Raw genomic sequence first — 57,671 nt, 5'->3', positions numbered from 1 at the left:
TCTTGCGAATAATACATTAAGCGGTTCGTTATGGAACCGATTGCTAAAAGAGATTTCGCTAAGTTTGTTAAACGGATTAATCTTAGGTGTTATCCTCTTAATTGGCAGCCATTTTCTTTTAAATGTGAACTTTATGTTGGGAATTACCGTTACGGTAGCCCTGCTTTCCGTGATTGTCACGGCGTCTGTACTGGGAACCTTTATCCCCATGACGTTAAACCGGTATGGTATTGACCCCGCATTGGCCACCGGGCCTTTTATTACAACCAGTAATGATATCTGCGGAATTCTGATTTACTTTTCCATAGCCAAAATGATCTTAGGCTTCTAATCATATAAAACGGTTCTTATGAAAATTGTAGTTATAGGTGGTGGTAATTTAGGTACCGCCATCGCTTTGGGTATTGTCCGTTTTACAACGGGGAATCAGGTGATCGTGACCAGAAGAAATCCGGAAGCGATCCGTTTTTTGGAATCGGATGGGATTTTACTTTCTTCCGATAATAAAAATGCCGTTCAAATGGCTGATGTGGTAGTGTTGACGGTTAAACCCTATCAGGTCGCTGCAATTATTTCCGAATTAAAACCGTTTTTAAAAGGAAAAATAGTCGCCTCGGCAGTGAGCGGTCTTTCTATGGAAATGCTACAGGAACAGTTGGGAGAAACCGCACTGGCCATCCGGATTATGCCTAATATCGCCATTCAGTTCGGATCGTCTGCAACCTGTGTAACGGTTCGGGAGGAAGATCAGACTACGGTGAAGCCTTTTTTAAATGTGTTGGAACAATTGGGATCGGTAGTAGTTATCGACGAAAAAATGATGGATGCGGCTACGGTTCTTGGCGCTTGCGGAACAGCCTATGCTTTGCGCTATATCCGAGCGGCGATGCAGGCAGGTATCGAAATTGGTTTCGATGCACAAACCGCACTGGCCATTGCATCACAAACGGTTAAAGGCGCGGCCGAAATGGCTTTGCAGGAAAAAGTACACCCGGAACAGTTAATCGATCGTGTAACGACGCCTAAAGGCTGTACTATCGCAGGATTGAATGAAATGGAGCATCAGGGATTCAGCTCGTCGCTGATCAAAGGAATTAAAACATCGTTAAACAATATTAAGGGGATATGAAACAGCCTGTAAAAATTCTGCATATCGACAGTAATCACCCGGTTTTATGGGACAGATTGGTGGCGGCCGGTTTCGAAAATCATGAGGATTTTAAATCGTCTAAAGAAGCCGTCGAAGCCAAAATCCACGAATACCACGGAATTGTGATTAGAAGTCGGTTTAAAATCGATAAAACCTTTCTGGATAAAGCAATAAACTTAAAGTTTATCGCCAGAGTGGGCGCAGGTCTGGAAAGTATCGACTGTGATTATGCCATTGAAAAAGGAGTGCATTTGATTGCCGCTCCGGAAGGAAATCGAAACGCCGTTGGAGAACATGCCTTGGGAATGCTTTTGTCACTATTGAATAAATTGAATAAAGCTGATCGTGAAGTGCGTAGCGGTCATTGGAACCGTGAAGCCAATCGCGGATATGAACTCGATGGAAAGACCGTTGGTATTATTGGTTATGGAAATATGGGAAAATCGTTTGCAAAAAAATTGAGAGGGTTTGAGGTAGAGGTGCTTTGTTATGATATTTTGGATCATGTGGGCGATGCCAATGCCCGACAGGTATCGTTGCTGGAATTGCAGAAAAAAGCCGATGTACTAAGTTTGCATACGCCCTGGACACCGGAAACTGATAAAATGATCAATACTTCTTTTATCGAAGCGTTTTCGAAACCGTTTTGGTTTATCAATACGGCGCGGGGAAATAGTGTGGTTACGGCCGATCTGGTTACCGCACTGATTCAGGGGAAAGTATTGGGTGCCGGATTGGATGTGCTGGAGTATGAAAAGCTTTCTTTTGAAAATTTATTTACAGACGATAAAACGCCGGAAGCATTACAATATTTATTGCAGGCCGAGAATGTACTATTAACACCGCACATCGCCGGGTGGACTATTGAAAGTAAGGAAAAATTGGCGCAGGTAATCGTAGATAAAATTATTGCGTGCTGTAATAACTAACCAAAAACAAACTTAATTATGGACAAAAAAGAAAGTAAAAGAGTAACCGGAATTGGCGGTTTTTTCTTTAAATGTGACGACCCGAATACGGTAAAACAATGGTATCGAGAACGCCTTGGAATTCCGGTTGGCGATTATGGATGGTCGTTTACCTGGAAAGATGAAGAAGGAAACGACGGACTGACACAATGGTCGCCATTTGCGGCAAATACCCGTTATTTTGAGCCGAGTGAAAAGCAGTTTATGATGAATTTCAGAGTGGAAAATCTGGTGGAATTGCTTGAGACGCTTAAAGCAGAAGGCGTTACGGTTGTGGGTGAGATGGAAGAGTATGATTATGGTAAGTTTGGCTGGGTTTTGGATCCTGAGGGAAATAAAATTGAACTTTGGGAGCCAAAATAATATTGCTTTAATATAAAAAGTACTATATTCGCTACATAATCAATCTAATCAAAAACAAAAAATGGAAGTAAAAAGCACAAATTCAGAGGATTGGAATAGTCCTCAGATCCCGGTATTTAAAGTGGATCCGATCATGGTTTTGGTGTTCGGAATTATTACCTGTGGATTGTACCTTATTTATTGGAATATTAAAGTAGCAGATGTTTTAAACGCTGTTGCCGAAAGACAAATTATTTCACAACCGGTAGCCATCTTTTCGGGATGTTGTTTACCTGTTAATTTGTATTTCTACTATATTGCAGGTAAAGATGGTTTACCTAAAGTATATCAAAAAATTGGAGAGCCGAACAAAGATCAGTCGGTTTTATTATTAGTTTTAGGGTTTTTCTTCCCTATGGTAGCTGCAATGATTGTTCAGAGTGATATCAACAAGCTTTACAAATAAAAATAGAAAACAACTCAAAATTTATGGGATTATCGGGGCATTATTAACCCTGATAATCCCTTTTTTGCTTACGTTTCAAAACGAACACAATCATCTCGATGAAGCGCAGTCGCTGTGTCCGTTCAAGATGCTCACCGGATTTCCCTGTCCGGGTTGCGGCATTACAAAATCATTAGTCTATATCTACGAAGGTGATCTGCTAAGAAGTCTTCATTTTCATTTATTCGGGCCGTTTGTCTTTGCCTTGTGCATTGCTGCTATTGTTGTTTTATCGGTTGAATTGATCACCGGTAAAAGTTATTTCCGATCGCTTTTTTATAGTAAAAAAGTAGCCTATTTTCTGGCGACGATATTGGTGGTCTATCATGTGATACGGCTGTTTTATTTTGTGTCGGATAACACCTTCGACGATATCTTGCGACAGTCCATCTGGAAATAAAAAAGACCTGAAATTTTCCAGGCCTTTTCGTTTATTGCGATATGTTTTTCTTATTCTTTTTCGTTTAGTTTACGTTCCAGTTCTGCCTGAAATTCTTCCATTACGGGCTTTACGGTACTTTCCGGTAAATCGGCAATGCGGATATACATTAAACCATCTACGGCATTGTTAAATAGCGGATCGACGTTAAAAGCAACAACACGTGCATTTTGTTTGATATACTTTTTGATCAAAACCGGTAAACGCAGACTTCCTGGTTCTACCTCATCGATAATTTTATCGAATTTGTTCAGATCGGCTTCCGTTTCGTTAAATACAAAATCCTTATCGGCATCTTTTAGTTTTACCTTATATTCCTTTTTAGGGTGAATGTATTGTGCGATATACGGATCGTAGTAATGCGACTTCATAAACTCGATCATAAGCGATTTGGAGAAGTCGGAAAACTGGTTACTGATACTGACACCACCAATCAGGTAACGATGCTCCGGATGACGTAAGGTTGTGTGTACAATTCCTTTCCATAACAGGAACAACGGCATTGGTTTTTGCTGGTATTCTTTGATGATAAAAGCACGACCCATTTCAATGGATTTCGACATCATATCATACAATTCCGGTTCAAAGCGGAATAATTCGTGCAGGTAAAATCCGTTAATACCGAATTTTTTATAAATATCCGAACCCAATCCCATACGGTAGGCACCGGCGATCTGTTTGTTTTCTTCATCCCACAAAAACATGTGGTGGTAATATTTGTCGTATTGGTCTAAATCCAGCGATTCGTTGGTTCCTTCGCCTACTTCGCGGAAGGTAATCTCGCGTAAACGGCCAATCTCGTGTAATACATTTGGAATCTTATCGGCAGTAACCAGAAAAACCTCGTAGTTTTTACTTTGAAGCAAACGGTAATCGCCTTTACGTAATTCGGTTACTTCCTGTAGGATTTTTTCGTAATTCGCAGGATGTGCAATTTGCTTCGGACTGCTTTTTGGTAGTGGTAATTTTAAACTGGGTGCTGATAATAACTTACTTTCGGTACTTTCGAATGAGTTGGACAGCATATAAGTTTTGCGACGCAAAAACTCCGAATAGGCTTCGGTGGTTTCGTATTCGTTTTGTTCGCTCACCGAAATCGGTTTTCCGATACGTACTTTGATCACGCGTTTTTTCTGTGTCAATAACTCAGACGGTAATTTTGCGGTACGTAACGTTGGACTTATTTTAGAAAGCAGGTAAAATAATCGGCTGTTTTTTGCGTGAAAATAAATCGGAACGACAGGAACCTGAGCTTTTTTAATCAGCTTTATAGCGCCTTCTTCCCAGGGTTTGTCAACAACCAGTTCGTCGTCTTTGTAGGTCGAAACTTCTCCGGCCGGAAAGATTCCTAATGGTTTTCCTTCGCTAAGGTGACGTAACGTTTCTTTAATTCCGGCAACGCTCGATTTGGCATCTTTGTGATTCTCAAACGGATTCACCGGCATTACATACGGTTTTAAAGGCTCAATACGGTGTAACAGGAAGTTGGCGATAATTTTAAAGTTAGGCTCGCGCTCCAACATCAGTTTTAAAAGTAAAATACCATCAATTCCGCCTAACGGATGGTTGGAAACAGTAATGTAAGCACCATCTTTTGGCAAGCGTTTTAAATCTTCTTCCGGAATTTCAAACTTAATCTGGAATTCATCCAGAATTGCGTTTAAAAAAGGAACATCGTTAAGATGTTTGTTTCTGTTATATACAGCATTAAGCGTAGAAATCTTCAGCACCTTCATCAGTAACCAGCCTGAAAAAGTTCCTAAGAAACCGTATTTGTCAGTGTTTATTGCTTTTGCAACTTCTTTAGCGGTAACTAAACCCATTTAATTTCGTTTTGAGCGAAAAACAAAGATACTAATTCTCTCGAAACGCTAAAAGGCTTTATCTTATTATTACATAATTTTTAATAGCATTAGAATTTAGGTATTTGATTGTGAAGGTTTTGTTTCTATTTCTGTATTTCTGTTTTAATTCTATAGGTTTTTGTCTATTTTTGGAGAAAATGTAACTGCAACAATGAAAATTATTTCTTATAACGTAAACGGAATCCGGGCCGCTATTACCAAAGGTTTTCTGGATTGGTTGAAAAGTGCCGATCCGGATGTGATTTGCCTTCAGGAAATTAAAGCGACTCAGGAACAAATCCCATTGCTGGATATCGAACTGGCTGGATATCCGTATCATTACTGGTTTCCGGCTGAAAAGAAAGGCTACAGCGGCGTGGCAATTTTGTCGAAAGTAAAACCGAACAATGTGGTTTTCGGAACCGGTATTCCGCATATGGACAAAGAAGGTCGTAACCTACGGGTGGATTTTGATACGTTTTCGGTGATGAGTCTGTATTTGCCGTCCGGGACAAATATCGACCGACTGGATCATAAGTTTATGTATATGGCCGATTTTCAGAATTACATCAACAACCTGAAAAAGGAAATTCCAAACCTGATTATCTGTGGCGATTACAACATCTGTCACGAAGCAATCGACATTCACGATCCGATCCGAAATGCAAAAGTATCGGGATTCCTGCCGGAAGAACGCGCCTGGCTGGACGGTTTTATGAAAAGTGGGTTTGTGGATAGCTTCCGCCATTTTAACAAAGAACCGCACCATTACAGTTGGTGGAGTTACCGCGCTAATGCACGCGCTAACAACAAAGGGTGGCGTATCGATTATAACCTGGTGAGCGAACCATTGCGCGATCGGATGAAACGGGCTGTGATCCTGCCGGAAGCCAAGCATTCCGACCATTGTCCGATTTTAGTTGAAATTGAATAAACTCGAAAACTCGAAAAAACTGATATAGCAAATGATTAAAAAAATGTCCATTGGAGTGTTGGCACTTGCGTTGTCCACTTCATGCGTTTCTAAAAAACTGTATACCGATTTAGAAACAAAATACGCCGATTTAAAAAAAGAAAACCGTCAGTTGGCAGATGAAAATACAACACTGACTAAAGATAAAAACCAGTTGGATTTGCTTTCTAAAGATTTGCAGTCGCAGTTGGATAAGCTAAAAGCCGAACGCGATAAACTGGCATCCGATTATGCTGCAGCAAAAAACAGTTTGAAAACGCTACAGTCGTCCTATAACGCACTCGAGAAAAACAGTGATGATGTGTTAAAGAGCAATATGGACAAAAACCGGGAGTTGTTAGCGCAGTTGGAGGCTAAAGAAAAAGCGCTTGCGGCCGAAAGAGACCGTCTGGAAAAACTGAAAAACGATTTGAAAGACCGTTCGGATCGTGTGAACGAACTAGAAAATATGATCGCCGAAAAAGAGGCTTCTATGAAGCGTCTGAAAGAAACCCTTTCCAAAGCATTAAATGCTTTTGAAGGAAAAGGATTAACGGTAGAACACAAAAACGGAAAAGTATACGTTTCGATGGAAAACAAACTATTGTTTGGAACCGGAAGTTGGGCGGTTGGAACCGAAGGTAGAAAAGCCGTTGTAGCGGTTGGAAAAGTATTGGGCGATAATCCGGACATTACGGTACTGATCGAAGGACATACCGATAATGATAGATATGCCGGTGCTGTAGGCGCTATCGAAAACAACTGGGATTTATCGACAAAAAGAGCGACAGCTATTGTAAATATTCTGGGTGAAAACAAAGCAATCGACAAAAAGAATCTGACCGCAGCCGGTAGAGGAGAGTTTGCACCAATTGCTTCAAATGATACTGCAGAAGGAAAAGCAAAAAACAGAAGAATCGAAATTATTCTGACCCCTAAATTGGATGAAATCTCGAAAATGCTTAATGATATTAACTAATAAACAGTTATATAATGAAAAAGGTTCAGCCCATACGGCTGAACCTTTTGTTTTTAGTATTTTTGAAACCTTATAATTGGAGCATAGAATTAGCATGAAATACACAATACTACCGGGAACGGACATCAAAATAAGTACGATATGTCTCGGAACCATGACGTTTGGAGAACAGAATACCGAAGCGGAAGCACACAGCCAGTTGGATTTTGCATTGGACAAAGGCGTTAATTTTATCGACACCGCCGAAATGTATCCGGTTGCGGCACGCGAAGAAACTTCCGGACGTACGGAACGCTATATCGGAAGTTGGTTGCATAAAACCGGAAACCGCGATAAAGTAGTGCTGGCGACTAAAATTGCCGGCCCTAACCGCGGAATGGAATATTTGCGAGACGATTTGCATTATACTGATAAAACGATTCGCGAATCGGTCGATAAAAGCTTACAACAGTTGCAAACGGATTATATCGATTTGTATCAGTTGCATTGGCCGGAACGAAAATCGAATATGTTCGGACAACGCGGTTTTACCGTTCAGGACGATGCCTGGGAAGATAATTTTAAAACCGTATTGGAAACCTTTGACGCGTTGATCAAAGAAGGGAAAATCCGTCATATCGGAGTGTCGAATGAAACACCATGGGGTGTGATGCGTTTTCTGGAAGAAAGCAAAAAGCACCATCTGCCGCGCATTGCGACCATTCAAAATCCGTATTCGCTGTTAAACCGGACTTTTGAAGTGGGTTTGTCCGAAACCTGCTACCGCGAAAAAGTAGGCTTATTGGCCTATTCGCCATTAGGATTCGGAATACTTACCGGAAAGTTCCTTACCGGCGAACCGTTGCCAAAAGCGCGAATTAACCTGTTTCCGCGTTTTTCACGTTATTCCGGCGAGCAATCCCAAAAAGCGGTGAAATTGTATCAGGAATTGGCGACTTCATTTGGACTGACGTTAACCGAAATGGCCTTGGCATTTGTACAACAACAAGCCTTTGTTGCCGCAACAATCATTGGAGCGACGAATTTGGAACAGCTGGAGGAAAATATTAAAACCCATTTGGTGGTTTTAACAGAGGAGATGATTCGTGAAATCAATCGTATCCAGGAGCATATTCCAAATCCGGCCCCTTAATTTTATTCTATAGACAACTTGTGGGTAGCAGTGCTACCCTCGCTGTCGGTAATATGAAGAATATATAAACCTGTAGCTAAATGCGACGTTTTAATGTTGACTAGCTCCAGGTTTTTTGTTTTCTGAATATGAACCTGTTTGCCGTTCGTATCGAAAATAGCAACGGCATCCGGATAGCTGTTGCCATTGGCCTTGATGTTGATTTCGGTTTTAGCCGGATTCGGGTAGATGGTAAACGTATTTCGGTTAAAATCGGCAGTACCCAGTGAACTGTCTTTTATCTTATAGATGGTTCCGTTGTTAATCGCACCGATATACAATTCGCCATTCATATCTTCTCCAAAAGTTACAAAACTGTTGCCGCTAAAGTTCGTCGAGTAGGTTATGGCTCCGCTGTTGTCAACCATACCAATTCGGGGTGAGCAATAATCCGTAAAGAAATATTTGTTCTGGAAATTAGGATAAAGCGATCCGGTATAAACATAACCACCGGTTATCGAACAATTTCCGGCACTATGAGCGGTAACCGCCAAAGGAAAAGTCATTGTCGATTGTGCAGGACATCCGGTAGTGGTATTGTACGTATTGTTTCCTTCATAACAACGCCAGCCATAGTTGAGTCCTGCCTGAGTAGAAGCAACTTTATTAATCTCTTCAAAGGCATCTTGTCCTACATCAGCGATCCATAAGTCACCATTGTTTCGGTTAAAGGAAAATTTCCAAGGATTACGCAATCCGATCGCCCAGATTTCATCGGCACCAGCCACACCTAAATACGGATTATTGGCCGGAATGCCATAAGGTGCTCCGGAATTAACATCAATTCGTAGCATTTTACCCAATAACTCATTGATATTCTGTGCTCTGTTTCCGGGATCACCACCGCTACCGCCATCGCCCATACCGATGTACAGATAGCCATCCGGGCCAAATTTTACCGAACCACCATTGTGATTGGAAAAAGGTTGGGTGATAGTAAGTAAAACAGAAGCACTTCCGGCATCGGCAAGGTTCGGATTGCTGCTATTCACACTGTAACGCGCAATTACCGTATTTCCTGCTGTATTGGTATAGTTCACATAAAAGTAGCCATTGCTTTGATAATTAGGATGAAAAGCAAGACCTAACAGACCGCGTTCTCCTCCGGAACTAATTAGGCTGGTTACCGTTAGAAATGGTGTTGGATTAACGGTTCCGTTGGCATTAACTATTTTAATGTTTCCGCCGCGTTCCACTACAAATAAACGGGAATCGCCGGCATGTGTTATTTCGACCGGATTGGAAAAGCCGGTGGCAAAACTTTCCAAAGCAATGGTCTGCGAAAAACCAATGCTGCTTGTTATAAAAGCCAGAGTAAGTAGTATTTTTTTCATAGGATAGTTGGTGTTGGTTTGTAGTAAAAATAGTAAAAAAATATTTAGTACCGTTGTAACGGTTTAATTTTTAGTGCAATATGAATCTTTGAAAGGACAATTTAGGCAGTTGTTCCAATGGGTAAAGTCTATATCGGTATCTTTCTAAGCTTTGTTTATGCCCTAAAAAACGAAACACTTCCTTTGTTGAGAAGTTATAACGGAATAGTAGTAAATTATAATTTTAATAGGAGCCATGAAACTGTTTTTTAAGAGAATTGCAGTGCTGTTTTTTAAGCGAGAAGTTATTGGAAAACACGAAGAAGTAAAAGAAGTAAAACCTGAAAAAAAGAATAAGGCTGCTTGTAATTGTAAAATGTATGTGAAAAAGGCTTCACTAAGAGAGCTGAAAAACAAGGAAACTGTAAAGGAAACACTCAATAGTAATATAACCGGGCCAAATGGGGAAAAAATTAGAATTAACCGGAGTCGGGTTGTTTATATTGAATCCGAAAAAGAGCACTCCTATACTTTTTCGATTGCAGGTAAAAAGCAGGACGCGCAACTGAGAAATCTGGTTTTATTATCAAATGGTGATCAGGCATACCGTGTCTATTTGCTACAGTATAATCTTAGTTGTATGGCTATCGAAAAGCTAAAAACAGCTATGGAACTATCGGGGAAACTCACGGTAAATATATTGGATGGGAAGGAAGAAATAGCGCCATCTAATCCTGAGATTTATCGTTATGTCGTTAAAACACCGGTGCTTTTATCGGGTTATTTTAATAAAAAAGGAAGCTGGATAAAAGAGGGTAAGGAATTAACAATAGACAATCCTGATTTAAATGTAGACAATCTCAATCCGGAAGATAATCCGGATGAACCGTTTTATGCAATAGAAAAAGAATCTGTGAAAGAAGAACTAATGCCTGTTGAAGGAGCGTTAGTAGAAGAAACCGTTATCATTACCACGCCTGTGGTTACCTATTAATGTTTTATAACCGTAAAAAAAGCTCTTTTTACCGCTATTTGTGTTCGTTGTTTAGACAGAATTGTTGACTTTGTTGAGATTGCAGAAGATTTGCCCTAGTAAAAATTGAGTAATTTCTCTGGAAATGAAGAAAATGCTACAAAATTCGATAATTGTGCTTAGTCTGTTTTGTATCACATTTTTTAAAAAATGTGGTCAGGAAAACCAGACAAAACAGCAGGTTGTAAAAAATGAAAGGATAACCGTAAAAAGGTTATCCTGTGAAGAACTGCGCAAAAAAAACAATGTCACAAAAAAACTAAATGAAATAGTGTTGACGTTGGCTACCGATCCGTATAATACGAAAAACCATTTGCGGATAAACAGAGAAGAAGCCGTTTGTATAACGGAAAAGGGGATCACATCCTATACTTTTCCCGTTACAAGGCAATACCCTGTTAACAAAATCGAAAACCTGGTACTGCATTATACCAAAGACGGTTCTTGTAATGTGTTTTTTACGACGTATGCTTTGACCCGAAAGCAGGTATTAGAACTACATCGTATCGGAAGTCTGGAAAATAAAATGACTGTTGCAATCCAAAAAGAAGGGAATTGCGATTCCGGTGAAAAAAATCAGTTCTATAAATATAATGCATTGATAAAAGTTCCGATTACGTGGACAAATAAAGGTGAAGCTGTAACGGTTTTAGAATGGTTGCAAAAACAAGAGTGCGATGAACAAGATCTAAACGGTAAGTCGGCTCCGGTTTTGCAAATTATGACAACACCGGTTGTAGGCATGGCATTTACCTCGTTTTTAGAGAAGTTTAAACAGGAGATTACCGTTGTTGCGCCAAATAGCCTTTGGTGGAAAACCACTTCGAGCGATGCTGTTGTTCTGTATTTAAAAGAATATTTTGATCCGAAAACCGGATTGGGAAATACCGAAATAAACGAATTTGCGACCTGGGCTGTTGGTTATTTGTGTAAACACCCGGAAGTTAGCTGGGAGCATTTGGTAAATTGGTTTTTAACACCAGTTGAAATGGATGACGGATATTGCGACAGTTGGTTTTGGGGAAACATAGAACAGAAATATCCGTTAAAAAAATTGCCTCCTTATGTCGATTTCTCCAATGCCTTTCCTAAAATGGAAGAAGACGGAATTATATACCATATGCCGAGTGATACGGTTTATAAAAGGGTTGGAGGAGCTATCCTTGCCAAGCATCAGGAAGAAAATTCAAAGTGCCGAAATGCATGTGCGGTTCGAGCTTCTCTGGCATTTAATTACTCCGGAATACCCATAGATGTGGGACTAAACGGTTCTGAAAAAGTGGATCAGGGTGCCGATGGTAACTATTATATTGTTTCGGCGAAGGCTTTTAATATTTGGATGAAAAAAACATTTGGAAGGCCGACGTTTCGCTTAACAGGAACAAAAGCCAACTGCCGCGAAACTATTGCCGCATTCTTAAAAGATAAAACCGGTGTTTACACCGTTGTGAATAAAAACAGCCGGCGCGCCGGATTTTCCGGACACGTAGATCTGATTTCAAACGGCGAATGCCTTTCCGGTGCCAGTTTATATCCTAAAGGAGGGATAAAGTATATCGAAATATGGCAATTGAAATAAGCCAGATGCTTTAATAATATTGTTCTTAAAAACAAAGCGCCTCTCCATTGGAGAGGCGCACTTTTCTAAAGATTTCCGATTATCTTATCTTTAGGGTATTTAACGGTATAGCTAATGCGAATTTTCTTTGTTTCATTTGGTTTCAAATTAAGTTCCCAGCTTAATAAACCGGTTTCGGAATTAACCTTGGCACCATCTTTTTGTTTTAATTCGATTTCAATTTCCTTATCGCTACTTAGCGGATACTGATCTTCCAGTTTTAATAAAATCGACTCTTTTTTGTTGTTGCGAACTGTAATGTCATACGTAAAAGTCTGTTCTTTTTTAGTCGATAGGAATTTAACACCGGATTTATCGACAACTTTTTCACGGGTGATCACAACTTTTTTGTCGCGTCCCATACTAAGATTCAACGTGTCGGATGTTTGTCCCGGATTGACAAGGGTTTTGCCGACATACATTCCCTCGAAAATGATATTGGCTTCACCTTTTAACAGATTGTATTTGCCATAATCACTGATCTCGGCCAATAAAAAGGATTCTTTGTCCAGTTTGGGTGCAGCATAATATTTATAGGTAGCCGGCAATTTGATTTCTTTTAACGAAACACTATGCGTTTTACCATTCGATAGGATGTCATACGGAATATCAATGTCAAACGAAACATTTAATTGGTTTTCGTTGATCATGGTGTAATCCGAAACCGTACTTCTTGCTTGTAATCCGGAAGCTTTTCCTCGAATCGCGACTGCTGAGGTTACCACTACTTCCTTTAGATCATAGTTTGCATTGGCTTGTGGTACGGTGGCATATATCGGTTGGTAAGCTAAAAACCAAGGATTGACTATTGGCGCTTGATTATTCTGGTTCGGGATTCCACTGGAAAGGGTTAGTTTTACTTTTCTCCAGTCGACTCCGGTATTTTGAACCACTTGCGCTTTATACAACATGTTTACCGGTGAGGCAATATTATCGGCACGAAGCTCATAAAACGGCGACCAACGCGCATTGTTTGTCAGATAAGAAACATCCAGTGTTACGGCTCCGGCTGTTTGGTTCATCACCTGTAATACCAGTTTTCCGGTAGCATTTTTTTCCTCTTTAGTACTGTTGATTTCCAGTTTGGTGTTTAGTTTGGTTAAAAGATCGGATAGTTTCTTTTCGCGTTCGTTTAAAACGTCTATTGTATTACTGATCTCGGTGCGTTTCGTTTTGTAATACTCCACCATTTTCATCAATTCCGTTACACTCAAACCGGTATTTGCCCCATATACCTGTTGATTTCGATCCAAAATTTCGATGGTTTTCATTTCCGAAGTTCGGGTGTTTTTTAAACGATCCAGTTCTTTTTGGACAATTTTGATACTATCCCGTACTTTTTTAATAGCCGGTGAACTTTCGTCAATATCGTATTCACTGATATAATCGTTCGTGAATTGCGAGGAAAGTACTGTAAGGCTCGAAGGTGCACCAATCTGAACCGTGTTTTCATTCAGATAATTCGCTACATTTTTGATGACGATTTCATGCGTACCGGCCGGAAGATTCAGATAAGCCGTTTGTGTTATTTCTGCGGCGTTAAAATAAACGGTAACCGCATTGACTTTGGCCGTCGTAAAAACAGGCTTTTGGGCGAATACCATTCCGGATAGGGCGAATAGGAGTATTGTGATAAACTTTTTCATGTTTTTTTAGTAAATATAATGTTTTACAAATTGTTTAAGGACCGTTTTGTTTTAGGTTCTTTTACGACCGGTAGCGTTGGCAAAGGCGACGATACCGATAAAAAATACGGTAAGGATAAAGACTGTTGGCATTTCGTTTTATTTTTGGAAAGAGTGGATGTCATTTTCAATTGTCAGGATTAACAAACAGGTAGCGGTGCAAAAAACCGGACTGGTAATGCAATGGTGACCGTTCCAGCTACCATTGTTGTTTTGGATGTTGATCAGCTTTCCGCTAACGTTGTCGTACCAGTTTTTCCAGTCATTATCTTTTTTAACCAACATGGATTCGCCAGTCTGAAGAAAGCTCATAAATTCTTCACCGCCATTATTTCCAAAACCATTCATCACACCATTGTCCATTGCCTGTACTTTTGCGGCTTTATACACTTTTGATGCGACATCGTAGGACGCGGCTTTTTCTTTCGAAATACCAATCTTTTGCAGGTTGTCGCGGTTGAGTTCGGCTGTTTTATCGATTTTGCCTTCTGCTTTGGCTTTGGTAAACAGCTCTTCGGCCTCTTTGGCTTCCGAGGCACTTCCACGAACCGAACTACTCACGGCATAAAGCATAATACCGGCACCATCCTCGGTTTTGGCGGTATTGCTTTCGGTATTGTAATTGCTTTTCTGATAATTACGGGCAGCGGTGATTTTGTCTTCGTTTACGGTAATGTTTTTGTTTTTCTTAGCCTGTTCCAATCCCGAACTGGCAAAAGACGATTGCAATACACCGGCCCATCCGGCACCGTTTACTTTTCCGTTGGTGTCGTAGGATTTCTCAATTTTGTTAACGCAGATTTGTATCGCTCTTTCCACTCGTTGCGACGGATTTTTTTCGGCTACCTGATTTAAAAATTGAAGCGTTAGTGCGGCATCAATATTTTCGCCCAGTTTGCGTTGTATCTGTGTGCCGCGAACCTGCGTGATATAATCACTGTTTTTATTGGCTTCGATCTGTTGTAACAGATAGTCCAGCGCATTGGAAAGTTGTTTCTGATAAGGCCCTTTGGTTGTGGTATACCCCATACGGTATAAGGCCATCGCAGCCATCGCAGTTGTAGCCGGATCGGATTGTACGGCATGTGGATTCATTTCGCCCTGATTGCTGTGCGAACCGGCGCCCCAGCCTCCGTCGTTGTTTTGTGCGGAAACCAACCATTTTTCACCTTTTTGCACAACGCTTTTTAGGGAAGCATCATTTTTATATTGGGCATATTCCGCGACAGGTTGTTCGCCCATAACCGACATGAAAACACAAGGTTGTTCTTCCGGTGCTTTTTGGGTATGTAGTACGGTTGTTTCAGTCGATTCCGGTTTTCCGGTTTTGATCATTACTCCGGTCAACACTACCGAAGTTGTTAAAGCTAGTAAAAGATTCTCGGTTTTCATGATTTTCGGTTTTTTAAAGATTACAGTTCAAAAGTAGTCGTATCGTAAATGCGGTTTTGGTAGAATGGGTGAAAGCGGGTTTCAACTTGGTGAAAGGATTGTAGTAACTTATTTGGTCGTACTCAGTTGTATGGATTTCAGATCACCCGATGGTGTTATTAATATATATTCCTTTTCATTTTTTGGCGCTGGCTTTTTGGTGCGTGTGATCGCAATTTTAACCTCATATTGCACTTGAATCACCGGTTCGAGTATGGTTGGATTAACTACAAAATCAAAATCCTTGTTTACAATGGGTTGGTAATAGAGTGTTGTCGATTTGGTAGCCTGGTTGACATTGGCGAATTTTTTAAGCGAAAGCGATGAACTGCTATAGGCTTCATACGATTTATACATTTCAACTGGAAGCGTAATACTGTAACCGTCGGCTATTTTTTTCTCGGCATTCGTAAACGTTTCACCCAACAGTATTTCGTAATTTTTGGCTTTTTCCAAAACCAGAAGTCGGGCTTTGTTCATCAGGTCTTTTTTAACCGTTTCCAAAGTATTCGAAAAGTAATCTACCCGTACGAGGTCGTAAATTTCATTGGCGGATAGGATTTTAATAAAATCGTCCAACAGATTCGGATCGGTATATTTAATATGAATGTTCTTTTTTAATTCAAAACCAACCGGGATTTCATTATAGGTTTTCCGACTAAATAGTTTTCGTTCGACGGTATAGTCATACATCGGAACAAAAGTGATCATATCTACAAAGGTTTCCACGCCTTTTTTTAATCGGATTTCTTTTAACGACTGACCAATGCGCTTGTCGATGATCTCATTGACTTCTTCCGTTGTGGCACCGGTTTGTGACACCTGGAAAATAGCGACATACGCATCCGCTTTAACATTGGCCAGACCTTTTACACTGGCGATGATATCGGCATTGGAAGGGAAATTCACGTTGATCGAATTGTCGGTAAACACAACCTGGTTTTTATAGTTGATATTCCCGGAAACTTGTGCAATAGCAAAATGTACCGTCAATAAGCTTGCAAAGAGTAGTATTTTTTTCATGTCGGAGGTTTTAAGGTTCGGAGCAAATGTATTAATCGAAAAAACGTACTTTTGGAAGAACGGGTGAAACGGGAATCCGACTTGGTGAATGCTATAGGAAAGGATTTTGGATTTATCGTACTTTACATTCAGAAAAACAAGTAAAACAGCATGCGGTATATAATGTATATCTTGATCGGATTGGGTATCGGACTTTTGACTCCGCAGCAGGCGATTGCCCAACAAATTACTACCGAAAAAGCGAGTAAAAGTGTCAGTGGGAAACTGAGTAAAGCAGCAGAGGAACTGGCCAAATCCTTAGATGCGAACGATGAGGTAAAGATCGCGGTGAGTTACGAAAAACTGGCACAGGAGTTTATCGATGCCGACGATCCGGTGAAAGGAGAAGAATATCTTAAAAAAGCACTGGAAAGTTTTACCCGACTGAAACGGAAAGAAGACATTGCCCGGGTAACGCGAAATCTGGCGCGAACACAGGAGAGTCAGAATAAATATAAAGCGGCGATAAGTAATTATCAGACCGCGAGTGCCATTACGGTCGATAAAAGCGCGATTGAGGTCAATCAGAATGATGCCAAACGCTTGCAAAGTCCCCAAAATCCGGCGGCACAGTATGATTATGTCAATTCCAATATCAAATTGCTGGAAAAGGAAAATCGAAGCGAAGAAGTAGCCGATGCTTATGTGCAAAAAGCGGAGATGAGTCTGAAGAAGAGGAATAAAGCCGAAGCCATTGAAAGCTATAACCAGGCGATTACGTTTGTTAAAGACAAGCCAGAAGCGGTGATCAAACTAAAAAATGAAATCGCAAAAGTCTATACCGCCGACAATCAGTTTGACGAAGCAATCGGGATTTCCGAAAAACTATTGGCCGATGCCAAAGCACGTCAGGATTTTGATACCGAAATAGCGCAATTGCAATCGCTGGCAACCATCTATTTTAAAAAGAAAGAGCCGGAAAAAGCCACACACGCCTTAAAAGAAGCTTATAAACTGGCAACCGAAAATGGGAAAGCCGATGCCGTTAAAAGCAACCTCGAAAGATTGCTTAACTATTACCGACAAACCGGAAATTATAAGGAGAGTACAGCACTATACGAACAATTCTTTAAAAACTACGAACAGCTAACCCGAAAAGACAGTGCGCAAGCCGACCAGTTAACCTTTCAGGTAACGGAAGAAAAGATCCGTCAGCTGGAAAAGGAAAAGGTTTTAAAAGACGAATTGATCGCTAAGAAAAACACCTTTAACTATTTCCTGATCGGTTCTATGATTGTACTGTTATTGCTTTTTGGATTGATCATAAAAGCACTGTATTCGATCAAAACAAAGAATAAAGAGATTGCCTTACAGTCGTTACGCCGGGAAATGAACCCGCATTTTATTTTTAACAGTCTGAATAGCGTCAATCAGTTTATATCGCAAAACCGCGAACTGGAAGCGAACAAATATCTAACGTCCTATTCGAAGCTGATGCGGAATATGATGGAAAATTCCAATAAAGATTTTATCGCCTTGGGAAGTGAAATCGAACAATTGCGAAAATACCTCGACCTCGAACATATGCGCTTCGAAGATCAGTTTGAATATACCATTACAGTAGATGAAAAACTCGATACGGAAACCATTCAGATTCCAAATATGATCATTCAGCCACAACTGGAAAATGCCATCTGGCACGGACTTCGGTATAAGGAAGGCAAAGGTTTGTTGCAATTGCACTTTCTCCTTGAAAAAGAAAACGTTTTGGTTGTGATCGAAGATAATGGAATCGGATTAACCAAAAGTCGGGAACTGAAAACCAAAAATCAGAAAGTACACCAGTCGAGAGGACTTACCAATACTAAGGAACGGATTGGTTTGTTAAACGAATTGTATAAAAAAGAGATCGCCTTACAGATTGTTGAAAAAACAGAACCGGAAACCGGGACTATTGTAACCCTGCGTTTTTCCCGGATTGAAAAATAGAATACCATGCAAAAAATAAGAAGTGTAATCGTAGAAGATGAATTGGCGGCAAGAGAAGTGCTTAAAAACTACCTCTCTAAATACTGTCCTCAGGTTGAGGTAATTGGCGAAGCGCAACATATAAAAGAAGCTGTGCCTTTGTTGCATGAACTGGAACCTCAACTGGTTTTTCTCGATGTGGAAATGCCTTTTGGAAATGCTTTCGATGTATTGGAAGCCTGTAAGGATTTGCAGTTTGAAACCATCTTTGTAACGGCTTTTTCGGAATATTCGCTAAAAGCCTTAAATCAGAGCGCGGCCTATTATTTGCTAAAACCAATCAGTATCGAAGAACTGATTTTGGCGGTCAATAAAGTACAATTGCAGTTGTTAAATCAGGATATTTTTAACCGGAATCGGATCATAGTGGAAAACTTCCGGGAAACCAATCCGGAGCGTCAAAAAGTTATTTTGCCAACACTCGAAGGCTTTGAAGTGGCCAAAATGGAAGAAATCGTTCGTCTTCGCGGAAATGGTAATTTTACGGATATCTATTTACAGGATGGCAGTAAAAAAATGGTATGTCGTTTTTTAAAGCATTTTTCGGAAATCCTTCCGTTTCCATTTTTACGGGTTCATAAATCCCATATTATCAATGTGAATTTTGTGAAATCCTATCATAAAGGAGCCGGTGGTTATGTAACGCTTTTCGATGGCTCGGAAGTGGAAATTTCACCAACCTATAAAGAAGAATTTTTAAAGAATTTTAAATAAATCGGATAGAAAATAAAAGCGCCTTAGTAAATTTACTAAGGCGCCTTTATTTTTTTGAGACTGACCAGATTGCTATCCTACCTATAGGCTGACCAGATTTTTATCCTGTCTCATTATATAATGCAAATATACGGTAAATTTATTAGATTGTGTTTTTTTAAAGATAGTATTAATTGATTGATATATGGTTTTTTATGATTGATTGTTGCTGTTTTTTGATATTTTGTTTTGATCAAAGAATATGTTCGGAATAGCGTAATTAATACACCATTTCTTTTATAAAAATAGAATCGACGGCAATGCTATCCGGCACGGCTTTTAGTTTTAGTAAGGATCGCGAACGACCGGTAATTGTAAACGGTAATTTGTAGCCAATCGTATCCTCCGGAGTTAAAACACCTCTGCGTAACATTAGCTTTGTCAGGAAGTTTTGTTGCTCGTTGGCATAGCCTTTTAAGCTTCCGGTGCTATCGAATTGCCACATGAATTTTTTGGGTTTCGGTACAATAGTCGCTAAGAAAAGACATTCTTTTAACGTCAGATCGGCGGGTTTTTTCTGGAAATAAAACTGTGCGGCTTCTCCGATTCCGTATACATTTGGTCCCCATTCGATTACGTTAAAGTAAACTTCAAGCATTCGTTGCTTACTGGCGATACGGTTGTTTTCGAGTATATACACCAATAGGATTTCTTCCAGTTTGCGGGACAATGTTTTTTCCCGGGTCAGAAATACATTTTTTACCAATTGCATACTGATGGTACTGGCGCCACGGGCAAATTTTTTGGTTCGGATATTTTTAACGATCGATTGTTTAAACGCTTCGTTGATAAAACCACGGTGTGACATAAACGACGGATCTTCCGAAGTTAAAACGCTTTTTTGCAAATAGGGTGCTATCTGATCCAACGGTGTAAAATTCGGATTGGATGGACCCACGACAATCGGGCGCTGTGGTACTCCGTTTTCGATTGCACGATAGGTAAACGCAGTGTTTAATTTGTCCAGATCGGCTTCTCCGTATTTAAGAATTTTAAGGCCTTCTTTTTGGAGCTTACTGTCAAAAACAAGGGCATTCGGGTTGTTTTTGTTAAATTGAAAGTCGAGTTTGTAGTTAAAACTACCTTCGGCTTCCATACCTTCGAAATGGGTGAACAAACCTTTCGGAAGGGACGTTATAAAGTCCTGTGCTTTCATTTTCGGAAGCGCAACACGTAAGGTATACAAAGTGTCTTTTTCCGTATTGTATTCGGCAAAGGGCTGTATTTTTATAGCGTTGAGCTGTGCTCGGGAACTACTGTCTATGGCCACAAAATGTTCGCCAAAAAGAAAGCGGTAATCAAAACGGGCTTTTTCGATGATCACATCTTTTTTAGCAATCCTCGGGTGATTAATCGTGAAGTTACTGATAGAGGTATAGCCGTCGACATGCAATTCGTTACCTTCCATTTTTATTTTGGCTACGTTCACATGAATACTGTCAAAACTGGACAAAAGATGAAAACGTTCGTCGATATACGGAACTTTGATTTTGGAAGTATCGCTATTAAAAAAACGAAGATCGGCTGTTTTATTCCTCGGATCGGCCATTCCTCGGATTTTCCAGTTTTGGGTAAAGGTATTGGTGCGGACGTTTATCGTGGTTTGTAGCTGTTTTCCTTTCAGATCGAGTTCGTTTAGATGCATCGTAACCTTTCGTCCCATATCGTCCATCCGGAGCGACAGGTTTTGAAGTGTCATATTGGTTGGCACCAGATTTAAAGCTTTAGTGAGTAGGCGATAGGCCAGTTTGGCGTAATTCTTTTTCTCGTTTTCGGGATTGTCTTCTTTTTCCCGTTTTAGGAAAGCGTCGAAATTACGTCCTTTTTCGTTTTTTACGAATTGGATAAAGCCGTTTTGCATTTCCAGTTCCTGTAATTGAATATCACCGGTAAATAACTGAAAAAGGTTAACCGTCGTTTTAATTTTGGCAACGGCCAACAAGGTATCGGCTTGTTTGGGAACCAAAACAATATTGTGTAAGGTGACACCATTCAGTCCGTCAAATTGCGCTTTTTTAATCGAAAGGGTACAATTGTAATCGACGTCGAAACGGTTTTCGGCTTTAGTAATCACTTTTTGAAGTAGGGAATCCCGGAAAATAAAAAGCCCGATAAACGCAAGCGCAAAAAGGACTAGCAGCGCTATTGAAAAGCGGATGATTTTTTGCTTTCTGGTTCTCATACTTCTTCTGGTTTGTACAAAAATAGGGTATTATCCCTAAAAATAAAGTAGAAGAAAATGTTAATATGTAAGGTTTTTGCCGGTACAAAATGCATTTTACGGTTGCAATGTTTCGATTCGTATTTTTTTAGTGGAAAAAACAAAAGTGCGAATCGTTTTTGATTAGGATTGGAAGCGCCCGAAAAAATCATTTCTGTATTGAAACGGGAATTTGTAAAATTCAGAAGGGTAGCGCGTAGTCGTAGCTTTGACTTCGAATTCGCCTTCCAGTTTTTCGATGCCTTCCTTAAATGGATTTTTACTGAGCTTGGCGGTAAGTTGATCTACAGTGAAAGACTCTTTTGAGCCGTCCTGAGCATCGGTCCAATGACTATAGTTAGCGGTAACAATGGTTAGTGTCGAATCAATGGTAAATGTGATACTTTGTCCGGTATAGCCGTCGTTGGATACGTTTTTAATTTGAATACAATTGGGATTTATTTTTTTAAGGATCAGTATGTTTCCAAAATCACGGAAGTCGTTATCGACGCTTTCCTGTATGGTGAATAGCGGACTGGTTTTAGCCACTTCAAAATGGGAAGTGTCCGTAACCCGGATTTTTCCATAGGTTGTTTGGTGCTTTTCGTTCTGACAGCCGATAAGCACAAACAGACAGCTGATAAGCCCGTAATAATAGTTTTTACCCGAACAACTCGCTAACCACATCTTCAATTTTAGACACCATTTTAACGTTGATTGCGGTATTTTTAACCGCTACTTTATTATACTTGGATATGAATATGGTTCCGAAACCTAGTTTTTCGGCTTCTTGTATCCGTTGTTCCACACGGTTTACCGGGCGGATTTCTCCGGAAAGACCTACTTCTCCCGCGAAACAATAATCTTTGCCTACCGGAATGTCTTCGTTTGACGAAAGTATAGCCGCTACAACGGCCAGATCAATTGCCGGATCGTCTACCGAAATACCACCGGTTACATTCAGGAAAACGTCTTTGGCACCCAATCGGAATCCGGCGCGTTTTTCCAATACGGCTAAAATCATATTTAATCGCTTGGCGTTATAACCGGTCGTGCTGCGTTGTGGCGTTCCATATACGGCTGTGCTGACTAATGCCTGAATTTCAATCATCAACGGACGCATTCCTTCGAGTGTGGTGGCAATGGCAGTTCCGGATAATTCTTCTTCCTTATGCGAAATCAGGATTTCCGACGGATTGGCAACTTCACGTAGTCCGCTGCCTTGCATTTCGTAAATGCCCAATTCGGCTGTAGAACCAAAACGGTTTTTTAGCGAACGCAGAATACGATATACGTGATTCCGATCGCCTTCAAATTGTAAAACGGTATCGACCATGTGTTCCAATATCTTCGGACCGGCAATGTTTCCGTCTTTGGTGATATGTCCGATAAGGATTACCGGGACATTGGTTTCTTTTGCATATTTGATCAATTCGGCGGTGCATTCCCGGATCTGAGAAATGCTTCCGGCCGATGATTCGATATAGTCGGTATGAAGCGTTTGGATGGAATCGATGATCACAATTTCGGGTTCGATGGTTTCGATTTGCCTGAAAATGTTTTGCGTTTTAGTCTCCGTCAGGATATAACAATTATCGCTGTTGGTTGTGATTCGTTCGGCACGCATTTTAATCTGCTTCTGACTTTCTTCTCCGGAAACGTATAAGGTTTTATAGGGAAGTTTTAGGGAAATTTGCAGCAATAGCGTACTCTTTCCGATACCGGGTTCACCACCTAAAAGGGTAAGCGAACCGGGAACCAGTCCGCCGCCCAATACACGGTTGAGTTCGCCGTCGGTAGTGTCCATTCGGATTTCCTCGGCAGAATCGATTTCATTTATTTTTAATGGCTTAGCCGCTTTTTTAACTTCAGTAGAACTGGCTTTCCAGGCAACCTTTTCTTCTTTCTGGATGACTTCTTCGACTATGGTATTCCATTCTTTACAGGCATTACATTGGCCTTGCCATTTAGAATATTGTGTGCCACAGCTTTGACAGAAGAAGGTTGTTTTTAATTTGATCGCCATTTCGGATGTATTCTCTTTTTGTAATTGTTATCTGGATTTTACGGCATCGGCTCTTTCCAGCATACCGTCTTTGGTCAGGTCGCCAATAGGTTCCAGGTTAAAGGCACTCATATAGGCTTTGTAGGCTTTTTTGTTATCGTTGGTATTTTCGTAATACAAGCCTTTTTCGTATTCGCTGATCATGCTTTTCGGATAGTTCTTTTTGGCTACGTCCGAAAGCGTTAATAGCTCTTCGTAATTTTTGTTTTTAAGGATAGCGGCTTCAATCGCTTTAAAGTCGTTTAAACGGATGGTAGGTTTGTATCCCAATTTCTTTTCCAGGTTGGTGTATTTGTCAATCAAATACTGCGTATGACCGGTTGGTAATTTGGCAATTTTCTCCTGAAATTCAACTGTTGAAATCGGTTGGTAGCCATCGAAAATATGATAAGCAGCATTCGGAATGGCAAAAGTTACCAGCGAATAGTGCGATAGTCCTTTAAATTCATCAAAACGGTATTTTAGATTGCTGTTTGTAACGGCTTTTGCTTTTTCATCCAGTGTTTTCATCTTGGTCTGGATTTTTTTTAGATCACCATCGGAAGTCGCCTGATAGTAGAAAATCGGTTTTTGAATAGCAGCCAGTCGTTCCGGAATTCTGTTTTCCATTTCCGGAGCAAATTCCGGACTTAATGAAATATACGCATTGAAAATCGGGTTGTCTTTATATAAGAAAAAGTTTAAAAAACCGGCTGTGGTATCCAATCCGGCAATCATACGGAATGGTGCTACACGGTATTTTTTTTCAACATATGGCAATAATTCCGCACCGATAAATTCGAAAAATTTAGCCCCTTTTTCATTCGGTAATCCACCTTCGTCATAAGAAGTATCGTATTCTCTTTCGTTGTTTTTATTCTGATTGATGGCAACGATGATTACTTCCGGAAGATCATCCCAATAAGCACCATAGGAAAAAACACCATAAAAAGGATTGGTTAGGTATTCGCCGTCAAGGACGAGTAGTAAGGGGTATTTTTTGTCTTTATTGCTCTCGTAATTGTCCGGGGTGATAATGGTAATTTCCCGGATTTCCTTCAGTTTTTCGGAATTAAAAGCCTCGACTGTCTTTTGGGAAAAGAGAGCGTGACTCAGTAAAAATGTTACCAGGAGTAGTAGCGTTCGTTTCATGTTTGTTAGTAGTTTCTCGTAGTTTTGGAATAGAGAAGCAAGATAACAAAAATTATTTATTTCGATGTAAAAGCGGCAATAACAAAAAGGAAAGTAGTCCCATCAAAATGATTAGTCCGGTTTGCGATGTCCAAAGGATCCAACCGAAAGTAGTACCGGCTGTTTCGGGTACCGAATACAGGACTAAAATCTCGGAAATCAATAATGGAAAAGCACCAAAACCGCCATTGGTAAAACTAATAGCAAGGCTTCCGACCACAAATGCAGTAACGACTACGCCAAAACTGATGGTGCTGGTTTCTTTAATGGCAAAAATGGCAAAGTAAAAAGTGAGTACATAACCGATCCAGATCACGGCTGTGTAAAATAGAAAGGCCCATTTGTGCGGCATTCGGAATACACTTAGAACCCCTTCGATTAATCCGGATATTTTTTGTTTGATAATCACAACCGGTCGCCATTTGGAATATAAAAACACCAATGTTACAGCGATAAGTATTCCAACACCGCTCACGCCAAGCAGGATTAATTTATGAACCGGGATTTTCTGTTCCAAAAAGGTTTTCAGATTGTCAAATTGTAATAAAAGTGCCGTGAACATTAAGGCTAACAGTATAACCAGGTCGATCACCCGTTCGGCAATAATGGACCCGAAGGCTTTGTCGAAAGGAACATCTTTGTATTTTTTAACAATCAGTGCGCGCGAAACTTCTCCGGATCTCGGAATGGTAAGGTTCATCAGATAACCGATGCAAACCGCGGCCAGATTGGTTTTAAAGGGAGAGAAATAACCCATGTGCTCCAAACTGAAACGCCAGCGATACCCTCTTGCAACAAGGCTCACCAGTGAGAAAAATGTCGAAATCAGAATGTAGTTGTAATTCGCATTCCGGAAATAGCTTTTCATTTCGTCCAGCTGTTCGGGTGTGAATTTATGGTAGGCGTAATACACTAAAAAAACTCCCAACAAGAGTGGGAGTATGATGCCTATGGTTTTTTTAAATTTCTCTTTCAAAAGAATGATCTAGGTTAATGTATTGTCATTTTCGTTCGGGAAAATGATAGCCGGTTTGAAGTCTTTTGCTTCTTCCGTACCAATAATTCCGTATGAAATGATAATAATGATATCGCCTTTGTGAACTTTTCGTGCAGCGGGTCCGTTTAGGGTAATTTCCCCACTGTTACGTGGTCCGGGAATGGCGTAGGTTTCGAGACGTTCCCCGTTGTTGATGTTTACAATAGAGACTTTTTCTCCTTCAAAAATATTGGAAGCTTCCATCAAAGCGACGTCAATCGTAATGCTTCCGATGTAGTTTAGATCGGCTCCAGTCACCTTTACACGGTGAATTTTGGATTTAACAACTTGAATTTGCATGGTGCAAAGGTAATTAATTTAGTGCAATATTGTCAATCAATCTGATATTGTTTATGTAAACCGCAATAAAGCCGCGGTATTTTTTAGTGCTGCTTTTGCGAGTGGCAGATAATAAGGTGGCCTCATCTGCAATTTCAAAATATTCCAGTTCAAAGGCGGGATATTTGGCAAAGGTACGGGTGACATAATCAATAACGTCCTTGGTCGATTGGGTGCTGAATTTTTGTTTGGCTTCCAACAGGGTTTTGTAAATCAGGGAAGCTTCTTCCCGGGCTTCGCTGCTTAGACGCTCATTTCGGGAACTCATGGCCAGTCCGTTTGCCTCCCGGTGTATCGGGCATCCGATTACGTTTACCGGGATATGGTATTTTTGAACCAGTTTCTTTACAATCTGAAGTTGTTGGAAATCTTTTTCGCCAAAATAAGCATTCGTTGGCTGTACAATTTCAAACAGTTTTTTTACAATCGTTCCAACGCCGTCAAAATGACCCGGACGATGTGCGCCTTCCATCTGAAATTCCAAACCGTCGTATTCAAATGCGGCAGCTGTCGTATTGCCTTCGTAAATATCGTCTACTGTTGGAGCAAAAATCAGGATGTCTTCCGATACCGTACGAACCTTTTCGATGTCACGGTCTATATGCCTCGGGTATTTTTCAAGGTCTTCCGAATTGTTAAATTGTGTCGGGTTTACAAATATGCTGATAACCGTAATCTGATTTTCGGAACAGGATTTTTGCAACAGGGAAAGATGGCCCTGATGTAATGCGCCCATGGTAGGAACAAGCCCAATCGTTTTTTTGGATGTGCCGATTTGCGCTAAATGTTGCGCTAAATCTGCTTTTTTGGCAAAAACAAACATTTGCTTTGGATTTAAATTGGGTGCAAAATTACTATTTTGTCAAACAACTGCATAAAATTTTGTAATTTTGCATGTTTTTTATATCCAATAAATAAAATTTAATGCAATGAATGATAAGAGGATATTGTATGTATCATCTGAAGTGGTGCCTTATTTAGCTGAAAATGAGGTTTCTTTAATGTCGTACGACGTGCCAAAAATGATCAATGATCAAGGAGGACAAATCAGAATTTTTATGCCTCGATATGGGAATATCAATGAGCGCAGGCACCAATTGCATGAGGTTATCCGCTTGTCTGGGATGAATTTAGTGGTAAACGATATGGATATGCCGTTAATTATTAAGGTGGCTTCTATACCGAAAGAGCGTATTCAGGTTTATTTTATCGATAATGATGAATACTTTAAACGCAAAGCTACTTTCTCGGATGAGGATGGTGTGTTGTATCCGGATAATGACGAGCGTTCTATCTTTTTTGCAAAAGGAGTGGTGGAAACCGTTAAAAAATTAAACTGGGTACCCGATATTATTCACGTGCATGGCTGGTTGGCGGGTATGCTTCCGATTTATATGAAACATTATTATAAAGATGAAGCCCTTTTTGCCGATACTAAAATTGTAACGTCTGTTTATGCGCAGTCATTTGATGGAACACTGGATCCGGAAATGATGAAAAAAGTGGCGTTTGATGAAGTTCCGAACGCGTCGATCACCGACCTGGAAATTCCGAACTACGAAAATATTATGAAAGCCAGTATTCTGCATTCGGATGCAGTAATTATAGCTTCTGAGGAGCTCTCTCCAAGTTTAACAAAATTTATAGAAACATCGGGTAAACCTTTTTTACCTTTCGTGCCCAAAGATGCTTTTGCGGAAGCATATACTAATTTCTATAAAAATCAAGTTATATAATCATTCTTTGATCTGATAAAAAATATGAATAGGATTTCATTATTACAAAAATTGCTTTTGTCTTTAACGGCGATTTTGTTGTTCTCCTGCGATAAGGATTTTAATACTGTCGGTTCCGATCTGGTAGGTGAGGAAAATTATAATATGGAGAAATACATAGGGCAAACGCTGGAGGCTTATAATAAAGCAACGGGTGGGGTGCAGACAAACAACTTGCCGGTGAATCTTTTGGGGGTAATGAACAATACCACTTTCGGCGAAACCAAAGCGCATTTCGTGTCGGAAGTGCAATTGGCTTCCGTGGCGCCAACTATCGGAGATAATCCTGTAATTGATTCGGTTTGGGTGTATGTGCCGTATTTTGCGACACAAACCGGAACGGATGATAATGGCGTGCGTTTGTACGAGTTGGATTCGGTTTACGGAAAAGATAATAAGTTTAAATTAAGAGTCTACGAATCAAAATACCAATTGCGAACGTTTGATCCTGCTAACGGTGGAGATGCTCAAAAATATTTTTCGGATGAGAAAAATCTGGTGGAAAATAACAGAGGTACCTTGCAGTTGAATGATGGGCCTCCAAATCAAAATGAAGCGTTTTACTTGAATGATCTGGAGACAATTCTATATAAATTGGATGCTGCCGGGAATTATCTGAATTCGGCCGGACAGATTATTGATAATAACGATATTGGTAATCGAGTGATTCTGGAACGGTATACGCCGGGGATGTGGCTGGATTTAAATAAAGCATTTTTTCAAAATAAAATCTTAAATGCGTCTTCTGATAAGTTGTTTAATAATAACGCGTTTAAAGAATATTTCAGAGGATTGTATTTTCAAGTGGAAGGTATTTCGAATCAAACCTGTATGGCAATGCTTGATTTCTCGAAAGCGAAAATCAATATTCGTTATAAAGCCGATGCTTCTACGGGATCGACTACGCGAGTGCGAAAATCGATTGTGTTGAATCTTACCGGTACAACGGTTAACTTTTTAGAAAACAGCTTCTCGCTGCCGACAGAATCCGGTGATGATCGTCTGTATTTAAAAGGAGGTCAGGGGGCTTTTTCGTATATCGATTTATTTAATAAAACCGAGTTGGAAGATCTTCGTGCGCAAGTGGCGAGTAATAAATGGTTGATCAACGAGGCAAATCTTACTTTTTATGTCGACAAACCGGCGATGCAGAACGTAACCTACGAGCCGCAACGTATTTATTTGTACGATATTAAGAATAATAAAGTACTGATCGATTATAATTACGATGCGACAACCAATTCCTATTATCCGAAAATGAGCAAGCTTGTAATCGGTGGATTGGTGGAACGGGAAACGAGTGGCGATAAAAAAGCAATCAAATATAAGCTGCGATTAACGCAGTATGTTAATAATCTGATCAAAAAAGATTCTTCCAATGTACGGGTAGGATTGGTAGTGACAGAGGATATCAATAATGTGAAAAGTGCATACTTTAAAAATCCGTTAATGATGTCCGATCCGATGTCGCCAGCAGGAACTTCATATAATGTGAAATTCCTTCCTGTAGCTTCGGTAATTAATCCGTTAGGAACAGTACTACACGGAACGAATAGTTCGGATGTGGATAAAAGATTAAAATTAGAAATTTATTATACTAAACCCAAAGAATAATTTATGTGTGGTATTGTAGGTTATGTGGGTCACAGAGAAGCTTATCCTGTGATTATAAAAGGTCTTAAAAGACTGGAATATAGAGGGTATGACAGTGCAGGTGTGGTGTTGTGGGATGGTGAAGATTTGAAACTGTCGAAAACCAAAGGTAAGGTTACGGATTTAGAAGCGCGTGTAGCGGCAGAAATAACAACTACTGGTACAATCGGAATGGGACATACCCGTTGGGCAACCCATGGTGTACCGAATGATGTAAACTCGCATCCGCATGTTTCTAATTCAGGTGATCTTGTGATTATTCACAACGGAATCATTGAGAATTATGAGCCGCTTAAAAAAGAATTAATTAAAAGAGGATATGTTTTTAAATCGGATACCGATACGGAAGTGTTGGTAAATCTGATTGAAGACGTGCAAAAACAGGAAAACCTGAAATTAGGGAAAGCGGTTCAAAAAGCGCTTAACCAAGTGGTGGGAGCTTACGCTATTGCTGTTTTTGATAAGAAAAAACCAAATGAGATTGTGGTAGCCCGTTTGGGTAGCCCGTTGGCAATTGGTATTGGGGAAGATGAATATTTTATCGCTTCCGATGCTTCTCCTTTTATTGAATATACGAGTAATGCAATTTATCTGGAAGATGAGGAAATGGCTATTATTCGTCTGGACAAACCAATGAAGGTTCGTAAAATTAAAGACGATTCATTAGTAGATCCGTATATCCAGGAATTGCAAATGAACCTGGAGCAGATCGAAAAAGGCGGTTATGATCACTTTATGTTAAAAGAGATTTATGAGCAGCCTAGCGTAATTAAAGATACGTATAGAGGACGTCTTTTGGCAAATAAAGGAATTATCCAGATGGCAGGTGTTGAGGATAATATTGAAAAATTCCTGAATGCCAACAGAATTCTGATTGTAGCTTGTGGAACCTCATGGCATGCCGGTCTTGTGGCGGAATATGTGTTGGAAGAGTTTGCGCGAATCCCGGTAGAAGTAGAGTACGCTTCGGAATTCCGTTACCGCAATCCGATCATCTATCCGAACGACGTGGTAATTGCGATCTCGCAATCCGGTGAAACAGCCGATACGTTGGCGGCAATCAAACTGGCTAAAGAAAAAGGTGCTTTTGTTTTCGGAGTGTGTAATGTGGTTGGGTCGTCTATTTCCCGTGAAACGCATGCCGGAGCTTATACGCATGCCGGACCGGAAATCGGAGTAGCTTCTACAAAAGCATTTACAACGCAGATTACTATTCTGACACTAATTGCATTGCGTTTGGCAAAAGCAAAAGGAACGATGAATAATTCCGATTACCAACGCTATTTGTTGGAGTTGGAGTTGATTCCTGAAAAAGTGGAAGAGGCCTTAACGACTAATGATATGGCAAAAACGATTGCCGAAATCTATAAAGATGCACCAAACTGTTTGTACCTGGGAAGAGGATATAATTTCCCGGTAGCTTTGGAAGGTGCGTTAAAGTTAAAAGAGATATCGTATATCCATGCAGAAGGATATCCGGCTGCCGAAATGAAACATGGGCCTATCGCGCTTATCGATGAGCAGATGCCGGTGGTGGTTATTGCGCCAAAACAAAATCATTATGATAAAGTGGTGAGTAATATCCAGGAAATCAAAGCGCGTAGCGGAAAAATTATAGCAGTGGTAACGAAAGGAGATACGCAGGTTAAGGAATTGGCCGATCACGTTATCGAAGTTCCGGATACTGCTGAGGCGTTAACGCCGTTATTGGCCACAATCCCATTACAGTTACTGTCGTATCATATCGCAGTATTGCGTAATTGTAATGTCGATCAGCCAAGGAACCTGGCAAAATCAGTTACGGTAGAGTAAATTATAAAAGCGGATTTTTCGGAATTCGCTTTTTTATTATAAAAATTCAAAAATTAAATTGCGTAATTAGCATATAAAAAACTATCTTTGCGCTCTGAAAAAAGAGGTTTTTTCAAGAAACGTAAATAGCTGTTTAATAAATACATAAGCAATGTCTAAAGGAATAGGAAAAGTTGCACAGATTATCGGACCTGTGGTTGACGTAGTATTCAACACACAAAATGCCGAACTTCCAAAGATTTATGATTCATTAGAAATCACTAAAAATGATGGTTCAAAATTAGTACTTGAAGTGCAGTCTCACATCGGTGAAGATACAGTTCGTACTATCTCCATGGATTCTACCGATGGATTAAGCAGAGGTCAAGAAGTTGTTGCTTCTGGAGCTCCGATTCAAATGCCAATTGGAAAAGATATTTATGGTCGTTTATTTAATGTAATCGGAGACGCTATTGACGGTCTTGGAGATTTACCAAAAGAAGGTGAAAACGGATTACCGATCCACCGTCTGGCTCCAAAATTTGAAGATTTATCAACGTCGTCAGAAGTTTTATTTACCGGAATCAAAGTAATCGATTTGATCGAGCCTTATGCAAAAGGAGGAAAAATTGGTTTGTTTGGTGGTGCTGGTGTTGGTAAAACCGTATTGATCCAGGAGTTGATTAACAATATTGCAAAAGGTCACGGTGGTCTTTCTGTATTCGCAGGAGTAGGTGAAAGAACACGTGAAGGAAATGACTTACTTCGTGAGATGTTAGAGTCAGGAATTATTAAATATGGTGACGATTTCATGCACTCTATGGAAAATGGAGGATGGGATTTATCCAAAGTTGACAAACCGGGTATGAGAGAGTCTAAAGCGACTTTCGTATTCGGACAGATGAACGAGCCACCAGGAGCACGTGCACGTGTAGCTTTATCAGGTCTTTCTATCGCTGAGTATTTCCGTGATGGAGCTGGTGAAGGTCAAGGGAAAGACGTATTATTCTTCGTAGATAATATCTTCCGTTTTACACAAGCTGGTTCTGAGGTGTCTGCACTTTTAGGTCGTATGCCATCTGCGGTAGGTTACCAACCAACATTGGCTACTGAAATGGGTGCGATGCAGGAGCGTATTACATCTACTAAAAACGGTTCCATTACATCAGTACAGGCGGTTTACGTACCTGCGGATGACTTAACGGATCCGGCACCGGCTACAACCTTTGCCCACTTAGATGCAACTACTGTATTGTCTCGTAAGATTGCTGAGTTAGGTATCTATCCTGCAGTAGATCCATTGGATTCTACTTCTCGTATCCTTACACCACAAATCTTAGGTGATGATCACTATAACTGTGCTCAAAGAGTAAAAGAGATCTTACAAAAATACAAACAATTACAGGATATCATCGCGATCTTAGGTATGGAAGAATTGTCTGAAGAAGATAAATTAGCTGTATCAAGAGCACGTCGTGTACAACGTTTCTTATCACAACCATTCCACGTGGCAGAACAGTTTACAGGTATCCCTGGAGTATTGGTAGATATTAAAGATACAATCAAAGGTTTCAACATGATTATTGATGGTGAATTAGATCACCTGCCGGAAGCTGCATTCAACTTGAAAGGTACTATCGAAGATGCTATCGAAGCCGGACAAAAAATGTTGGCAGAAGCATAATTCGTTCAATTGAAAAGCTCAATTGCGTAATATCAATTAATAGAAAATATGATTGTAGAAATAGTTTCACCGGAAGCCACTTTATTCAAAGGAGAAGTTACTTCGGTAGCCGTTCCGGGTGTAAATGGTGAGTTTCAGATGTTGAATAACCACGCGCCAATCGTTTCTTTATTAGGTCAAGGAAATGTGAAAATCGTTGGCCCTGGAGTGAAGATCGCAAAAGAATTTGCATCCAAATTCAACAAAGTTAACGAGCAAACCTACTGGTTGCCGATTAATTCCGGAACAGTAGAAATGAATGACAATAAAATTATTGTTTTAGCTGACTAATACAATGATAGCCCATAAAGAAAAGCCCTCGCATTAGCGGGGGCTTTTCTGTTTTGTATAGGTTGTATATACACCTGACAGGTTTTTGAAACCTGTCAGGTGTTATAGCGTCAGATTTTTTGATGATCACCATTTTTAACGGTAACCAGATAAATACCCGATTGTGTGTTTTCTGTTTTCCAACGGAATCGGTTCGTTAAAAAAAGCCCACGTATTAGCGTGGGCTTTTCTGTTTTATAAGGTTTATACACCTGACAGGTTTCAAAACCTGTCAGGTGTTATTGTGTTATCGGATTACAATTTTCTGTGTTTCCTGGCGATCGCCGTTTTTAACGGTTACCAGATAAATACCCGATTGCGTATTTTCTAACTGAATTGACTCGTTGAAAATAGTCGTCGTTTGGAAATTGCGATTGTAAATACGACGTCCGCTAATGTCGAAAACCGTGATCTCGGTTGTATTCGCAGCGTCCGGAGTAAACTGAACATGGAACGAACCGTTGTTCGGGTTCGGGTAGATCATAAAATTATTCAGCTTGGTTTCGGTTAGTCCTAAAGCAGCACTAACAGTACAAATATTCAAACTCCAACTGTTTAAAACACCACCATCCTGATTGTAGGCATCTGAAATTCGTAACGTCCAGTTTCCAGTCGAATTCTGACCGTTAAACGCCGATAATGGCTGAGTCGGTAGAACCGTTCCGGAAATACCCGGATTCGTACCGCAAATTACAGGAGTACCATTGTCGGAGAACGTAGCAACAATATTCTGGATGTCATCGCTGGTACAAGGTTGCGCGAATAATTGTACCTGTGTTCCGGATGGACTGATTAAAAAAGCAGTAATATCGTTAATCCATGTATGGGTGACATTCATAGTGATGGCTACGCTTGAAATAACGCCTCCTGATGGAATATTTAACGTCGAGTTGATCGTCGGTGTTCCGGATGCGGAGATCGTGATAGGTACGTTAGCAGAAGCGCTGGAAGCACAACTGATCTGTCCGGTTGTAAATTTAAAAGAATTACTGTAGGTTCCGATACAAGCTGCATTCTTAGGTTGAACGCGCCAGAAGTAGTTGGTCGCCTGTGATAATCCGGAAACCGTATAACTGTTTGTTGCAGATGAACCGGAACTGATAATGTTGGTAAAAGCGTTATCGGTGGCTACCTGAACATCATATGCGTTGGCATTGCTGTTTGCTGCCCAGCTTAGGGTTACGCTTGTGTTCTGACCTACGGCAAGATCCGCCGGTGTGCTTAACGACATGGTTCCGAAGTTGGAGTTTAGTAAATCCAGATAATAATTCGCGTTTTTGGTTGTCGAACCGGAGGTTGCTGTAACATTTAACGTGTATAAACCAGGTGTAGCGGCATTGGTATTGCTTACCGTCATGGTAACCGTACCGTTTGCGCTGATACTTGTTGGTGAAAAAGTAACAGTGGTTCCGGCCGGATTTCCGGTAGCACTAAAAGTCGTGGCTCCGGAAAAACCGTTGTGTGCTTTATAATCAATGGTATACGAAATGCTCGATCCGGTACAGATTGATTTATTCTGCTCGCCGGCTACACCGTTAAAGGCCGAAGCAAATGTTGCCGCTGGTGCAGAAATGGTAAAATTGGCATTGGAAACATCGTAAAAGATATTGTCATAACCGCGTACCATAATTCGGTTTTGCGCTCCCGGTGTATTCGGAATGGTTACCACTTCCGAACCGTCATTCGGAACTTTGCTCGCTAATAAAGTGTCAAATGAAGTACCGCCGTTAGTCGATAGATAAATGTCAACAAATAGAGCGTTAACACCATTGGCGGTTGTTCCGGCTACATCCCAGGTTACGTTCTGGTTGGTACCGGCTTGCCAGGTAACATTCGTATTTGGAACCGATACCAGGAATGGTCCGGCTGTTCCGCTCACAGTTACTTTCATCAGATCGGAAGCAGTTTGTCCGCCACCGGCTTTATTATCTCTTGTGGTTAACGAGAAGTTTAAAGTTCGGGCTACCGATGGACATACTTCCCAGGTATTGGCTGTATTACCGGCTAAAACCGTGGCCAGCGCCGGCATATAACGGGTGGGTGATGTGGTACCGCGAATGGTACGGAACATCGGGCCGTTTACACGTGTTGCTGTAGGTGCCGCAGCCGAGTTCGGGTTTTGCGGGTCGTTTTGTTCCCAGGTATAAGTTAATGCATCACCATCCGGATCGGTTCCGGTTCCGGTTAAAATAAAAGCAGTCGATTTCGGAATAACATAATCCCTACCGGCATCGGCAGTTGGTGGATTATTGGTGATAGCAGTGATCTGGGCGCAACTGGAGCTTACTCCGGATTTTACATTGGCCAGAATATCGCGAATATTTACATAGGTAAAATAATCGTCACTATTGTTCTGTACATTGGCAGGGCAAATCCCGGCATATCCCATGATAGACGAACCTGAACCGGGTTCTACCTCGGTTAATCCGCTTCCGGAACGACAGTTAGAGCTACTCTGCGTATGGTAACCGCCAAACTGATGTCCCATTTCGTGTGCTACATAATCGATGTCGAAGGCATCACCGGTAGGATTGGATCTTCCGGTCATTCCGGTTCCTTTGTGGAAACCACCATTCGGATTGCTGTTGGTGCTGCATACACATCCGATACAGCCGGCATTTCCGCCTCCTGAGGTGTTAAAGTTATGCCCGATGTCGTAGTTTGCAAAACCAATTGCGGCATCAATGGTAATACCGGTACGAACGTTGTATTCGCCACTCCACGGATCGGCTGTAGTGCTTCCAAAATAAATCAACAGGTCGTTATTCGCAACAAATACCATAGTAATCGAAAGGTCTCTTTCGTAAACACCGTTCACGCGGGTCATGGTAATGGCCATTTGCGCCTGAATGTTGGCTCGTTTCTGAGCATCGGTTCCGGTTCCGGCGAAAAGATTACCGTATTCTGCGGTACAAGACTGTGCTAATCGATAGGTTCTCAGTTTTTTGTCGTCGGTATTCAAAGCGGTTTCAGGACTGCCAACACGGTCTTCGGTTAACGATGGTAGTTTGATGCCGTCGTCGGTTAGACAGGCAAAGTCCGAAAAAGGCTGGTGCAACGAAGCTTTGTTGTAAACGATATAGTTTTGACGGTCTTCGGTATACGGATCAATAAAAACCGTGCTTTCTTCACTCGATAACGTCATGCTGTGTAAACCGAGTTGGGTAACCGAAAAACGGGCTACAGCTGTCGGGTCTTCTACGCCTTGGGCGGCATACGATTTGATCATTGGATATTTGGCTGCTAAAGCCGGTTCCATTATCGGGGTTTCCATTACCCGGAAGTGCTCCAGTTGCCCTTGTGCATTGGGAAGTTCGATAATTAGATTGGATTTGCCTTCAAACTGACCGCGTATCGGAGCATTGGACAAGCTGTTTTTTAAAGTGTTCAGATCAAGGGTGAACAGATTGTAATTCCGGGGGAAGGAACTTCGGTTTACTTTTTTCTGCGTTGTGATGCTGCTTTCGTCAATCGGTTTCCAAAGTCTTTGCGTTTGGGCAAAGCCTGTGGCGAATGAAAAAAGTAACAAAAACGCTAGTTGTAATTGTTTTTTCATTTTTGTTTGGGTTAAGTGTTAAATAGTTGCTAAAAATAATAAAATTTATTATGCTTTTTGTTTTTAATTTTGAATCATTAGGGCTTTTTGTGTTGGGTTTCATACAATTGTGATACATTGGGAACGAAAAAAGATACTTACTTTTGCCAGTATGAAACGCTTTCCAGTATCACTATCGACTAAATTACAATCCCGGACAGTAGCCAATGCGTTACGGCAATTGCCAGAACAAAAAAATGGCGTCGATTTTTCGTCGAACGATTATTTGGGTTTTGCCCGATCCGAATCGCTTTTTCAAAAAGCAACGGCTTTGTTGCTGCAACAGCATAATTCGCATAATGGGGCTACCGGTTCGCGATTGCTATCGGGAAATCACGCTCTTTATGCAGAAACCGAAATCAAAATTGCGGCTTTTCACCAATCAGAAAGTGCTTTGATTTTTAATTCGGGCTACGATGCCAATCTGGGCTTTTTTAGTAGTGTGCCGCAACGAAACGATGTGGTGTTGTTTGATGAATTAAGTCATGCTTCCATCCGTGACGGAATTCGCCTTTCGAATGCACGGGCATATAAATTCCTGCATAACGATCTGGAAGATCTCGAACGCCAGATCAAGCGATTTCAAAATGATCAGGGATCCGTTTATATCGTGACGGAAACGGTTTTTTCTATGGATGGCGATTCGCCCGATTTGGAACAAATGGGGACACTTTCCGAACGATATGGTTGTTTTTTTGTGGTCGACGAAGCACATGCTTTAGGTGTGTTTGGCGAAAAAGGAGAAGGATTGATCGATGCGTTAGGACTCCGCGAAGCTGTTTTTGCCCGAATTATGACCTATGGAAAAGGATTAGGTTGTCATGGAGCTGCGGTGTTGGGCGACGTAAGACTCAAGGAATATCTGGTCAATTTTGCGCGGAGTTTTATTTATACGACAGGTTTGCCGCCGCATGCGATTGCAACAATACAGGCGGGATATTTGGCTTTGGAAACGGAAGCCGAAGCGCGAATTCGGTTAAAAGAAAATATCGTTCATTTTAATCGGGAAAAGAATCTGTTGGGATTAAAGCCATTGTTTATCCGAAGTAAATCGGCCATACAATCGGCTGTGATTCCGGGAAATGAAAAAGTGAAAAATATTGCCCGTCAATTGGAACAATCCGGATTTGATGTACGCCCGATTATGGCGCCAACGGTACCGGAAGGACAGGAACGATTGCGTTTTTGTTTGCATAGTTATAATACAACAGCAGAAATATCGGAAGTGTTGCACCTTTTAAATCGCTTGTTATAGAGTGATTGATTTTAAGTCGTGTTTTGCTGGTGTTAGGTTTAACTCTTTGTAAATGTAATTGTTGAGGCGGTTAATAGTTGTAGAATATTACTATCTTTAAGAAAATCTTGAGCTAAAATGGGGAATATAGCTACGACTACAGATCAGCAAATTGCAAAACTTGAAGAAAGAGGAATGGTTTTAGATTTACCGTCTGAAAAGATTAAAGAAATTTTATTAGATATTGGTTACTATAGACTGGGATTTTACTGGAATCCTTTCGAGATTGATGATAAGCATAATTTTAAAGAAGGAACACGATTTTCGACTATTTTAGAGTTGTATTACATGGATGTTGATTTACGACATGTATTAATAAAATTTATCAATAGAATTGAATTGAGTTTCCGGACGAAAATAATTTATTATGTGTCGAATATCAATAAAACCAGTCCTACCTGGTTTGTAGATACTAAAGTAATTGATAATACTTTTATTAAGAACTTTGATTTGTATTATAATGATGAGTTTAAAAAGAATAATGTTATTGCCAAACATCATAAAAGATATATAAATGACAAATATGCTCCGGCATGGAAAACATTAGAATATTTTACATTTGGAACAAATTTAAAGATTTATAAATCGTTACTGGATAGCAAAACAAAAGAGCGGATTTCCAAAATTTTTAATGTCAATGATATTAAAAAATTTATTCAGATTATGGAAGTTGTTGTGTTTGTAAGAAATTATTGCGCACATAGCGGAGTTGTTTTTGATTTAAGAAACACATATGGAATACCAAAACTTCCGTTTTATAGTTTTAATAATAATGATAGACATTGTTTGGATTCGTGTATAAAAGTGATTGTTTTTATACTAGAACAAGTGTCGTCTAATAGGGCTGGTGAATTAAGAACAAGTGTGAATGAACTTTTTAAAGAATATTCCGAAAAAGACGAGGCGATAAAGGAAATCATTTTAAATAAAATAAATTATTCCCTGTAAAGATTGTTTTTTGAAAGGAATTTGTTTCTTTCAAAAAAAGAATGTTGTATCTTTGCACAAGTGTCCCGTTATTCAGAAATGCTTTAACGCTGCACTTAAAAAAAAGAAATTATAACCTCAGACTTGCTCTGAGGTTTTTTTATTTTAGATATGAAATAAAGCGTTCAGATATATAGAAATATCAGAATGATAAATAAAAAAATATGAAACTATTTGTAACAGGTATCGGGACCGATGTGGGGAAAACCGTAGCCGCAACTATTATAACCGAGGCTTTGGAAGCCGATTACTGGAAGCCGGTTCAGGCGGGTGATCTGGATTATTCCGATAGTCATAAAATAAAAGAAAAATTATCGAATACCAAAACCCGGATTTTCGATAATGCTTATGCTTTAAATACGCCGGCAAGTCCGCATGTGGCGGCAAAAATCGACGATGTGATTATCGATTTAAAAAAAATCAAAGAACCGAAAACGAAAAATCACCTGGTTATTGAAGGTGCCGGTGGTGTATTGGTGCCATTAAACGATACGGATTCGATTATCGATCTGATCCAGCCGGATTATAAGGTGGTTGTCGTGTCGCGTCATTATTTGGGAAGTATCAATCATACGCTATTGACAATCGAAGCTCTAAAGACAAGAGGGTTGGCTGTCGCCGGAATTATTTTTAGCGGAAAAGAAAACCCGGATTCGGAATCCATCATTTTAAATCGTACCGGGATTCAATTCCTGGGACGAATCGATGAAGAACCCTATTTCGATAAAAACGTGGTTAAGGAATATGCCGACTTGTTTGCTGAAACATTGTTGGGTTTATAAAAAACAAAACCTGTCAGTTTTAGTAATCCGACAGGTTTTGATTGTAAGGTTGCCTTTGCAGGCGACCTTTTTTTATAGGTATATTGTTACTACAGTTCCACCAGGAAGGGTAAGGGTTGCAATATCATCGCAACTTCCGTTACCATAGTCCAATGTGAAGGTTTGCGAATTTTTGGTGATTGTTTTTTTACCTTTTACGATAACCGGACAGCCGATGTTTCGGATTAACGGTTCGGTAATTTCCATATGTAATAAGGTTCCGTTTGGTAAGGTGGTTAACGCGCTACCTCTAATGCTGAAAACATCATCTGTGAAAACCAATGGAGTGGATACACCACCAATCTTTTCGATGTTAAAGCTTCCTTCTCGGTGAATCGTTCCGCCACCGGAAGGCTGGATGATATTGATGTTTGTTTCGCGGGTAAAGGTTGGAACGCTGTTTACAACCACTCTGCTGACGTTAATGGTACCTTCAATTTTATGACTGTTGATGTAATAGTTGTCGAATGTGATGGCGGCAGTAATTTCGTTGGTTGTCGTATTTCTATGTGCTACAATATAAATGATTCCGCTGCGGTTGTCTCCATTGTTGTCGATGCATCCGGTTCCAAAATCAACTTTAAATTTTTTGTCTCCGTTGGTTAGTGTCTCCTGAGTGATCACACGGCAACTTGAAGGAGGTAGCTGCGTGTCTACGTTTTTAGAAGCGTAATAACCGTCGCCGGCCAATACTTCTTCTTTAATCCCTTCCACATCTTCTTCAAAAGCTTGCGCTTTGGCATCCGTTGCAACAGTGGTGTCTTGAGTACTACCGGTATCGGAACTATCACTGTTACTATTACAGGAGATAGCCATCAAAGCAGTAAGAGTTAGTAATTTAATAGTTGTTTTCATAATTTTTTCTGATAAGGTTCTTTTTTTAGACAAATAAAACGATAAATGGTTTAATGTTAAACTTTTTTGTTTTCAAAAAGTAATCCGAAAGTGCGCTTTATCTTTGCAGTACAGAATCGAAATATAAAAAAAGAAGTGTACAGTGGAAAATAACAGATTGCAAAAAGCCGACGCAAATCATTTGTGGCATCCGTATACCCAACATAAAACAGCGCATCCGCATATAGCTATAACGAAAGGAAAAGGAGCTTTATTATGGGATGAAAACGGAAAGGAATATATCGATGCTATTGCTTCGTGGTGGGTCAATCCGTATGGGCATTCCAATCCTGTTATTGCCGATGCGATTTACAAACAGCTAACGACACTGGAACACGTACTTTTTGGTGGGTTTACACACGAACCGGCGGTGACACTGGCAGAAAAATTGATTCCAATATTACCGGATAATCAGAGAAAGATTTTCTTTTCCGATAATGGATCTACGGCGGTCGAAGTTGCTTTAAAAGTCGCCTTACAATATTATTTTAATAAAGGAGAAAAGCGAACCAAAATCATCGCTTTCGAAAACGCCTTTCATGGCGATACGTTTGCAGCTATGGCGGCCAGCGGTATTTCTTTTTTTACCGAGGCTTTCCAGGGCTCGATGATTCAGGTAACGCGAATTCCGGTACCAACACCGGGTAATGAAGCGGCTAGTTTCGAAGCGTTGCATGCCTTGTTGCAAACCAACGAATATGCCGGGTTTATTTTTGAGCCTTTGGTTCAGGGTGCAGCCGGTATGGTGATGTATGAACCGGAGCAACTCGATAAGTTAATCCAAAGTTGTAAAGCATACGGTGTATTTACCATTGCCGACGAAGTGATGACCGGATTTGGAAAAACCGGAAAAAATTTCGCCTGCGACTATCTGATACAACAACCGGATATGATGTGTCTTTCCAAAGCACTAACCGGAGGTACGATTCCAATGGCATTAACGACCTTTACACAAGAGTTGTTCGATGGTTTTTATGACGATGATGTGAATAAAGCTTTGTTCCACGGGCATACTTTTACGGCAAATCCAACCGGTTGTGCGGCAGCATTGGCCAGTTTGGAGTTGCTTTCCGATACAGAAATCCAAAAAGGTATTGCGAGAATTCATCAGCAACATCTGGCTTTTCAGGCGCGCGTCAAAAATCATCCGCGGGTAAAAACTACTCGTGTTTTGGGGGTGATCTTCGCGCTGGAATTTAAGAGAGATTCATCGGATAGTTATTACGGAGATTTTAGAAATACCCTGTATCGTTTCTTTATCGAAAAAGGAATCATATTACGTCCGGTTGGGAATATTGTATATATACTGCCGCCGTATATTATTTCGGAAGCCGAACTTGAAAAAGTGTACCAGATTGTCGGGGAAGCGTTGGATATGTTTTAATTTTGCACCCAAATACTTTTACGTTGAAAAACAAGATTGCGATAACAGGCCTGGCATCCGTTTCTCCTTTGGGTGATGATCCGATTACAATTTGGGAAGCCTACGGGAATCCGGAAAGTTATATCCGGTTTTTGCCGGTGGGTGATTCCGTATTTCCGGTAGCGGCTCTTGCTGCCGATGTGAAACAAAGCATAGAAGCCCTGAGGTTTTCGGATGTAAAATATAAAAATTTGGATGATTCCGTTTTGTATGCTATTGCGGCTTCCCGTAAAGCGGTAGCGCAGGCGGGCTGGAATGACGGTCGTTTTGGAATCAATATTGGTTCGTCCAGAGGCGCGACGCAATTGTTTGAAAAGTACCACCGTGAGTTTTTAGAAACCGGATCAACGGCTACATTGGCATCGCCTACAACTACATTGGGGAATATCGCTTCGTGGGTGGCGAATGACCTGAATAACGACGGCCCGGATATTTCGCATTCGATTACCTGTTCGACGGCGTTGCATGCGCTTTTAAATGGTGTTGCCTGGCTGCAATCCGGAATGGCCGATAAATTCCTTGTTGGAGGAAGTGAAGCGCCGTTAACGCCTTTTACGCTGGCGCAATTAAAAGCAATGAAAATCTATTCAACCTTAGAAGATTCCTATCCTTGTAAAGCATTTGATCTCGATAAAAAAAGTAATACGATGGTTCTTGGTGAAGGCGCGGCTATGGCTTGTCTGGAAACCGGTGAAAATGTAAATGCACTTGCCTGGATTGAGGGAATTGGTTATGCTACGGAAATGCTGCAGCACAATGTTTCTATATCTGCCGATGCGGAATGTTTTCAGAAGTCCATGCGAATGGCTTTAAACGGGATTGATCCGACAGAAGTTGACGCTATTGTACTCCATGCGCCGGGAACGATAAAAGGAGATGTGTCGGAACGTAATGCCGTCGAAAAAGTATTTGGTGATCATATGCCGATGCTAACCACTAATAAATGGAAAATCGGACATACTTTCGGTTCCTCCGGAATATTAAGTGTAGAGCTGGCAGTGTTGATGTTGCAATATCAGCAATTTGTAGGAATCCCCTTTCGGGATAATCCGGTTTCAAAACCGGCAACCATTCGTAAAGTATTGATCAACGCTGTAGGATTTGGCGGTAATGCCGTGAGTGTGTTGTTGTCGAAATAAATTATTCCGCACTTAAATCACTGCATTTTTCGAAAATCAGATTGGATTCATAGCCTTTCCGAAGTAGGGAATCACAAAACTTTTTTTTCTTTTTAAGGAGATTGGATTCTTTAATGGAATTCCAGGTCGCATCGGCCAGTGTGTCGAAAGTTTCGAAATATTCTTCGGGAGTGAATTCTTTTAGCGCACTGTCGATATTGTATTTGGAGATGCCCCGGAATTTAAGTTCGTTAACAATCCGGAGCTTTCCCCATTTTTTGATACGGTGTTTTCCCCGGGCAAAACTGCGGGCAAAACGCTCTTCGTTTAGAAAGTTATTTTCGATCAGGTGTACCACTATTGTGTCGATAGCCTGCGGAATCATATGCATTTGCTGTAGTTTCTGAATTACTTCCGCATGACATCGCTCCTGATAACCACAATAATATTCCAGTTTTTTTATGGCGTCATCAATTGAGTAGTATTGGTGTTTGTGCTGCATCAATTAATGTGCTTTGAAATGTTATTGTATACCTAGTTTTTTATGTGTCTGAATAATCGCCTGCTCGTTTTTATGGTCGATCCATTGCTGTCCTTTTCGTCTTCGCATAAAGTTGTCGAAATGACGCATGATGAATACGTTATAAGCGGCTTTTGACAGATTGGAAATGCTTCTTGGAAACGCCCGTAAACTCATCGAAAATCCGGGAGTGAGGTATTTCATATAGTGCCAGTATCCTTCCGGCATATAGAGCATTTCACCATGATTTAGGTTACAGATAAGCCCTTTTGCGTGTTTTAAAGCCGGCCATTTTTCAAAATCCGGATTGTCGAAATCGATATCTTCTCTCGAAATCAAAGCATGTGGAATTTTGTATAAATAAGGCGTTTGGTTTGGTTCGAAAAGGATACACTGTTTTTTTCCATTGAAATGGAAATGTAAAATATTGGAATAATCAATATCAAAGTGCATGAATACTCTTGAATTTTCACCTCCAAAAAACAGCATCGGAAGTTGTTTAACCAGTCGTAATCCAATATCCGGCCATTTAAAGTCCTTTTGCAGGGATGGTACTTCTTTCATCAGATTGTATAGGAAAATACGGTAGTTGGTTGGTTTGGATTGTAGCAGATCGATATAATCGGCCATTTTCATCGTCGCATGAGCTTCGTTGAATCCGTCTTTATGGGATACGGGCCTGTCGTCGTATAGTGGTACTGTTTTGTCGCCGGCAATGTCTTTAATATAGTTTAGCTTCCATTTTTCGTAGGCGGGCCAGTCGGTTGTCAGTTGTTCGATGACTAGTGGTTTCTGCTTTTTTACATAGTTTTTGTAAAAATCTTCTTTTGATATGGTTTTTACGCGTTCAATTTCGGTTAAATGTAAAGGCATAATACAATGAGATTATTTTAAAAAAAAAGCTCCTAATTTGTTTTTTGCAAACAGGAGCTAAGTTAATAAAGCTTTATCTTTTTGTGAAATTATTTTAAATTAAAATTTAAACGGTTTCCTGATTTTTGTTTTTGATGGAAGCTTCCAGATTTCGTTCGATTGAGTGTCCTGGTCGGGTCCATTTTGGTTTTTCGCCCAAGGCCTGGAATTTGGAATCCTCGGCTTCTACTGTTTCTGGTTGCATTAATTTAATAAAAGGTTTTTGTGGTGCTAAACCAAGTTCCTGGAACATCTTCATGTCTTCGTTTACATCCGGATTTGGCGTGGTTAGTAGTTTATCTCCTGCAAAGATCGAATTGGCTCCTGCAAAGAAACACATCGCCTGACCTTCTCTGGACATTTGCGTTCTTCCGGCAGACAAACGTACTTGGGTTTCCGGCATAACAATACGGGTTGTGGCAACCATACGGATCATTTCCCAGATTTCAACCGGTTTTTCTTCTTCCATCGGAGTTCCTTCTACGGCTACCAATGCGTTAATTGGTACCGATTCCGGTTGTGGGTTTAAAGTCGATAAGGCTACCAGCATTCCGGCTCTGTCTTCGATACTTTCTCCCATTCCGATAATACCACCGCTACAAACGGTTACATTGGTTTTTCGTACGTTTTCGATCGTTTGCAAACGGTCTTCGTATCCTCGTGTAGAGATAACCTCTTTGTAGTATTCTTCCGAAGTATCAAGGTTGTGGTTGTAGGCATAAAGTCCAGCTTCAGCCAAACGTTGCGCCTGATTTTCCGTAAGCATTCCCAATGTACAACAAACTTCCATATCCAATTTGTTGATGGTACGCACCATTTCCAATACCTGATCAAATTCCGGTCCGTCTTTAACGTTTCGCCACGCTGCTCCCATACAAACACGGGAGGAACCGCTTGATTTTGCACGTAACGCCTGTGCTTTTACCTGTTGTACCGACATCAGGTCATTACCTTCGACGTTGGTGTGGTAGCGCGCAGCCTGAGGACAGTATCCGCAATCTTCCGGACATCCTCCGGTCTTGATCGATAATAGGGTCGATACTTGAACGGTGTTTTGGTCGTGATTGATTCGGTGAATTGTGGCTGCTTCATAAAGCAGATCCATTAATGGTTTATTGTATATGGCAATGATTTCTTCTTTGGTCCAATTGTGTCTTGTTGCACTCATCCTTAAACATTTTTTGATGTTTCAAAAATAGGAAATTTGAGTTTAAGTAGAAAAAATTTGTTTGCCTTCAAATTTTGATGCAATTGGTGCATTTTTTTATTTTTTATGGTTTGTTTTGAGAATCTTAACTTTTGTAGGATTGACAAGGGTTTTAAGATAATTTTTGTAATGTTTTTTGTAAAAAAAGATGAAATAGTGGTATAATTTTTACATCATCCGCTTTTTTCTTTGAAATAAAATTTTACATTTGTGTGAAATTTAACAATTGATCTTACGTAGTACTACGTGGTTATTAGATCAATTTGTGGTAATTAATGTCTTAGATGTGGAGGTGTAAAGGTGCATTTTTATCGACTTTAATGAATAAGAAGTAGAATTTTATTTAAGAAATACGAGTTTCATCCACGATGATGCTGTCAGATTAAGATTAAAAAATGAAAAGAACAATATTTTAATTGCATGCGCCGAATTTTACCAAAAAAAGCTATTCAAAAAGCACGTATTGTTTCATTTAAAAATGAAATGGTAAGAGCTGAGAATAAAACACCTATTGAGCTAAACAAAAAATATGCGAGTGTATAGAAAACTACTTTTTATATTTTTTGTTTTTTCATTATGCTCCTGTAAAAAAGAAAAGACAACCACAACGGGTAGGGATGACTCAGAAATCCGTTCCCGTTATTTTCAGTTAGAGAAAATCGGCTGGAAGTCGCGCGAATATTCTCAAAAAGTAGACGATATTAATTTTACGGCTACCGAAGTGCCCATTCAATATTACATTTTAAAAGACCAGGGAACAACCGATCTGTTTAAAGTGGATTCACTTTATGAAGCCAACAAACAGGAGCGGGTAGTTGAATTTACGTTCCAACAGGATCAGGAAAAAGACCTTTTATCCGATCAATTTACAGGATTGCCTTATGCCGATGCGGTTAAATATATGTCGTTTGCTATCAATAACGATTTTTATGTGGTTACCTCCAAAAATGATACAATACCGTGTAATGGCGTTTCCTACGAGCGCAATTATAAAATAGCACCTTTCCAGAAAATAGTATTGTTCTTTTCCGGAATTGATCCAAATGAAAAAATCCAATTGATTTATAAAGACCAGTTATTCCGCAAAGGAACATTGAAATTTAAGTTTAAAGACACATTTACAGAAATATTATTATGATCCAAAAAATCAGAACAAGTAAGGTTACAAAAGTCGTTGCTATTTATTTAGCAATGATGTTGTTTTTAGAAATGGTTCAGCCAATGGCAGCGTATGCGTTAACCACGGGTCCTTCACAACCGGAGTTTGAATCGTTTACACCTATTGATACTTCCGATATGGTCGATCTGGCCAGCGGTGATTTTAACTATAATATCCCGATTATGGATGTTGGTGGTTATCCGTTAAATCTGGCATACAATTCCGGAGTTACCATGGATCAGGAAGCCTCATGGGTTGGTTTAGGCTGGGATTTGAACGTAGGGCAGATTAACCGACAAATGCGTGGTTTGCCAGATGATTTCAAAGGAGACGAGATGATCTATGAAAATAACATGAAAGACAATGTGACCATCGGGTCGAATGTAAACCTCTTTCTTGCCGGATTTGGTATTGGCGAAATGGCCATGCCAAGTATCGGACTTGGTGTGAAGTATAACAATTACGATGGTTTTGGATTCTCGGTTAATGGTGGTTTGAGCTATCAAATCAGTGATAACCTTTCTGTAGGGATGAATATGGAATCATCTTCTTCCGAAGGCGTTTCGGTATCGCCAAGTGTGTCGTTCAATAAAAAGAAAACCGATAAAGATAAAAATGAAAATACTTTAACCGGGAGTCTTGGGGTGAGCTTAAATAGCCGAAAAGGATTGGAGACAATGACGATGTCATATAAGGCAGCCAAAAACAACAATAATCTTAAATATATAAAGAATCAGCAAGATTTATCAGGCTCTTTGTCGTTTGCGGATGTATCTTTTACACCTACAAAACGTGTTGGAATGGTGTCGTCCAACTATATGTTTGGTATGAATGTGGAAGGAGAGTTTTGGGGTGTGGAACCGGGAATGAAGTTTTCCGGATACCGAACCAGTCAGGGAATTAAAAGTTCTGAAAAATATAAAACAGAAAGAGGATATGGTTTTGAAAATAGCTATAATGCCGGAAGTGCTGATATCTTAGATTTTAACAGAGAAAAAGACAGAACGTTTAATAAAAATACAACATCATTACCGGTTACGAACAATACATACGATTTGTATAGTGTTCAAGGACAAGGGGTAGCAGGAATGTACCGTCCGTATAAATCGCAGGTGGGATTTGTGTACGATAGTTATATACAAGACGATACCAACGGTGGTAGTTTAGGTCTTGAATTTGGGGCCGGTGGAGGTGTCCACTTTGGTTTCGATGCAACGATTACTAAAGGTAATAGTGCTACAGGATTGTGGATGAGTAATAATCCGGCTTTGGCGCGATTTAGAGAGAAGGTGAATGGTAATAAAGTGGATTATGAAAAAGTGTTCTTCAAAAATATCGGAGGAGAGCATGTTGATAAAGAATTAAACTTATTCAATACGCAATTAGGAGGTTATGATCCGATTAAACTGGAAATTGGAGGGACTAAGTTTTCAAGGAATACTATTCTGAATTATTCCAGAAACGGTAGTTATATACAGAACGCCAGCTATGTAAAAAGAGAAGGACGTTTAAACAGAAATCAGGTTATCCAAAAGTTAACCCGTACGGAAGCGCAAAAATTTGGTTTTAAAACGCAATTTAGCCCGTACTCGTTAGCAGGAAAACACGATCATCATACTTCTGAGGTACGAATTATACAAGAAGGAGGCGATCGCTATATCTTTGGACGTGCGGCATATAACTCCATAAAGAGAGAAGCTACGTTTGATGTAGGAAGTAATCCGGGTGTAAACTGTTCCAAAGGATTGGTAAATTATAACCCGGGTAGTGATAACTCAGCCAATAACAGTAAAGACGGTGACCAGTATTTTAACAGGGTTACAACTCCGGCTTATGCACATACGTATTTATTGACGTCTGTTTTGTCATCCGATTATCAGGATTTAAAAGATGACGGTCCTACCGATGACGATTTAGGGACTTATACGAAGTTTACCTATAATAATACACAACCCTATAAATGGCGTATTCCGTTTAAAGAAAATGTAGCCAATTATGATGAAGGTTTACGTTCCAGTAAAAAGGATAACAAAGGAAACTATCAGTACGGTGAAAAAGAAATGCTTTATATCAAAAAAATCGAAACGAAAACACACGTTGCTATTTTTGAGATCTCACCACGTAAAGACGCTTACGGTGTAAAAGGTGAAAACGGAGGTATCGGATTGGATTCGAAGTCGTATAAACTGGATAAGATTTCATTGTATTCGAAACCGGAATATTTAGCCAATCCTACAGCGGCTACACCTATTAAAGTAGCCCATTTTGAATACGATTATAGTTTGTGTCAGGGAGTTGAAAACCACGAAAACGCAAATATGTCGGGAGGCGCTTACGATGGTCAAAAAGGAAAACTAACACTTAAAAAAGTATATTTTACCTATAAGAAATCCAATATGGGTAAATACACACCTTATACCTTTAATTATGGGTATAATCCTTCTTACGATATGAAGGCCTATGATATATGGGGGAATTACAAGCCAGTTGCGGCGAATGTAGGTTGCGGAACAAACGATGCATTATCTAATGCCGAATTCGGATATGTGGATCAAAAAGACAGGACTGCTGCAGATCAATATGCTTCTGCCTGGTTATTAAACAACGTTAGTTTGCCATCGGGTGGTAGAATAGAGTTGAATTATGAAGCTGATGATTATGCTCATGTTCAGGATCGAGATGTGATGGAAATGTTTAAAGTGGTGGGAGCCGGTCAGGCGCCATTAACATCCCTAAGTCAGTTAAACAATACAAAACTATATGAATCATTTAACCCTTCGCGTTATTTGTACATCAAATTAGACGACTCTAATTTTCAAGACTTCCATGAGCGTTATATCAAGCCAATACAAAATGACCCAATTTATTTTAGGTTTTTAGTGAATATGGCGCCAAATGATAATGCCAAATACGATTATGTGACGGGTTATCTAAACGTGGTCAAAAATCAAACGTATAACTTTATTCAGGACGGTAACGGTGACAGTTATGCGTCTATTAAAATTGAAATGGTAAACCAGGGAGACGGTGGTAATCCGGAAGTGAACCCGATATCAAAAGCGGGTTGGTATTTCGGAAGACAAAACCTAAACCGTGTGGTTTATAGTATGAATAATGAGGAAGACACCAACAATCTTGAAGGTGTTGTGATGGAACTTATCGGTTGGATTCCAACGTTGTTGGATATTTTCAAAAGTCCAAACGGGAAACTAAAAGAAAAAGGAATTGCCAGCAAATTTATCTCCGGAAAATCATGGATTCGTTTAATGCAACCGAACCGTGAAAAAATCGGTGGCGGTAGTCGTGTGAAAGAAGTTAAAATGCATGACGAATGGCAAATCATGACCGATAACCCAAGTGATGAATTATATAAACAATATTACGGTCAGGTATATACCTATAAAACGGAACAAGGTAAAACATCGGGAGTAGCAAGCTATGAGCCGATTGGGGCTAAAGAAAATCCATTTGTAGAGCCATTTTATGATAAAACAAGCAAAAGTTTATTATTAGGTCCTGAAACGGAAAACTATGTCGAAAAACCTTTTGGAGAATCGTTTTTCCCGTCACCGAAAATTACCTATAGTAGGGTAGTGGTTAAAAACCTTCCAAGGGGGAAATCGTTAGGGCCACGGGATCCGGGTATGGTAAAACGACATGCTACAGGACAGGTGGTAACCGAATTCTATACGACTTACGATTTCCCTACTGTGGTTAACTATACGCCTATGTCATCGAAATATGATAAATCGGATATCCTGGCAAGCTTGTTAAAAATCAATGTTAGAGATCATTTAACATTGTCTCAGGGATACTCGATCCATACCAATGATATGGATGGTAAGATGAAGAGCCAACGTGTCTATGCCGAAGGACAACTTGCTTTTATCTCCGGAGTGGATTATAAATACAGAGAAAATCCAAATGCACCTAAAAGTCAGGGGAAACTAAACAACGTGGTTACTACCGTTGATGGTTCCGGAAATATTAGTTCAAAACTGGTAGGAGTAGATTATGACGTAATCAACGATTTTAGAGAAAGTAAATCGGTAACACAAACGGCCGGTATTCACTTTAATACTGCCGGTATTCCGTTGTTTCTGGTTTTTGTGGTTATACCGGTTCCATTACCGAGTTATTCGAAACATGAAAATCAGATCCGAACTGCTGTAACTACAAAAGTGATTCATAGTAGTGGTATTTTATCCGAAAAAGTAGTGTATGATGTCGGATCTAAAGTGTCCACGAAAAATAGCGCATGGGATGCCGATACCGGACAAGTACTGTTAACGGAAACGACAAATGAATATAACGATAATTATTACAGCTTTAATTTCCCGGCATACTGGTCGTATAAAGGAATGGGGCAGGTAGCGAAAAATATCGGAATGGAATGTGCTATTTCCAATATAAATAACACCGATAAATATAAAATGGATGGTGGTTATAGTGCAGCCAAATATTTAATGGATGGTGATGAAGTGTGGGTTAATGGAATCAACCGATCGGAACAAGACCAGACATTTTTCGCCTGGGTAGTTCAAAATAAAGAAATCGGAAATGAATTTATGATGATTGATCGCAATGGTTTGCGTATCACCAGGGATAATATCATTAATGGTAGTATTAAGATCATCCGATCCGGATATCGAAACAGGTTGGAAGACTCCATGTCAGCAATAACATCGACTAAAAATCCGCTTTACACGTATAACGGAAATAATCAGATGGTATCGATGAAATCAAACATCGGAAGCAACCCATTTTACTCGTCAACATTTAACGATTACAGAATCGTAAATGCATCGGCAGTAGAATACAGTAATATCTGGGCAGCACAATGTGAATGTGATTTACCAAAGATGACCTATGACAGTGGACATAACCTTGTTTTTGAATATGAAAAAGACAATAATACCAGTGACCCGGATGATATCGCCGCAAACTCGTACAATCCATATTTGTATAATGTTTTAGGAAACTGGAGAGCCAACAAATCGTATGCGTATTTAACCGGAAGAAATTTTACCGATAATACGAATGATCTGAACCCTACACTGCGAAAAACAGGTTTCTTCAACAATTATGAGTCGTTCTATGTTTATAATGCTTTTACTGGGAGATGGGAGAAGAATGCACTGTATTCCAACTTTGGTAAATGGACTTTTGCATCAGAAATAACACAGTTCAACCCATATGGTCAGGAAGTAGAAAACAAAGATGCGTTAAATCGTTATTCATCGGCGTTCTTCGGTTATAATAACCGATTCCCGATCGCGGTGGCATCTAATGCAAAATATAAAGAAATGGCTTTTGACGGATTTGAAGATTATGATTTCTCTACCTGTCTGACATCAGCGCACTTTAATTTCCAGGGATTACTTGTACCAAATGAAGTAACTGTTTCGTCGAAACAATCGCATACCGGTAGAAAAAGTTTGAAAATTGAAGCCGGTAAAAAAGCACTGCTTAAAAAACAGGTGGTTTCCTGTATTGATGTGCCAAGTAGTCCAGTGGCCAAAGTAAAACCGGTACAAAAAGAATTAGCTAAAGTCATTAAAAAATAGTAGTAGAGATGATTCGTATAAAATTGAAAAATTTAGTTTTAATAGTGTTTTTACTATTGTCTGGCATGACTGTTTTGGCTCAGGTTACTCCGGAAGAAAAACAGGCACTGATCGATATATATAACAGTACTAATGGTAAGAAATGGAAAAACAATAAGGGTTGGGATGTTACGAATCCTAAATCGGTTGTGACTTCCTGGGATGCTGCAAAGAAAACAGGATGGTATGGTATTACCGTTAAAGACGGCCATGTTACCGATATCGTTTTAAATGACAATAATCTTGAAGGGGAATTAAAAGCAGACCCGGACGCATTTCAGGCGTTGACTCGTTTTTTAATTAATGGTAACAACGTAACCGGCGAACTAGCCGAAGATCTATTGGAACCATTGGGAGAGCTGCCTAAATATATGGACGAAGCTCCAAAGGTGGCAAAAGAAACAGCAACTAAGCGTGTTGCTGATGCAAAAGTGGAAAAGGTAGCGGTTGCGGATAATACAACGGCTGTAACAACCGAAAGAAAACGTTGGGAATCGTGTACCAGAGATAATCCAAATTCACCGATAGTAAAAAATATATTCCTGAAGTTTATAAAATACCTGGTTAACGCCAAGAATAGTGGTGTACCGGATTATCAGATTGAAGGAAGTAACCCACCGGAATTTAACGCACTAAAACCGTTTATTACGGATCCGAATCCTAAGATTACACATTTTGTTTCCGCTTTCGATCCTTCGAATACTGTTCTAACGGAAATGCGTTTCTCTTTTACAGGAGATCACGGTGAGCATGATGTTTGGCTTTCCGGTAGTTTTTCGGATATCGCCAATGTTAATTTTGATATTGATTTAAGTGGTTATTCCGATTCAGGACATTATTTGGATTTACAAGGTGATTATTCTGAGATTTATCCGGGCTATAAAATCTATTTAAAACGGTTTGAAGTGATGCACGTCGATTTCTGCCCGGACAGATTACCGGTTTGTAACGAAAAAAACCGAATGATTTTGTCAAGTTCTTCCGGACTGGAAGCGTTATGCGCCGGACAATTTATTAAGGCGACTTTCTACCCTTCTATGGCGAGTGCCGATTATAGTATCGCGATTCTAAATTCAAGTGGCGCTACCGTATATACCGGTACGTATAGCGGCGGCAATGAGGTGTATATCAATGCGCTGGAAGCGGGTACCTACACGATTTATATAGATGTTATGAATTATGATAGTGGATGTGTCTTCTCGGTTGAACAGCAGTTTACGGTTCAGAATTGTAGTAACTTCTGTGCTTCCAATAATCCGAATACCGTAATTGTAAAATACTTATATCTTAATTTAATAAACCATTTGGTTACAAAAATGGTAACCGATGGTATGATTCCGGATGGGTATTTTCCACCGCAATTGAGTGCATTAGTACCGTATATCTCCGATCCGAATCCGAAAATTTACAACGCGCATTTTACAAGTCACAACGAGTATTTCCGTTTTTCATTTACAAATCATGGTTCCGATTATGATGTATCGCTACGATTTACGCCAAATACCACTGTAACCGGTATCGATTTGGCCGGATATTCATCGCCCAATTTAGTTTCGACAATTCCGGTGCTTTATAATACGGGTGTGATGGAGCCGAATCATACGGTGAAGCATATCGATTTTTGTCCGGCAACACCAGTATATTGTACGACAACAAATCCAAATGCTCCGGTAATTAAAAACTTGTTCCTTAATTTGATCAATAAATTAAGAACACTTCCTACTGCGAGTGTGCCTAATGGATATACTTGTACGGAGTTAACGGCTTTGGCGCCCTATGTTACGGATCCGAGCCCTAAAATTTACAACTTTGCCAATTCAGGAGGTTCGATTTCATTCTCCTTTAATCCACACGGTTCACAATATGACGTGGTGGTTCCGCTTCTAAGTAATTTAAGTATTACGAATGTGGAGTTCAATAATTTTGTTGCTCCGGATATGCAGGCGACATTTAAAACGACTTTCAGTAACGGTTCGTCAAATAATACGGTTGGAAAGGTTAAGCATATCAATTTATGTCCGGACGATTTGTACTGTATGTCACACGTGGCAATCGTAGTGGACGAATCCGGATCGCTTGATGATACCGAAATCCGAAAAATCAGAAAACAACTAAAAGCATTTGTACAGCAACAAGCCGATACGAATGATAATTTAGGAACCAATATCTATGTTTCCCTGATCGGTATGTCTGACAGTGATACCTACAACAGAGCTGATGCCATCATGCAGGTTAAAATTACAAACGGTTCGACTTTAAATCAATTTAATAACTGGATTAACAGTTTTGGTGCCCGATACGGTCAAACAGGTATCAGTCATGGTTCCGATTACTGGAAAAGTGCTTTGGACAAAGCATTAAGCACCTCGATGAAACCTAAAGGGGTTATTATGATCACCGATGGTTGTCAGACGTCCAATGTTGCGAATTTGGTTAACACGATGAAATCATTTGATAATTATAGAAATCCGGCGAATCCAACAACTTCATTAAATCCAAATGCTCCGCATTTATATGTACTGGGAATCGAAAACGGTTTCTATGTGGATTCGGAAACGGTAGTAAGTCAGCGAATGGCGCAAAACCAGGATCCTAATTTAAATCCGGCTTTGGTAGCACCTGCTTTGGGAACTAACGATTTCGCCCGAGTTGCTCCGGTTGAACATACCGATGTAATTCAAACACAAGCCGAATCACGTCTTAGAAAGTCGTTAAAATTCTTATTGGGTTATCCAGCAGATCAATTCCCGGTAGCGAGTATCGATTACTTTAAACCAGCCGATTATTATGGTCATGATAACTTTAATATCCTGGGTTCAGACGATCGTTACCTTTCGGAGAAATTGGTAGACAGTCAAATCTCATGTGGTATCTCCATTACAAAAGATTTTTGTGAAGATTGTTACTCGTTCCAACCGGAACCCGGAAAGGAATATATCTTAAGTGCCTGGGCAAAAGAAGAGACAAATGAACAACTTAAAACATTTGTAAACCCTGCGATTACACTGATTTTTTATCACAATAAACAGGCATTGCCACAACACGAAATAACAAGAATCACAGCGACACCTTCCGGTGAAATTATCGACGGATGGCAACGCATCTTTACCAAGTTTAAGATTCCGTATTCTGAAACAAGCGCTATCAACAATACGATTTCAATTGGAGTTGAGCTAACGAATAACAGCCCGAGTATTCCGGTTTATTTTGATGATATACGCGTGCATCCTTTAAAAGGTAGTATGAAATCATTTGTATACGATCCGGAAACCTTTAAGTTGATGTCGGAATTAGACGATAATAACTACGCTACTTTTTATGAGTATGACAATGAAGGCGGACTGGTTCGTATTAAAAAAGAAACGGAAAGAGGTGTGAAAACCATTCAGGAAACCCGTTCCGGAAGTGTAATTAAAAACTAAAGGATAGTCATGGTAAATAAAATCATCACATCCGTTTCCATCCTTTTTATGGGGTGTCTGGTTCAGGCACAAACCGTAGGAGAGGTTTTGAAAAAAATTACAGCCGGATACAGTATTGCAGAACCACTACAGTATAAAACCGATTATAAACTGTTCAAAGATCATAAGTCGACTAAGGTGGAAGAAAATTATAAAGGAGTCTTTTATAAAAATGCGGCGAACGAGGTTTACATTAAAATCAACGATACGGAGATTATTAATACGAAGAAAACCAATATAAAAGTCAGCCACTCCGAAAACGCTATTGTGGTTACGAATCCGGTTGCCAATTATTTCGGTGAAGCCGATTTTAATAAAGTATTTGAATTGTGTAAACTGAATTCGTTTAAAGATTATAAAACCTATTGGGAAATCAGTCTGGAACCCAAAACTCATTCCGGATTGACCTATTCCAAGATCATTTTAAACGTGTCAAAGAACTATTTTATACAAAAACAGATCTTTTACTATAACACGGGAATTAATTTTTCCAAGGATTATAAAGGAACAGATGTTAACTATCCGAGACTGGAAGTGGTTTATAGCGATTATAGCAGAAAAGCAATTCCTCCTACGGTTATTAATACACAAAACTATCTTTCTTTCTCTAACAAGAATAGCATTGTTTTGGCTCAACGGTTTAAAAAATACGAAATAATTGATCAACGAATTGTTTCTAATAATATAAAATAAAAATCAGATATATGTATATCCCTAAGCGTTTATTTATTTTAGTATTTACACTATTTACAGCGTTTGTTTTCGGGCAACAGGAAGAAACTTTGGGTGCTATTACCTCGGGTAGCCAGTTGCATAGTTTGCCAACGCTAAGCATTACCGACCCGAAATATGGCTCTTTGAATCAGCAGAATGTTTTTACATCTATTGATCCTGCGGTATATATTCATTTTGGTTTCAAGGATCTTGTAACGAATCAGCCGGCTTATCAGGCACAATATTCTTGCGAGGTGAAATTGGGAGTTATACCCTATAATAACCAAAATGGACAAGTGGCGGGTTATGCTGTTAAGTTGAAAATTGTACACGACAACCTGACTGAGGGCGTGAAATTCGACGATTATGCGGTTTATAAGTTGCCGGGTATTCATAGAGCGGATGTAGTGGTAGAAGAGGTAGTGTACAGAGATTTGTCGGGACAAATTATTCCTACAGTTAGTAATTCTACGGCCTATCTTCAGCTTCGTTTTAAAACGGATCGTTATTACAATATCAAAAATACAACGGTTAATCCGGTTTCGAAAAGACTCATTAAATACAATGGAATGTCGGAAATGGTGGTTAACAATGTAAGTGATGGTGCCGAAGAACTGGAAATCAACTGGACGCGTTATAATGACGCACCAGCGACGGAATATGAA

Annotated in this window: 45 protein-coding genes (1 of these 45 running past the window's edge); 28 read left to right on the top strand and 17 right to left on the bottom strand. The window is 40.0% G+C overall.

Annotated elements, in window-relative coordinates; genetic code table 11:
• From mgtE to Q1R07_RS08590, 6 genes are all read left to right on the top strand, one after another.
• Positions 1-331, top strand: the 3' portion of a protein-coding gene (gene mgtE, locus Q1R07_RS08615) for a magnesium transporter (RefSeq protein ID WP_300488644.1). It extends 1,022 nt beyond the left edge of the window; the window shows 331 of its 1,353 coding nt (coding positions 1,023-1,353); the start codon falls outside the window, past its left edge; its stop codon occupies positions 329-331.
• An 18-nt stretch (positions 332-349) separates the two neighbouring features.
• A complete protein-coding gene (proC, locus tag Q1R07_RS08610; RefSeq protein ID WP_300488641.1) occupies positions 350-1,129 on the top strand; it encodes a pyrroline-5-carboxylate reductase in 780 nt (259 codons plus the stop codon).
• Entirely contained in the window at positions 1,126-2,079 is a 954-nt protein-coding gene (locus Q1R07_RS08605; RefSeq protein ID WP_300488638.1) for a 2-hydroxyacid dehydrogenase, read from the top strand. The genes proC and Q1R07_RS08605 overlap by 4 nt, the downstream gene beginning before the upstream one ends.
• Positions 2,080-2,097: 18 nt before the next feature.
• Entirely contained in the window at positions 2,098-2,481 is a 384-nt protein-coding gene (locus Q1R07_RS08600) for a VOC family protein (protein ID WP_300488635.1), read from the top strand.
• Positions 2,482-2,542: 61 nt separating this feature from the next.
• Positions 2,543-2,926 carry a DUF4234 domain-containing protein gene (locus Q1R07_RS08595; protein ID WP_300488632.1) on the top strand — a complete coding sequence of 128 codons (384 nt, stop codon included), beginning with the start codon at positions 2,543-2,545 and terminating at the stop codon, positions 2,924-2,926.
• Between the two features lie 64 nt (positions 2,927-2,990).
• Entirely contained in the window at positions 2,991-3,365 is a 375-nt protein-coding gene (locus Q1R07_RS08590; protein WP_300488630.1) for a DUF2752 domain-containing protein, read from the top strand.
• Positions 3,366-3,415: 50 nt separating this feature from the next.
• Here Q1R07_RS08590 and Q1R07_RS08585 read toward each other — a convergent pair whose 3' ends face one another.
• The gene (locus Q1R07_RS08585) at positions 3,416-5,227 is read right to left on the bottom strand and encodes a GNAT family N-acyltransferase (RefSeq protein ID WP_300488625.1); all 1,812 of its coding nucleotides are present in this window, start codon (positions 5,225-5,227) and stop codon (positions 3,416-3,418) included.
• A gap of 193 nt (positions 5,228-5,420) precedes the next feature.
• On the opposite strand from Q1R07_RS08585, the gene Q1R07_RS08580 reads away from it, so the two are divergent.
• The 3 genes from Q1R07_RS08580 (at position 5,421) to Q1R07_RS08570 (ending at position 8,311) form a co-directional block, all read left to right on the top strand.
• Positions 5,421-6,182, top strand: coding sequence for an exodeoxyribonuclease III (locus Q1R07_RS08580; protein WP_136404108.1), 762 nt, complete (start codon positions 5,421-5,423; stop codon positions 6,180-6,182).
• 31 nt (positions 6,183-6,213) lie between these two features.
• The gene (locus Q1R07_RS08575; protein WP_300488620.1) at positions 6,214-7,179 is read left to right on the top strand and encodes an OmpA family protein; all 966 of its coding nucleotides are present in this window, start codon (positions 6,214-6,216) and stop codon (positions 7,177-7,179) included.
• 94 nt (positions 7,180-7,273) lie between these two features.
• Positions 7,274-8,311 carry an NADP(H)-dependent aldo-keto reductase gene (locus Q1R07_RS08570; RefSeq protein WP_300488617.1) on the top strand — a complete coding sequence of 346 codons (1,038 nt, stop codon included), beginning with the start codon at positions 7,274-7,276 and terminating at the stop codon, positions 8,309-8,311.
• A gap of 2 nt (positions 8,312-8,313) precedes the next feature.
• On the opposite strand, the gene Q1R07_RS08565 is transcribed toward Q1R07_RS08570, so the two are convergent.
• Positions 8,314-9,684: a PQQ-dependent sugar dehydrogenase gene (locus tag Q1R07_RS08565; RefSeq protein ID WP_300488614.1), complete on the bottom strand. Its 1,371-nt coding sequence runs from the start codon at positions 9,682-9,684 to the stop codon at positions 8,314-8,316.
• A gap of 235 nt (positions 9,685-9,919) precedes the next feature.
• Here Q1R07_RS08565 and Q1R07_RS08560 point away from each other — a divergent pair, with 235 nt between their 5' ends.
• Together Q1R07_RS08560 and Q1R07_RS08555 are read left to right on the top strand one after the other, a co-directional pair.
• A complete protein-coding gene (locus Q1R07_RS08560) occupies positions 9,920-10,657 on the top strand; it encodes a hypothetical protein (protein WP_300488611.1) in 738 nt (245 codons plus the stop codon).
• Positions 10,658-10,781: 124 nt separating this feature from the next.
• Positions 10,782-12,275 (top strand): T6SS effector amidase Tae4 family protein, encoded by a 1,494-nt coding sequence (locus tag Q1R07_RS08555; protein WP_300488608.1) that lies wholly within the window; start codon positions 10,782-10,784, stop codon positions 12,273-12,275.
• A 65-nt stretch (positions 12,276-12,340) separates the two neighbouring features.
• Here Q1R07_RS08555 and Q1R07_RS08550 read toward each other — a convergent pair whose 3' ends face one another.
• The 3 genes from Q1R07_RS08550 to Q1R07_RS08540 form a co-directional block, all read right to left on the bottom strand.
• Positions 12,341-13,960: a DUF4139 domain-containing protein gene (locus Q1R07_RS08550; RefSeq protein ID WP_300488606.1), complete on the bottom strand. Its 1,620-nt coding sequence runs from the start codon at positions 13,958-13,960 to the stop codon at positions 12,341-12,343.
• A 138-nt stretch (positions 13,961-14,098) separates the two neighbouring features.
• A complete protein-coding gene (locus tag Q1R07_RS08545) occupies positions 14,099-15,391 on the bottom strand; it encodes a hypothetical protein (protein WP_300488603.1) in 1,293 nt (430 codons plus the stop codon).
• Between the two features lie 108 nt (positions 15,392-15,499).
• Complete coding sequence (locus Q1R07_RS08540) at positions 15,500-16,453, bottom strand: SIMPL domain-containing protein (RefSeq protein WP_300488601.1); 954 nt, start codon at positions 16,451-16,453, stop codon at positions 15,500-15,502.
• 150 nt (positions 16,454-16,603) lie between these two features.
• Here Q1R07_RS08540 and Q1R07_RS08535 point away from each other — a divergent pair, with 150 nt between their 5' ends.
• Complete coding sequence (locus tag Q1R07_RS08535; RefSeq protein ID WP_300488599.1) at positions 16,604-18,421, top strand: histidine kinase; 1,818 nt, start codon at positions 16,604-16,606, stop codon at positions 18,419-18,421.
• 6 nt (positions 18,422-18,427) lie between these two features.
• Positions 18,428-19,174 carry a LytTR family DNA-binding domain-containing protein gene (locus Q1R07_RS08530; RefSeq protein WP_300488597.1) on the top strand — a complete coding sequence of 249 codons (747 nt, stop codon included), beginning with the start codon at positions 18,428-18,430 and terminating at the stop codon, positions 19,172-19,174.
• Positions 19,175-19,433: 259 nt separating this feature from the next.
• Here the strand turns inward: Q1R07_RS08530 and Q1R07_RS08525 are convergent, their stop codons facing one another.
• The 7 genes from Q1R07_RS08525 to panC all read right to left on the bottom strand — a co-directional run bounded on the left by Q1R07_RS08525 (position 19,434) and on the right by panC (position 26,846).
• On the bottom strand, positions 19,434-21,395 hold the full coding sequence (locus tag Q1R07_RS08525) for a transglycosylase domain-containing protein (RefSeq protein WP_300488594.1): 1,962 nt from the start codon (positions 21,393-21,395) through the stop codon (positions 19,434-19,436).
• Between the two features lie 162 nt (positions 21,396-21,557).
• Positions 21,558-22,100 (bottom strand): hypothetical protein, encoded by a 543-nt coding sequence (locus Q1R07_RS08520; RefSeq protein ID WP_300488591.1) that lies wholly within the window; start codon positions 22,098-22,100, stop codon positions 21,558-21,560.
• Positions 22,075-23,439 carry a DNA repair protein RadA gene (gene radA / locus Q1R07_RS08515; protein WP_300488588.1) on the bottom strand — a complete coding sequence of 455 codons (1,365 nt, stop codon included), beginning with the start codon at positions 23,437-23,439 and terminating at the stop codon, positions 22,075-22,077. The genes Q1R07_RS08520 and radA overlap by 26 nt, the downstream gene beginning before the upstream one ends.
• Positions 23,440-23,466: 27 nt before the next feature.
• A complete protein-coding gene (locus Q1R07_RS08510; protein ID WP_300488586.1) occupies positions 23,467-24,609 on the bottom strand; it encodes an alpha/beta hydrolase-fold protein in 1,143 nt (380 codons plus the stop codon).
• 52 nt (positions 24,610-24,661) lie between these two features.
• The gene (locus Q1R07_RS08505) at positions 24,662-25,624 is read right to left on the bottom strand and encodes a lysylphosphatidylglycerol synthase transmembrane domain-containing protein (protein WP_300488583.1); all 963 of its coding nucleotides are present in this window, start codon (positions 25,622-25,624) and stop codon (positions 24,662-24,664) included.
• Positions 25,625-25,633: 9 nt separating this feature from the next.
• Complete coding sequence (gene panD / locus Q1R07_RS08500; RefSeq protein WP_300488580.1) at positions 25,634-25,984, bottom strand: aspartate 1-decarboxylase; 351 nt, start codon at positions 25,982-25,984, stop codon at positions 25,634-25,636.
• 13 nt (positions 25,985-25,997) lie between these two features.
• The gene (gene panC / locus Q1R07_RS08495; protein ID WP_300488577.1) at positions 25,998-26,846 is read right to left on the bottom strand and encodes a pantoate--beta-alanine ligase; all 849 of its coding nucleotides are present in this window, start codon (positions 26,844-26,846) and stop codon (positions 25,998-26,000) included.
• Between the two features lie 106 nt (positions 26,847-26,952).
• Between panC and Q1R07_RS08490 the strand changes: the two genes are divergently transcribed.
• From Q1R07_RS08490 to Q1R07_RS08470, 5 genes are all read left to right on the top strand, one after another.
• Positions 26,953-27,759 (top strand): glycogen/starch synthase, encoded by an 807-nt coding sequence (locus tag Q1R07_RS08490; protein WP_300488574.1) that lies wholly within the window; start codon positions 26,953-26,955, stop codon positions 27,757-27,759.
• Between the two features lie 24 nt (positions 27,760-27,783).
• Positions 27,784-29,412: a DUF4270 domain-containing protein gene (locus Q1R07_RS08485; RefSeq protein WP_300488571.1), complete on the top strand. Its 1,629-nt coding sequence runs from the start codon at positions 27,784-27,786 to the stop codon at positions 29,410-29,412.
• A gap of 3 nt (positions 29,413-29,415) precedes the next feature.
• On the top strand, positions 29,416-31,263 hold the full coding sequence (gene glmS, locus Q1R07_RS08480; protein ID WP_300488569.1) for a glutamine--fructose-6-phosphate transaminase (isomerizing): 1,848 nt from the start codon (positions 29,416-29,418) through the stop codon (positions 31,261-31,263).
• A 151-nt stretch (positions 31,264-31,414) separates the two neighbouring features.
• A complete protein-coding gene (gene atpD / locus Q1R07_RS08475; RefSeq protein ID WP_300488566.1) occupies positions 31,415-32,926 on the top strand; it encodes a F0F1 ATP synthase subunit beta in 1,512 nt (503 codons plus the stop codon).
• Positions 32,927-32,974: 48 nt separating this feature from the next.
• Positions 32,975-33,256: a F0F1 ATP synthase subunit epsilon gene (locus Q1R07_RS08470; protein ID WP_136404131.1), complete on the top strand. Its 282-nt coding sequence runs from the start codon at positions 32,975-32,977 to the stop codon at positions 33,254-33,256.
• Between the two features lie 286 nt (positions 33,257-33,542).
• On the opposite strand, the gene Q1R07_RS08465 is transcribed toward Q1R07_RS08470, so the two are convergent.
• Positions 33,543-36,851 carry a reprolysin-like metallopeptidase gene (locus tag Q1R07_RS08465; protein WP_300488558.1) on the bottom strand — a complete coding sequence of 1,103 codons (3,309 nt, stop codon included), beginning with the start codon at positions 36,849-36,851 and terminating at the stop codon, positions 33,543-33,545.
• 151 nt (positions 36,852-37,002) lie between these two features.
• Between Q1R07_RS08465 and Q1R07_RS08460 the strand changes: the two genes are divergently transcribed.
• The 3 genes from Q1R07_RS08460 to bioD all read left to right on the top strand — a co-directional run bounded on the left by Q1R07_RS08460 (position 37,003) and on the right by bioD (position 39,953).
• Positions 37,003-38,145, top strand: coding sequence for an 8-amino-7-oxononanoate synthase (locus Q1R07_RS08460; RefSeq protein ID WP_300488555.1), 1,143 nt, complete (start codon positions 37,003-37,005; stop codon positions 38,143-38,145).
• A gap of 117 nt (positions 38,146-38,262) precedes the next feature.
• On the top strand, positions 38,263-39,132 hold the full coding sequence (locus tag Q1R07_RS08455; protein ID WP_300488552.1) for an Abi family protein: 870 nt from the start codon (positions 38,263-38,265) through the stop codon (positions 39,130-39,132).
• 203 nt (positions 39,133-39,335) lie between these two features.
• Positions 39,336-39,953 carry a dethiobiotin synthase gene (gene bioD / locus Q1R07_RS08450; protein ID WP_300488549.1) on the top strand — a complete coding sequence of 206 codons (618 nt, stop codon included), beginning with the start codon at positions 39,336-39,338 and terminating at the stop codon, positions 39,951-39,953.
• Between the two features lie 72 nt (positions 39,954-40,025).
• On the opposite strand, the gene Q1R07_RS08445 is transcribed toward bioD, so the two are convergent.
• Entirely contained in the window at positions 40,026-40,847 is an 822-nt protein-coding gene (locus Q1R07_RS08445) for a hypothetical protein (RefSeq protein WP_300488546.1), read from the bottom strand.
• Between the two features lie 142 nt (positions 40,848-40,989).
• On the opposite strand from Q1R07_RS08445, the gene bioA reads away from it, so the two are divergent.
• Both bioA and Q1R07_RS08435 read left to right on the top strand, forming a co-directional pair.
• The gene (gene bioA / locus Q1R07_RS08440; protein ID WP_300488543.1) at positions 40,990-42,270 is read left to right on the top strand and encodes an adenosylmethionine--8-amino-7-oxononanoate transaminase; all 1,281 of its coding nucleotides are present in this window, start codon (positions 40,990-40,992) and stop codon (positions 42,268-42,270) included.
• Positions 42,271-42,293: 23 nt separating this feature from the next.
• Positions 42,294-43,448: a beta-ketoacyl synthase N-terminal-like domain-containing protein gene (locus Q1R07_RS08435; protein ID WP_300488541.1), complete on the top strand. Its 1,155-nt coding sequence runs from the start codon at positions 42,294-42,296 to the stop codon at positions 43,446-43,448.
• A gap of 1 nt (position 43,449) precedes the next feature.
• Here Q1R07_RS08435 and Q1R07_RS08430 read toward each other — a convergent pair whose 3' ends face one another.
• The 3 genes from Q1R07_RS08430 to bioB all read right to left on the bottom strand — a co-directional run bounded on the left by Q1R07_RS08430 (position 43,450) and on the right by bioB (position 46,027).
• The gene (locus Q1R07_RS08430) at positions 43,450-43,929 is read right to left on the bottom strand and encodes a regulatory protein RecX (RefSeq protein ID WP_300488538.1); all 480 of its coding nucleotides are present in this window, start codon (positions 43,927-43,929) and stop codon (positions 43,450-43,452) included.
• A 21-nt stretch (positions 43,930-43,950) separates the two neighbouring features.
• Positions 43,951-44,820 carry a cupin-like domain-containing protein gene (locus Q1R07_RS08425; RefSeq protein ID WP_300488535.1) on the bottom strand — a complete coding sequence of 290 codons (870 nt, stop codon included), beginning with the start codon at positions 44,818-44,820 and terminating at the stop codon, positions 43,951-43,953.
• A 106-nt stretch (positions 44,821-44,926) separates the two neighbouring features.
• On the bottom strand, positions 44,927-46,027 hold the full coding sequence (bioB, locus tag Q1R07_RS08420; protein ID WP_300488532.1) for a biotin synthase BioB: 1,101 nt from the start codon (positions 46,025-46,027) through the stop codon (positions 44,927-44,929).
• Positions 46,028-46,595: 568 nt separating this feature from the next.
• On the opposite strand from bioB, the gene Q1R07_RS08415 reads away from it, so the two are divergent.
• The 5 genes from Q1R07_RS08415 to Q1R07_RS08395 form a co-directional block, all read left to right on the top strand.
• Positions 46,596-47,204, top strand: a complete 609-nt coding sequence (locus Q1R07_RS08415) for a hypothetical protein (RefSeq protein ID WP_300488529.1) — start codon at positions 46,596-46,598, stop codon at positions 47,202-47,204.
• Entirely contained in the window at positions 47,201-52,792 is a 5,592-nt protein-coding gene (locus Q1R07_RS08410; RefSeq protein WP_300488526.1) for a hypothetical protein, read from the top strand. Before Q1R07_RS08415 ends, Q1R07_RS08410 begins: the two co-directional genes overlap by 4 nt.
• 65 nt (positions 52,793-52,857) lie before the next feature.
• Positions 52,858-56,253: a VWA domain-containing protein gene (locus Q1R07_RS08405; RefSeq protein WP_300488523.1), complete on the top strand. Its 3,396-nt coding sequence runs from the start codon at positions 52,858-52,860 to the stop codon at positions 56,251-56,253.
• Positions 56,254-56,262: 9 nt separating this feature from the next.
• The gene (locus Q1R07_RS08400; RefSeq protein ID WP_300488520.1) at positions 56,263-56,985 is read left to right on the top strand and encodes a hypothetical protein; all 723 of its coding nucleotides are present in this window, start codon (positions 56,263-56,265) and stop codon (positions 56,983-56,985) included.
• Between the two features lie 11 nt (positions 56,986-56,996).
• Positions 56,997-57,671: hypothetical protein (locus tag Q1R07_RS08395; protein WP_300488517.1), on the top strand; the 675-nt coding region annotated here is incomplete at its 3' end.

The sequence above is a fragment of the Flavobacterium sp. genome, from assembly GCF_030146175.1.
Classification (GTDB): domain Bacteria; phylum Bacteroidota; class Bacteroidia; order Flavobacteriales; family Flavobacteriaceae; genus Flavobacterium.
Note: the sequence above shows the minus strand (reverse complement) of the source record. Positions and strands in the feature narration are given on the sequence as shown.

Bases quoted from the DNA above. Each gene is read 5' to 3' on its own strand.
- proC (WP_300488641.1), top strand. From the start codon at position 350: ATGAAAATTGTAGTTATAGGTGGTGGTAATTTAGGTACCGCCATCGCT.
- Q1R07_RS08605 (WP_300488638.1), top strand. From the start codon at position 1,126: ATGAAACAGCCTGTAAAAATTCTGCATATCGACAGTAATCACCCGGTT.
- Q1R07_RS08600 (WP_300488635.1), top strand. From the start codon at position 2,098: ATGGACAAAAAAGAAAGTAAAAGAGTAACCGGAATTGGCGGTTTTTTC.
- Q1R07_RS08595 (WP_300488632.1), top strand. From the start codon at position 2,543: ATGGAAGTAAAAAGCACAAATTCAGAGGATTGGAATAGTCCTCAGATC.
- Q1R07_RS08585 (WP_300488625.1), bottom strand. From the start codon at position 5,227: ATGGGTTTAGTTACCGCTAAAGAAGTTGCAAAAGCAATAAACACTGAC.
- Q1R07_RS08580 (WP_136404108.1), top strand. From the start codon at position 5,421: ATGAAAATTATTTCTTATAACGTAAACGGAATCCGGGCCGCTATTACC.
- Q1R07_RS08575 (WP_300488620.1), top strand. From the start codon at position 6,214: ATGATTAAAAAAATGTCCATTGGAGTGTTGGCACTTGCGTTGTCCACT.
- Q1R07_RS08570 (WP_300488617.1), top strand. From the start codon at position 7,274: ATGAAATACACAATACTACCGGGAACGGACATCAAAATAAGTACGATA.
- Q1R07_RS08565 (WP_300488614.1), bottom strand. From the start codon at position 9,684: ATGAAAAAAATACTACTTACTCTGGCTTTTATAACAAGCAGCATTGGT.
- Q1R07_RS08560 (WP_300488611.1), top strand. From the start codon at position 9,920: ATGAAACTGTTTTTTAAGAGAATTGCAGTGCTGTTTTTTAAGCGAGAA.
- Q1R07_RS08555 (WP_300488608.1), top strand. From the start codon at position 10,782: ATGAAGAAAATGCTACAAAATTCGATAATTGTGCTTAGTCTGTTTTGT.
- Q1R07_RS08550 (WP_300488606.1), bottom strand. From the start codon at position 13,960: ATGAAAAAGTTTATCACAATACTCCTATTCGCCCTATCCGGAATGGTA.
- Q1R07_RS08545 (WP_300488603.1), bottom strand. From the start codon at position 15,391: ATGAAAACCGAGAATCTTTTACTAGCTTTAACAACTTCGGTAGTGTTG.
- Q1R07_RS08540 (WP_300488601.1), bottom strand. From the start codon at position 16,453: ATGAAAAAAATACTACTCTTTGCAAGCTTATTGACGGTACATTTTGCT.
- Q1R07_RS08535 (WP_300488599.1), top strand. From the start codon at position 16,604: ATGCGGTATATAATGTATATCTTGATCGGATTGGGTATCGGACTTTTG.
- Q1R07_RS08530 (WP_300488597.1), top strand. From the start codon at position 18,428: ATGCAAAAAATAAGAAGTGTAATCGTAGAAGATGAATTGGCGGCAAGA.
- Q1R07_RS08525 (WP_300488594.1), bottom strand. From the start codon at position 21,395: ATGAGAACCAGAAAGCAAAAAATCATCCGCTTTTCAATAGCGCTGCTA.
- Q1R07_RS08520 (WP_300488591.1), bottom strand. From the start codon at position 22,100: ATGTGGTTAGCGAGTTGTTCGGGTAAAAACTATTATTACGGGCTTATC.
- radA (WP_300488588.1), bottom strand. From the start codon at position 23,439: ATGGCGATCAAATTAAAAACAACCTTCTTCTGTCAAAGCTGTGGCACA.
- Q1R07_RS08510 (WP_300488586.1), bottom strand. From the start codon at position 24,609: ATGAAACGAACGCTACTACTCCTGGTAACATTTTTACTGAGTCACGCT.
- panD (WP_300488580.1), bottom strand. From the start codon at position 25,984: ATGCAAATTCAAGTTGTTAAATCCAAAATTCACCGTGTAAAGGTGACT.
- panC (WP_300488577.1), bottom strand. From the start codon at position 26,846: ATGTTTGTTTTTGCCAAAAAAGCAGATTTAGCGCAACATTTAGCGCAA.
- Q1R07_RS08490 (WP_300488574.1), top strand. From the start codon at position 26,953: ATGAATGATAAGAGGATATTGTATGTATCATCTGAAGTGGTGCCTTAT.
- Q1R07_RS08485 (WP_300488571.1), top strand. From the start codon at position 27,784: ATGAATAGGATTTCATTATTACAAAAATTGCTTTTGTCTTTAACGGCG.
- glmS (WP_300488569.1), top strand. From the start codon at position 29,416: ATGTGTGGTATTGTAGGTTATGTGGGTCACAGAGAAGCTTATCCTGTG.
- atpD (WP_300488566.1), top strand. From the start codon at position 31,415: ATGTCTAAAGGAATAGGAAAAGTTGCACAGATTATCGGACCTGTGGTT.
- Q1R07_RS08470 (WP_136404131.1), top strand. From the start codon at position 32,975: ATGATTGTAGAAATAGTTTCACCGGAAGCCACTTTATTCAAAGGAGAA.
- Q1R07_RS08465 (WP_300488558.1), bottom strand. From the start codon at position 36,851: ATGAAAAAACAATTACAACTAGCGTTTTTGTTACTTTTTTCATTCGCC.
- Q1R07_RS08460 (WP_300488555.1), top strand. From the start codon at position 37,003: ATGAAACGCTTTCCAGTATCACTATCGACTAAATTACAATCCCGGACA.
- Q1R07_RS08455 (WP_300488552.1), top strand. From the start codon at position 38,263: ATGGGGAATATAGCTACGACTACAGATCAGCAAATTGCAAAACTTGAA.
- bioD (WP_300488549.1), top strand. From the start codon at position 39,336: ATGAAACTATTTGTAACAGGTATCGGGACCGATGTGGGGAAAACCGTA.
- Q1R07_RS08445 (WP_300488546.1), bottom strand. From the start codon at position 40,847: ATGAAAACAACTATTAAATTACTAACTCTTACTGCTTTGATGGCTATC.
- Q1R07_RS08430 (WP_300488538.1), bottom strand. From the start codon at position 43,929: ATGCAGCACAAACACCAATACTACTCAATTGATGACGCCATAAAAAAA.
- Q1R07_RS08425 (WP_300488535.1), bottom strand. From the start codon at position 44,820: ATGCCTTTACATTTAACCGAAATTGAACGCGTAAAAACCATATCAAAA.
- bioB (WP_300488532.1), bottom strand. From the start codon at position 46,027: ATGAGTGCAACAAGACACAATTGGACCAAAGAAGAAATCATTGCCATA.
- Q1R07_RS08415 (WP_300488529.1), top strand. From the start codon at position 46,596: ATGCGAGTGTATAGAAAACTACTTTTTATATTTTTTGTTTTTTCATTA.
- Q1R07_RS08410 (WP_300488526.1), top strand. From the start codon at position 47,201: ATGATCCAAAAAATCAGAACAAGTAAGGTTACAAAAGTCGTTGCTATT.
- Q1R07_RS08405 (WP_300488523.1), top strand. From the start codon at position 52,858: ATGACTGTTTTGGCTCAGGTTACTCCGGAAGAAAAACAGGCACTGATC.
- Q1R07_RS08400 (WP_300488520.1), top strand. From the start codon at position 56,263: ATGGTAAATAAAATCATCACATCCGTTTCCATCCTTTTTATGGGGTGT.